Source organism: Paenibacillus sp. 7541 (genome assembly GCF_002276395.1).
In the GTDB taxonomy this organism is placed as follows: Bacteria; Bacillota; Bacilli; order Paenibacillales; family Paenibacillaceae; genus Paenibacillus_AQ; species Paenibacillus_AQ campinasensis.
This window is the reverse complement of sequence record NZ_NQLZ01000034.1, coordinates 57,672-98,661: the sequence shown is the minus strand read 5'-3', so window position 1 is coordinate 98,661 and position 40,990 is coordinate 57,672. Positions and strand designations below refer to the sequence as shown.

The window sequence follows — 40,990 nt, the reverse complement described above, 5'->3', positions numbered from 1 at the left end:
CCCCTTTTCTGCTTGCAGCACTCCTTGAGGAGCGATATGTTCTTACTTTTTGATCCAGTGCATCATTTCACGCAGCTGAGCGCCGACAACCTCGATTTGATGCTCGGACTCGTTGCGGCGTGTAGCTGTCAGGAACGCGTTGCCCGACTGGTTCTCCAGGATGAAGTCGCGGGCAAATTTGCCCTGCTGGATATCGGAGAGCACCTCTTTCATCGCTTTCTTCGTTTCGTCGGTCACGATGCGCGGGCCTGTTACATAATCGCCATACTCCGCCGTGTTCGAGATGGAATCGCGCATGCTTGCCAATCCGCCTTCATACATCATGTCAACGATCAGCTTCAGCTCATGCAAGCACTCGAAGTATGCCATTTCCGGAGCATAGCCAGCTTCGGTCAATGTTTCGAAGCCTGCCTTCACAAGAGCGGATACGCCGCCGCACAGTACAGCCTGCTCACCGAACAGATCTGTTTCTGTCTCTTCACGGAACGAAGTTTCGATCACGCCCGCACGGGTACAGCCGATGCCTTTGGCATAAGCAAGACCGATGGCTTTAGCTTGTCCAGTCGCGTCTTTCTCGATCGCGATCAGTCCTGGAACACCGAAGCCTTCCACATACGTGCGGCGAACCATGTGACCCGGGGATTTAGGAGCTACCAGCAGCACGTCATTCTCCTTCGGAGCTACGATCTGTCCGAAATGAACGTTGAAGCCGTGGGAGAACATCAGCGCTGCGCCTTTTTTCAGGTTTGGTTCAATATCGTTCTTGTAGACGGAGGCTTGAGTTTCGTCAGGCATCAAAATTTGCACCACATCAGCACGGCTTACTGCGTCAGCAACGGACAGAACTTCGAAGCCGTCATTTTTTGCTTTCTCGAAGGATTTGCCTTCACGAAGACCGATAACCACTTGAAGACCGCTGTCACGCAGGTTTTGTGCCTGGGCATGCCCTTGGCTGCCGTATCCGATCACCGCAATTGTTTTTCCTTGCAGTACGCTGAGATCTGCATCTTGTTCATAATAAGTCGTAATTGCCATTTGTATAAGTCCTCCTTTGTTTTTAAAGACCCTCCATGATGAGCGGGTATTTCAAGAGACCGACTTCGTGCATCCGATCTGCTGAAACACCCGCTCATCTGCGGCAGGTGTCTAGCTATTGAAATTGAATGTACAACGGTTTCCTATACTTGAAAAGAATGATTACGCATTACCGCGAACCATCGCGGTAACCCCTGTCCGGGAGAGCTCCTGAATGCCGTAAGGCTTCAGCAGCTCGATCATCGCATCGATTTTTACCGTATCGCCAACCACCTGCACCATCATGCTGGAGGCTCCGATATCGACGACCGATGCGCGGAATGTCTCGACAACGCCCATAATTTCCGGACGCTCGGAAGGCTCGGCCTTCACCTTGATCAGGGCAAGCTCGCGGGCAACCATCGGCTTGGAGCTGAGATTAATGACCTTGATCACGTCAATCAGCTTGTATAGCTGCTTCTCGATCTGCTCCAGCATGTTGTCTCCGCCGGTCGTTACGATGACCATCCGGGATAACCCGGCCTCTTCGGATTGACCGACCGTGATGCTTTCAATGTTGAAACCTCTTCGTCCGAACAATCCGGACACCCGCTGCAGCACGCCCGGCTGGTCGTTCACTAGTACGGCTATGGTATGTTTCATGCTCATGTTACGCATCCCCCATTAGCATTTGATCGATGGTCGACCCCTGCGGCACCATTGGATATACGTTCTCGCCTTTTTCAACCACAAACTCTACGAGAACCGGCCCTGGTGTTTCCATCGCTTCGGCCCAGGCTTGGCGCGCTTCTTCTTTGTTCGTCGCGCGGAGTCCCTTCACGCCGTAGGCTTCAGCCAGCTTGACGAAATCAGGGCTGCCTGCCAGGTCAATATGGCTGTAGCGGTTGTCATAAATGAGCTCCTGCCATTGACGAACCATCCCCAGCACCTGGTTGTTGATAACAACGATCTTCACCGGGATATTGTTGATCGCGCAGATCGCCAGCTCCTGGGAGCACATCTGCATGCCGCCGTCGCCATTGATGGAGATGACCAGCCGGTCCGGATTAGCCATCTGGGCACCGATGGCGGACGGGAAGCCGAAGCCCATCGTTCCCAGTCCGCCCGACGTGATCCACGAGCGCGGCCGGTTGAATTTATAATACTGGGCTGCCCACATCTGATGCTGTCCAACGTCTGTCGTTACGATGGCCTCGCCCTTCGTTGTATCGTTCAGCATTTCGATAACCCATTGCGGCTTCAGCACCGTGTCAGAATCGACGTAGCGATACGGATACTCCGCCTTCCATTTGCTGATCTGATCTCTCCATGCATCCGCCTTGGACGCGTAAGATACGAGCGGATTCAGCATTTCCAGAACCGTTTTGACATCGCCGACGATAGGAATATCCGTAGGCACATTCTTTCCGATTTCCGCCGGGTCAATATCGATATGCGCAATCTTCGCATTCGGAGCAAAGCCCGCCAGCTTCCCTGTTACGCGGTCATCGAAGCGTGCCCCGATGCTAATCAACAGGTCCGACTGCTGAATGCCCTGGTTCGAGGTGTACGTCCCGTGCATGCCTGGCATTCCTGTCCAGAGCTCATGTCCGCTTGGGAAACCGCCCAGTCCGAGCAATGTTGTCGTAATCGGAATTCCTGTCTTGTTGACGAATTCATGCAGCGCTTCATGTGCACCGGAGTAAATAACCCCGCCTCCGGCAAGAATCATCGGCCGCTCCGCCTGCTCAATCGCCCGGGCCAGCTTATCCAGCTGGAGCTTGTTAGGCACCGTGCGCGGATTGTAGCCTCTTAGGTTGATTTTATCCTCAGGCTGGAACAAAGTGGTGGCCGCCGACACATCCTTAGGGATATCGATCAGCACCGGTCCCTGGCGACCCGTTGAAGCGATATGGAACGCTTCGTGAATGATGCGCGGCAGATCGTTAACATCTCTCACCAGATAACTGTGTTTGGTGATTGGCATCGTAATCCCCGTAATATCCGCCTCCTGGAAAGCATCGGTTCCGATCAGGCTCGTAGCCACGTTGCCGGTAATCACGACGAGAGGGACGGAATCCATGTAGGCTGTTGCGATACCTGTGACGAGGTTGGTCGCCCCCGGTCCCGATGTTGCTATACATACACCGACTTTTCCACTCGCCCGCGCATAGCCGTCAGCTGCATGAATCGCACCTTGTTCATGACGGGTCAGCACATGCTTGAAGTCCTCAAAACCATACATTGCATCGTAGATGTACAGGACGGCCCCTCCGGGATACCCGAAGACACATTCGACTCCTTCAAGCAAAAGGCTTCGAAGCAGGATTTCCGAACCGGTAATCACTTCAGGCTTCATCCATTTCTCACGTAATTGTTCTGTAGACCGCACTTCTGGAGTTTGCGCGCTCATCAGTCATCCTCCTCTCAAAATTTCGCTGAATCATTTGCCTATCGCCTTCTCAAGCAATAAAAAAACCTCTCGCCCGCCACACCGGAAATAACTCCGTGTGAGGGACGAAAGGTTCAGCTTCCGTGGTACCACCCATATTTGCTCTACACTTCACAGTATAAAGCCTCAGCAGGTATGAAGGCTTCGGAATAATCCGGGCTTCAATATCTGCGATCCGTAACGCGGACCAGACGATTCCCCCTACTAAATGCTGTTACGACTTAATGCGGTAAAGTCTTAGAATGCACAGCCTTTTCAGGGAAACAGCTCCGAGGTGAGCTCGTATAAAAGGGGTTTTGGTGGTGGTTTCAGCAAATCCATCCACTCTCTGAGCAAAAGAGCCCTTTAAACTTCGTCCTCTTCATTGCCGATGTCATATGTTCGTTAAATGTTTAGAAACATTATAAGATTCATCCATTCCAGAAGTCAACACATTTATTTTACTTCAAATGAAAGGTTTTGATGCAGACAAGCTCCCATTTTGTTTCCAGACTTGGCCAAACACCCTCTCCAGCCGCATATCATAGGATAGATCAATGACTGCTGCATAGCGGAAAAGAGGTGGAATCTTTGCGATGATTCGATACCGTCAACCGGGTGTAGACGATCCCGCTATTTTCCAGCTGATCCAGTCCCAGCTTGTCCCGTTGTCCCATCTGAAAGATCAGGACCTGGACGCGGTTCTTAAAGACGTGCCCGCCAGACTCCGGCGCGGCGTGACGCTGGTCGCTTCGCCTTTTCCCGATGAGCGGGTAATCGCCTTCGTTCATTTCATGATGCACGGCGAGCTGCTGTACATCGACATGCTGGCCGTCGCACCAGCCGCACAGCGAAAACGATGGGGAGTCCGTCTGATGGCGCATGCCGAACGTTTCGCTGTATCGCGCGGGTGCAAGCGGGCCAAAGTCATGGTCGACATCGGAAATCGGACCGGACTATCTTTTTACAAAAAACTGGGATATTCGGTCACTCGAACGATTCGTGCCAGCCAGTGCTATGAAATGGAGAAGAAGCTGTCCTAGCAGCCGGCCGAATCAGGCGCGGCCAGGTTTACCAGAAGAACCCTCCTGCTCCATACGGGAATCCGACGCCAGGCCCGTAGCCGAAGCCTCCAGGGTATCCTCCGAAAGCACCCGGATATCCGTACCCATAAGCGTATGGAGCGGTTCCGATCGCCAGCAGGTCAAACAGCACCAGCGGTGCCAACGCCTTCGTTTTCACTTTTTTGCCTGAACGGGTTTGCACATACAGACGGTTGCCGGCTATGCGAACCAGCTTGCCTGTGACCACACTCCCGTCTTTCTTATATGCCACAATTGTTTTGCCCACATATTGCTGCGCCTGGGCCTTGCTGACAGGCTTATGCATAAGATCCCTCCTCAGATGGTGATACATTTCAGCGTATGCCGCTTTGGAGGGACGTGCTTGTTTCATCGCCCTGTACACGAAAAAAAACCGCCGAATGAAATCAGCGGTTCTCTCCTAAATCTATATGCAGCGTATGAATGGATTAAGCGTTCACTTTCTCTTTAGCTACAGTAGCCAAAGAGTTGAATGCGTTCAGATCGTTAACAGCCAGATCAGCCAGCATCTTGCGGTTGATGTCAACGCCAGCCAGCTTCAGACCATGCATCAGCTTGCTGTAGGACAGGCCGTTTTGACGTGCAGCCGCGTTAATACGAACGATCCATAGTTTGCGGAAGTTACGTTTGGTTTGACGACGATCCCGGTAAGCATAAACCAGGGATTTCATAACCTGCTCGTTAGCCGTTTTAAAAATACGGTGTTTAGAACCGAAGTAACCCTTCGCAAGTTTCAATACTTTTTTATGTCTACGACGAACAACAAATCCGCCTTTAACTCTAGCCATATCAAAAAACCTCCCAATAAATGTTGTTTACTATTTCAGGTTAGCCAAGCCTTGCTTCAAACGTCTTACGTCTCCAGGAGCCATTACCGGGCTGCCGGACAATACGCGCTTCGCACGCTTGGATTTGTGGGACAGCAGGTGGTTTTTGTAAGCTTTGTAGCGTTTTACTTTACCCGTACCGGTAATTTTAAAGCGGCCTTTCAGGCTGCTGTGTGTTTTCATTTTAGGCATTGTACTACTTCCTCCTCTAATGTCTCTTAGGCTTTAGGAGCCAAAATCATAATCATGCTGCGGCCTTCCAGCTTCGGCTGACGCTCAACGACGCAGAGGTCCGCAACCTCAGTTTTCACGCGCTCCAAAATCTTCTGGCCAATGTTGGCATGTGTGATTTCACGACCGCGGAAACGAACCGAGCATTTTACTTTATCGCCGTCCTTCAAGAACTTCACGACATTGCGAAGCTTGGTTTGGAAATCATGTTCCTCAATGTTGGCTCGGAACCACACTTCCTTAATGTCAACGATTTTCTGGTTTTTGCGGGCTTCCTTCTCTTTCTTCTGCTGCTCATAGCGGAATTTTCCGTAATCCATGATACGGCATACCGGCGGTTTCGCCTGAGGTGCCACGTTTACCAGGTCCAGATTCAGGTCAATTGCCATTTGCAGCGCTTCACGAAACGGCTTGATGCCGATCTGTTCGCCCTCAGGGCCAACCAAGCGTACTTCCCTTGCCCGAATCTCCTCATTGATCATATGTTCCTTACTGATAGTCCTCCACCTCCATAAATTTTGATTCCTGCTTGCAAAGAATAAAAGGGATGACGGCTCACTGCCGACATCCCTCAATTGATAACTCATCTCAAAAATGAACGTTTCATTCACTCGTTGATTTCGTGATCAAACCAGCCAACTCAAGTCGGTCAGGTGAGAAGCGGCGCTTCTGCTTGCAATCAGATATTCTGTTTAACAGACTTTAATAGTATAACAACTGACTTTATTCGTGTCAACTTCTAATTCATATCGACGACGGGTTTAACCCTGCTTGCTCTGAACTTCCTCCAGGCGTACGACACGCGTATGCTCCGTATGGCTCCACTGCTTGTTGTTCTGGGTAAAGAACGCGTACACCGTAATCGGGTACCAAGACAGCAAGTACACAGGGAACAGCACCAGGTACATATACACCTTTTTGAACTTCACCTTCTCCAGAATCATCGCAATCATGAAGGTAAACACGTTGGCAGCAATGGCGGTAAAGCTGAGCCACAGCGGCAAGTGTCCGTACAGATTCGCAATGTTCGGGCCATTAAAGAAGGAATTATCCACCCAAATGACCGCGGTAAGCAAGAAGGTCAGCAGCACGATGTACACGTTGACTCCATATAGCGCAAGGTCCAGCTTGACGATGCTCCGCTCTTTGATCGCCCGCCAGATGAGCGGGAAGAAATAGCGGCGCGCGACCGTGAAGTGCCCCTGCATCCAGCGCAGGCGCTGTCTTGCTGAAGCCTTGAACGTCAGTGGCTTCTCGTCAAATACTTTGGCCTCATAGTTGAATTTCGGATACACGCCGCGCATGACGCTGCGCATCGTAAACTCCAGGTCCTCTACGAGACTTGTTGCGCCCCAGCCGATCTCTTTCAGGAGATTGGTCTCGAAGCACATGCCGGTGCCGCCAAGGAAGTTGGCCATGTTCAGATTGTGGCGGGACAGCTGCCACAGGCGGTTAATATACCAGTAGGATACGCCGTATGCAGCCGTAATCCAGGAATCCTCCGGGTTCTTCGTATCGATATAACCCTGAATCACCTTCGCACCGGAGCACAGATCGTTGTTCATATGCGTCAGGAAGTCCGATGCCACCAGGTTGTCGGCATCAAACATGACTACAGCATCGTATTGACGCGGCATCGCCCACAGCTCTTTCAGCATCCATTCAATCGCGTACCCTTTACCGCGAAGATTCTGGTTCGTGCGCACACAAGCGTTCATGCCGTGCTCTCGAACGATTTCAGCTGTACGGTCCGTACAGTTGTCGCAAATCACAAATACGTCATACAGTTCTTTCGGATAGTCGAGCTGCTTCAGGTTCTCCATCAGCGCTCCGACAACCTGTTCTTCATTGTGGGCAGCGACAAGCACTGCAAATGATTTTTTCGGTTCGAAGTTCTTTTTCTTTTTTCTTTTGATCAAACCGAATAGAGAGAATGTAAACTGGTACACACCTACGGCTGCCAAAAATAGTTGGAGCGCGATAAAGATGGCGTCTGTCATGATTCTCCGTTACCCCCTTTTTATACCCCGAGAATGTTTTTGTTTGTCTCTCGTGTAATGTTTGCTTGATTGACCCTTGTAACGTTGTTTTCTCTTTCTGTAGCCTCGGTGCCGCGGGGCAGTTTTGCACGTCATACCCGATTTTCCACACTTTTGGATGCTTTGTCAAAAAGCTTGAAAGCTCTAATTTACGGAAAAAGATCGCAAATGAGCGCAAATTAGCACCGGGGTATGCCAGCAAGCTTCGTTTCCAGCAGCTTTAGTTGTTATTTTCATCTGTTTGCTTACTTTTTATTTCTTTAGTGTGCCCAATTTTTGCAATACCAACTTGTCCGCCACAATATTTAAGACGCAACGAACTCCAAAAAAGTTTAACCCCGTTATCTTTCTTTCTCTCTAATAAACTTCCAGGCGTCCGTTTGAATCATTGTAGCGATAACAAATTGCCAAGTCAAAAGTCCAAGGACCCTTCTTTTCTACAAAATGCGCGTGCCCCAGCAAGCAGCAGCCGCCCCTTGCCAGAGCTGGCTTCCCGAATGCTGCCAAAAAAGCCTCAGGGACGAAAGTCCCTGGACATTCGCCGGGTCATAGTTGCAATCTCGCCTTAAAGTCGATATGTTAAGGTTAATAATAACGCTGCAGAACGGGTGAACGAAGTCGTGGCTAAAAAAAGAGTCTTGCTGCTATCCGAGGGGTTCGGTGCTGGCCACACGCAGGCCGCCCACGCACTCTCCAGCAGCATTAGGCAATTATCACCAGATGTCCAGACACGGGTGCTTGAGCTTGGTAGCTTCCTGAATCCCAAGATCGCTCCGCTTATTATATCGGCCTATCGTAAGACCATTACGTCCACGCCGAAACTGGTCGGATACATGTATCGGCACCAAAAATCATTCAACCGGTTTACGACATTGGCGCTGCACCGCATCTTCTATACGAGCACGCAGGATGTCGTCCGGCAGCTGAGGCCAGACATTATTGTGTGTACCCATTTCATTCCGAGTGCGGTCATCTCCCGATTGAAACGGCTGGGCACGAACATCCCCCTCTGTACGGTGATCACGGACTACGATGCGCATGATACGTGGATCAGCCCCGAGGTTGACCGATATTTCGTGTCCACGGCCGAGGTCAAGCGCAAGCTGCTCAACCGCGGCGTGTCCCATGCCAAAATCCAGGTGACTGGCATCCCGATTCACCCGGATTTCTGGACGCATCCGAGCAAGGAGGAAATCCGCGAGAAGTTCGGCTTGGCCGACATGCCGACCGTGCTTGTTATGGGCGGTGGCTGGGGCATCATGAACGATGAAGTTGTGCATGAATTCCTGACCAGGTGGCGCCAGGATGTCCAGCTCATCTTCTGCCTGGGCAATAACGACAAAGCCCGGGAAGAGATGGAAAGCAACCCGAGGTTCCAGCATCCCAACATCAAGATTCTCGGCTTCACCCGGGAAATCGACAAGCTGATGGAAGTCTCAGACCTGCTGGTGACAAAACCCGGGGGGATGACCTGCACCGAAGGTCTCGCCAAGGGCATTCCGATGCTGTTTCACCAGCCGCTTCCTGGCCAGGAGGAGGAAAATTGCCAATATTTCACCGCTCAAGGCTTGGGCGAGCCGATTGATTCTCTGGAAGTGATCGGCAAATGGATGAACATACTGCTGCATCAATATGACCAAATGGTGGAGCGCAGAGAACAGAACCTGCGCAATATCGAGCGCTTCTATCCGATGCAATGTGCGCGCAGCATTATTGAGATGCTGGAAAACGAAAAGGTGCCCTTCTCTTCACCATAAGAAGCGCACCGTTCAGCTGTCGAGGCTTGGCCTCGGCAGCTTTTTTCATATGAGGTTCAAGGCTATCCAGACTCAGCTGTATTTTTTGAGACGTTCCTGCTTGTACTTCGCCAGCGCCTCTTCCCCGACGATAACCTCGCAGCGATGAATGTTCATGCCTTGACCAACAAATTTGGTCTCATACTCCGTCATGACGAACTGTTCATTCAATCCATCGCGATGAAGATCAAGCGAGATGTTGGTCATCTGCAGCCCAAAATCCGCAAATGCATTCAGCGAGAACTCAAACAGGCTGACAGAGTCCGTCTTGAAATGGATCTCTCCCCGCGCATTCAAAATGCGGCTATACTTCTCCAGAAACCGCGGATGTGTCAGGCGGCGGCGGGCATGCCTTGCCTTCGGCCAGGGATCGCTGAAATTCAGATAGATTCGCTCCAGTTCCCCCGGCTCGAACACTTCCTCCACCTGCTCCAGGTTAAACAGCGCCAGCTTTAAGTTCGGCGGGGTCTCCACACCCTCCTCGGCCCAGACGTCTCTTCCCTTCTCGCTGGCCCGGCGGATAAGCTCATCATACATATCCACGCCGATAAAATTGACATCCTGGTGCTTGTAACTCATCTGACTGATAAACTGGCCTTTACCCATGCCAAATTCCACATGAATCGGACGATCATTGCCAAAGAGCGACGCCCATTTTCCTTTATATTGTGCAGGATTCAGAACGACGAGATCCTGCTGTGCCTCCAAACTTTCCCGAATTCCTTTTCTTCCGCGTAAACGCATCCTATACCTCCGAAACTGTCTATATAATCATGATTATGAATGTTCGATACTGCATTATTGTGCCGAAGTTCGTCCCAAAAGTAAAGAGGGCATAGAAAAAGGAACCTATGACGATGCCCGTAAGCATCATACAGGTTCCCTTTTCTTATATTTGGAATTGGGGTTCCGCGGTTATTAACCTGTGAAGAAGCTACCTGTTCTCTGCCTGAAACTCAAACGTTCGTTCGAAGGCATCCCGAATCTTGCGCTGCGCCGAAGCCTTGATATGCTGATTGTCGTTGAATTCGACACCTGTCAGAGCCAATGCTTCATTCGGGGTTAACTCCACAGCGATTTTGCCTTTGTCGTCTGTCTTGATTGCCGATGAATTCATTCGTAATCACCTCACGGTATAATTGTATCCATGACGTCTCACAAATATGAATCCTATCCGGTAATTACCCAAGCGAAATCCGCTTGAATCATTCTCTTTCTATACATTAAATATACCAAGATTATCGTTCTCACACAAGTGAATCCACATGAATTGGGCATGAAGACCTGTATATGATGCCGCGCCCTTTTTTGTTACAATACATATGTCTGCCCTAAAGGCGAGAAACGATCTATACTCGCTGTATTCTCGTTGCCCTTGAATCAAGGCCGAAAGACGGGGAACAAACAGCACAGAAGGAGACTTATGAATACGCCAATGTTAACTGCCCCGCAGCTGTGGGGCGACAAGCGATTCCATACATGGAACTATGAGATGCGCAGCCAGTTTCAAGACAAGGTGTTCAAAGTCATGCTCGACGCCGGATTTACGTGCCCGAACCGTGACGGAACGATTGCCAAGGGCGGCTGTACGTTCTGCAGCGCCCGCGGATCGGGCGATTTTGCCGGAAGCCGGCGCGACGATCTGGTTACCCAGTTCAATACGATCCGCGACAGGCAGCATCTGAAATGGCCGAGCGCCAAATATATCGGATACTTCCAGGCGTACACCAACACCTATGCTCCGGTCGAAGAGCTTCGCGAATATTACGAGGTCATTCTGGAGCAGCCCGGCGTTGTCGGCTTGTCGATCGCGACCCGCCCCGATTGTCTTCCGGACGATGTGGTTGAATATTTGGCCGAGCTGAACGAGAGAACATACCTGTGGGTGGAGATGGGGCTTCAGACGATCCATGAATCCACCTCGCAGCTCATCAATCGCGCCCATGATACGGAGTGCTATCTGGAAGCGGTAGAGAAGCTGCGGAAGCATAACATCCGGGTATGCACCCACATCATCTATGGATTGCCGCAGGAGGACCGCGAGATGATGCTCGCAACCGGCAGAGCCGTGGCCAACATGGACGTACAGGGCATTAAAATCCACCTGCTCCACCTGATGCGCAAAACGCCGATGGTGAAGCAGTATGAAGCCGGATTGCTCCGTTTTCTCGACAAGGACGAATATGTGAAGCTGGTTGTGGATACGCTGGAATTTCTGCCGCCGGAGATGATTGTGCATCGTCTGACCGGCGATGCTCCGCGCGATCTGCTGATCGGCCCGCTCTGGAGCCAGCGCAAATGGGATGTGCTCAACTCGATCGATGCCGAGCTTAGACACCGCGACACCTGGCAGGGCAAGCTGTGGAGGGGGCGCTGATGGGATTTCTATCTGTTCTTAGCTTTGCTCACAAGCTGGTATCCGAACGGCTGCTGCCGGGGGACATTGCCGTCGATGCCACCGCCGGGACCGGAGCGGACACCCTCTTTCTCGCCCGTTGTATCGGTCCGAAGGGAAGCGTGTTTGCCTTTGATATCCAGGAGGAGGCCCTTCAGCTGACAAGACAGCGCCTTAACAAGGAGGCATCCTCCGAAGTGGCCAGCGTCTCCCTGCATCTGCAAAGCCATGAGGATATGCGCAGCAGCGTTCCCGCACCCTATGTCGGCAAGGTAGGTGCGATCATGTTCAATCTCGGCTACCTCCCCGCCGACGAAGCGGACAAGACCATTATCACCCAGCCGGAGACAACGATCGCGGCGCTCAACGGCTCGCTGGAGCTGCTCCGCCCCGGCGGCATCGTGACGATCGTGCTGTATCCGGGACATCCTGGAGGGGAGACCGAAGCCCGGACGGTGGAGCAGTGGGCAGCCGCCATCCCGCAGCATACGGCGCAGTCCATTCTGTACCGCAACCTGCAGCGGCCTGCTGCGCCCTATCTCATCGCACTGGAGCGAAGAAAACCGATATAATGGAATTAAAGTGCATACCCGCATCAACAGACACGATATAAATTGAACAAAAAATGCGTCAAGCAGCAAGCTTTTTGTTCATCTTATATATAACACGCTAACATGACGAAAGGTGATGATCACGATGACACAGCCGTATCCGCTGCTGTTTCAACCTGAGTTCAAAGAAAGAGTATGGGGAGGCCGGGCGCTGGAGCAATTCGGCCTGCAGCTTCCGGAAGGACATATCGGTGAAGGCTGGATGATTGCCGACCATCCGAACGGTACGACAAACGTGATGAATGGCGAACTTGCCGGCAAGGGACTGGACGAGATTCGCGAGCAATTCGGCCGCGAGTGGTTCGGTGCCAAAGGATTTTCTGAAGTAAACGGCCGCTTTCCGCTGCTGATCAAGCTGCTGGACTGCAACGATAATCTGTCGGTACAGGTTCACCCGACCGATGATTACGAGGGGCTTCCGGAAGGCGAGCTTGGAAAAACGGAAATGTGGTACGTGCTGGACGCAAAGCCGGATGCCAAAATCATCTACGGTCTGAAAGACGGCGTTACCCGGGCCGATCTCCGGCAGGCGCTCGAGAACGATTCGGTTATGGAGCTTCTGCGCGAGGTGCCGGTCAAGGCCGGTGATACGTTCTACATACCTGCCGGCACCGTACATGCCCTGTGCGCTGGTGTTGTTGTTGCAGAAATTCAGCAAAACTCGGACACTACGTACCGGATTTATGATTACAATCGTCCGGGACTGGATGGTAAACCGCGTGAGCTCCATATCGAGGACTCCTTGAATGTGACGGCCTATGAAGGCTCTGGCGCTACGACCATGAGCACAGAGGGGGCTGTTCCGGGCGAGTGGCTCGAGCTGGCAAGATCGCCTTATTTTATAGTAGAAAAAGGAATTGTGTCTGGCCCATGGGAGCTTTCGACTTCCACAGACAGCTTCACCATCCTCGTGGTGTGTGACGGCGAGGGCGTGATCAGCTGGGACGGCGGATCTCAGCCATTCGCTTCCGGTCAATGCTTCCTGCTCCCTGCCAATCTTGGAAGCTACAAGCTCGAAGGCAGCTCTACTGTGCTTCGCTCTTATCTTCCATAACACAGCTTGAGATTTCCGCACAACTTAGCTTGACTTTGCATTTCATGCCGGGCAGGTGCCCGGCAGTTGCTTTACTTGCTCCGGGACAGCCGGTTCCTTGCTGAACAACATGCAGATCGGCTTGGATACCCTGAACGTCCCGGCCAGCAACGGAATGGAAACTCACGGTATGGCGGAGGTGCAACGCAACATGCAAGCTGAAACGTTTACGATGCTGAATACGCAGGCCATGGATGTGTTTGTGCGTGCTTGGCTTCCCGCGTCTGGCACAGACGTTCGGGCAGTGCTGCAAATCGCCCATGGCATGTGCGAGACAGGCGCGCGGTACGCGGAGCTGGCTGAAGTGCTGACAGCCCGCGGTTATGCGGTATATGTCAACGACCATCGCGGACATGGCGTTACCGCCGGAGAGCTTAGCCGCCTCGGTGATCCCGGAGACAATGGCATCGAGGGCATGATTGAGGATATGCTCCTGCTCGCTGCCGAGCTGCGCAAGCGTCATCCCGGGATACCGCATATTTTGATGGGACATAGTATGGGCTCCTTTTTAACCCAAAAAGTGATGTGCACGCACGGCGACCGCTTCGATGGCTATATTCTGTCAGGATCGAACGGCCCGCGCAGAATGCTCGGGCTCGCCGAGAAGCTGGCTGCGGCTCAGTCTCGGCTTCAAGGAGATGAGCATCGCAGCCTGCTGCTGAATGCGCTCGTGTTCGGGCCATACAACCGGGGTTTTGGGCCCATCCGCACCCCGTTCGATTGGCTTTCCCGCGATGAAGCCGAAGTGGACCTGTACATCCAGGACCCTTATTGCGGCCAGGTATGCAGCGCCCGCTTCTTCCGCGAGTTCTTTCGCCTGCTGCGCCAAATTCACAGGCCCAAGCTGCTGCAGGGGCTGCCGAAGGAGAAGCCGGTATACATCTTCTCCGGCGAAGAAGATCCTGTCGGTCTACGCGGCAAGGGCGTCCGCAGCTTGATCGAGCTGTACCAACTGCACGGCATCACCGATCTGGAGTTCCGGCTGTACCCTGGCGGCCGGCATGAAATGCTGCATGAGATCAACAAACAGGAAGTCGCTGCCGATGTGCTTGATTGGCTGGAGAGGCATACAACTGACGAAAGAGACAGACACGCGTCTTCTTCCTCGCCGGCCGACGAGTGACGTTGAGGAGCGGAACCGAACGCATCCGAAGCTAACAGGCTCAGCGAGCCTGAAGACGGCCGTTATTCCGGTCCGACAACAAAAAAAGCGATCTGTCCCCTCGCGGAGACAGATCGCTTTTTCAATCACCAGTATGAGCCTCCACGCAGCAGGCAGTTTCAATTCCCGGCTAATAGCCAGCTTCCCTTCATTCTTCATCATTAGGAGTGCGGTCGATGGCAAGCTGGGTAACCTCCGTGTAATCCCCCTGCCGGACCTCTTCATCCGTCGCCTCTTCGCGCAGGGCATCATTCGTTTCCATCCCTGGTGCAACGCTCGGCTCCTCATGCTGCCGATGCTCCTTGCTCATGCTTGAAACCTCCCTTATTAGGTGAATAAGGTTAGCTTCCCGAGATCAGCGAGATTTATGCTCCAAGCCGCAGCTCCCGCTATTCGAGAACATCAGACCGATGTCCGAAGTTCATTAAACCGGCATGGTATAGTAATGCGGGCGCCCGCTATCATCCTGCTGATAGAGCACAATCAGCATCGTTTGCCGATTCGCATCACCGCTGAGGCCGCTGCCGCCCTGGATCGCATCATTCAAATCAAACGGCATCATTTCAATCATCGCATGCTTGTGAAGCTCCCGCTCCGTCAGGCCAAGCTTCGCAAACTCTTCCGACACGGCAGACGGCATTTCGACAATTCGCTTCATATGGGCTGACCAATCGCTTTTATCCAGCGAGAAATCCCACCAGATTTTCCGAGGTTTATATTTATGTCCCAGGAAATAATCGAACTTCATTAAGCCCATAACGATGTCCATACGCGGTGTCTGTCGATGCTCCAGGAATGCTGTCAGGCGCGTGAACAGATCCTCGAGCTGATGCCCGATCTTTTGCCAGCCCTGGCTCTCCCAATAATCTCCGAACGCTTGGAAAAAGTCGAACGGCGACGGGAACTCATGCTTCATCAAATAGTTGAGCGTATGGTCCATTCGGTGGGCATTCCAGTATTTCTCAAGCACGTCCTCCAGCCGCTTCAGCCTGACGATATCCGAGAAAGGAAGCACATCGCTGCCCAAAATTTCATAAGGGGCATGGTCCATATACGTGTAGTTATACTTGGCCGCATCATGCCGGAGCCCTGTTCCGCGTAGCATCTTCAAGAAGCCCAGCTGCAGCTCCTCCGGTCCGAGTGCGAATACGTCGTTAAACGTTTTCCGGAACGTATCGTAATCCTCCAGCGGCAGGCCCGCAATCAGATCCAGATGCTGATCGATCTTGCCGCTTTCCTTGATCATGGTCACTGTTCTGGACAGCTTGGTGAAATTTTGCCGCCGCTTTACCAGCTCATTCGTCGGATCGTTGGTAGACTGAACGCCGATCTCGAACCGGAATATGCCCGGGGGCGCATTCTTCGCCAAATAATCCAGCACCTCCGGCCGCATAATATCCGCCGTAATTTCGAACTGGAACACGCAGCCGCCATGATTCTCGATCAGAAACTGGAACATTTCCAGCGCATAATCCCGCTTGATATTAAAGGTGCGGTCCACAAATTTGATCAGCTTGGCCCCTTGATCAATGAGGTACAGCAGATCGGACTTCGTGCGTTCAATATCGAAGTACCGGACGCCAACCTCGATGCTGGACAAGCAAAACTGGCAGCTGAAGGGACAGCCCCGGCTCGTCTCGAAATAGACCACCCGTTTGCCCAGATGCGGAATATCCTCCGGGAATCTGTGCGGGGAGGGCAGCTCGTTCAGGATCGCCTTCGGTCGCGGCGGATTGAGGATAATCTCATCGCCCTTGCGATACGCGACGCCGTACACAAAGTGAAACTTGCGCGTGCTCGAAAGCTCCTGCAGTAAGTGATGGAAGGTTTCCTCGCCTTCCCCCATCACAATAAAATCGACATTGGCCAGCCGCTCCATCCAATATTGGGTATCATAGGACACTTCCGGTCCGCCCAAAATGATCTTGACCTCTGGCATAATTTTCTTCACAATGTCGATCACTTTAATCGTTTCTTCAATATTCCATATATAGCAAGAGAATCCAATCACATCCGGCTTGCGCTGGAAGATGTCGGACACGATATTCATCGGCGGGTCCTTGATTGTATACTCCGCCAATTCGATATCAAATTCCTTCTCGCTGTATGCCTTCAGGCAGCGAATCGCAAGCGAGGTATGAATGTATTTCGCATTTAAAGCGGACAGTAAAACCTTCATGATTCACGTTCCTTCATATGTGAAAGTGTAGTGCGTACTTCGGTACAGCTGGGTGGGCTCAGTGCTCCCTTATCTCAAAACTCATAAACAGGCTCATCTCCGCCACTGCCTGGCTGATTCTGGAAAAAGTCGAGGAACGGCTGGCCGTATTTGCGAAACTTCATCTCCCCAACCCCTTTAATCCCCAGCATCTCCTGTTCCGTTTGCGGGCAAACGACACTCATCTCCCGCAGCGTTGCATCGTTGAAAATGATGTAAGACGGCACATGCTCTTTGCTTGCAAGCTCGCGGCGGATCAGGCGCAGCTGCTCAAATATCGTTTCATTGACCGCAGACGGCGAGTAATCACGCCGCCCTGCGCTCCGCTGCCCGGCTTTCGTGCGGGAAGGCTTCGGCACACGCTGCATGACTTCCTTCTGCCCCCGCAGCACCTCGGCCGCGGCGCTCTGAAGCTTCACTACAGGGTACTGCCCTTCCGTTAATGTCAGGTATCCTTCGGATACGAGCACATTGATGGTTTCGGCAATTTCCTTTTCCGTGCGGCCCGACATCACTCCATAGGTAGGCAACCGGTCAAACCCGTATTCCAGCACCTTCTTCGCTCTGGAGCCTTTCAGCACCGCAGCGACGGTCGACACGCCAAACCGTTCGCGCATGCGGTGAATGCAGGAGAAAATCTTCTGTGCATCGACCGTGATATCGATCAGCTCACGATCGTCCGTGCAGGAGCTGCATGTGCCGCATGGCTTGTCGTCATGGGCTTCCCCGAAGTAATCCAGCATCGCGCTGCGAAGGCAGCGGGTGGTGTAGCAGTAATCGATCATCTGCTGCAGCTTCCGGTATTCGTTATGCTTGCGCTCTGAATCCTGGGGATTTTGCTCGATCAGAAATTTCTGGGTGATGATGTCCTGCGGACTGAACAGCAGGATGCACTGGCTCGGTTCACCGTCCCGGCCCGCGCGGCCTGCCTCCTGAACGTAGGACTCCATATTTTTCGGCATATTGTAGTGGATGACGTAACGAACATTGGACTTGTCTATCCCCATACCGAATGCATTCGTCGCTACAATGACGCGAATATCATCATACAGGAACGCCTCCTGGCTCTCCGCCCGCTCCGCATCGCTCATGCCTGCATGATACCGCCCGGCGGCGATGCCCTGCGCCTGCAGTCGCTGGCATAAATCGTCCACATCCTTGCGGGTTGCAGCATAGATAATGCCTGACTGATGGGCATGGGAAGCGGCGTAATCCATAATGAATTCGCGCTTGTTCTCCCCCCGCAGCACCGACATCTCCAGATTGTCCCGGCCAAGACCTGTAACGAACACCTGCGGCTGATCAAGCTGAAGGAGACGCTGCATATCCTCCATAACCTCTGGCGTTGCCGTCGCCGTAAAGGCGGCCACAATCGGGCGCTGCGGCAAAGCGTCGACAAACGGTGCTACCGCCAGGTAGCTTGTACGGAAATCATGTCCCCACTGGGATACGCAGTGGGCCTCATCCACAGCGACGATCGAGATGTCAAGGCCGGCCATCTCCTCCCGGAACCAGTCGAGCTCCAGCCGCTCCGGCGCGACATACAGCAGCTTCAAGTCCCCTCGCTTCGCAGCCCGAATCCGTTCATTCACTTCCTTGCCGCTGAGCGTGCTGTTAATATAAGCCGCAGAAATACCCGCGGTCGTCAGCGCATCCACCTGGTCCTTCATCAGTGAGATCAGCGGCGATATAACAAGCGTCAGGCCAGGATGCATCAGTGCCGGAATCTGATAACAGATCGACTTGCCTCCGCCTGTCGGCATAATTCCAAGTGTATCCCGTCCACGGAGCAGGCTGTCCACAATCTTCTTCTGCCCCTCCCGAAAGTCCGGGTACCCGTAATACCGCTGCAAAATTTCCTTCGCGGTGTCCATATTCATCAATTCATTGCTCCTGGCTTCCACATTCATGGATAAAAACTCCTTATCAAAAACCGGTCATCCTTTAAGTTTAATGGTGTTTCATCGAATGAGCAACCGAGTCGGGCAGGAAAAACAATAAAACGATCCGCCCATCGGCGTCACTCTGCCGCTGCTGCTGATTGAGAAGAACGCTGCAACTTCCGCAAAGTAGAAGAATTCTTGGGGGCACGGAACCGTTATAATGAAATGCAGGCAAAGAACATTACGATTCACCCCAAGCTATTGTTATGAATGGAGGAATTACGAATGGTTATCACACAGGAAACACATATCCAGGCAGATATATCCCTCGTATGGCGCGCATGGACAGAAGCCGATCGCATAAAGGAATGGTTTGCGCCTGCCGCCGTTATCGAGCCCTGGCAAGGAGGGAGATTCGAACTATATTTCAACCCTGCGAATCCAAGCAGCATGAGCACCTCCGGCTGCACCATCCTGAAGGCAGAGGAACCGCATTTGCTGATCTTTGAGTGGAAGGGACCCGATCCGTTCGCGGAAACGATGAACCACAGCGGGCAGCTCACCTCGGTTGAAGTTGGGTTGGAGCCCCAGCAGGATGGGACACGGGTAACGCTTCGCCATGACGGATGGAAGGATTCCGCCGACTGGCTTGCAGCCAGAAAGTGGCATGTTGAGGCTTGGAAAGATATGCTCACAAGTTTGAAGTCCCGGATGGAATCAGGGGAAGGCATTCTCTGCTGCCAATAATCGAATAAAGGAATCGAGACAGATGCCCAACATTTGTGTTCTACCGTTAACGTAATCGGTATGGTGGCCGCACGGCGGTTTTACGGTGACATCCTTGTGGCTATTGTCATCGCGCTGATGGAATTTATGGCTTCATAAACAGAGGGGTCAGCTTTTTCCAAATACGCTGTTCTGTTACTCCCTCCTCGATTTCGGTTATAAACTTATGTATGCCTAAGAGGGTCCCATCCCTGGACTAAGAATGCCTGTTTTCGGAAACAATAGGTACTCGAAATGGCATATTAACCATTAACCGCAAGGGGGATTTCATATGGACTATTCACCTGAACAGCGGATTACGCTGCATGGATTCAACAACCTGACGAAATCACTCAGCTTCAATATGTATGATGTCTGTTATACAAAAACGAAGGCAGAGCGTGAAGCTTATATCGAATATATCGACGAGCAGTACAATGCCGACAGGCTTACCAGCATTCTGACCCACGTCTCTGAAATTATCGGCGCCCATGTGCTGAACGTGGCCAAGCAGGACTACGTGCCTCAAGGCGCAAGCGTAACTGTGCTTGTATCCGAGGGGCCTGTCGTCGAGGTGCCGGAAGAGTCCTATGAGGAATCGCCGGGGCCTCTGCCAGACAATATTGTGCTGCAGCTGGACAAAAGCCATATTACGGTCCATACGTATCCGGAGTATCACCCGAATGAAGGCATCAGCACCTTCCGGGCCGATATTGACGTATCTACCTGCGGGGAAATTTCCCCGCTTAAGGCGCTCAACTACCTGATCCACTCCTTTGATACCGACATTATGACAATCGACTACCGAATCCGCGGCTTCACCCGGGACATTAACGGCGATAAGCTGTTTATCGATCATGAGATCAGCTCCATCCAGAACTATATTCCCGATGAAGTGAAGGACCAGTACGATATGATCGATGTTAACGTGTATCAGGAGAAGCTGTTCCATACCAAATGCAAGCTCAAGCAGTTTGATCTGGACAACTATCTGTTCGGTTATACGAAGGACAAGCTGTCCCCGCAGGAGCAGCAGGAAATTACCGACCGCCTCAAGCTGGAGATGGATGAGATTTATTACGGCAGAACGATGGACTAAGGTGCCTTCCTCAGCGCCGGACGTTGCATCATGCCAGTGCCAGCCCCATACAATTCAAGCCGCTGACGGTTCAAGACAACTTGAATGATCAGCGGCTTGTTTCTTGAGCAAGCGGAGGATATCAGAATTGCACAGAGAATCCGTCGAACCGATGAATGCCGGTACCGAAACGGACAAGATCCTGGGCCCGCAGCTGCTGAGCCGCTTCCTTCACCACTTGCAGCAGGGATGGCGGAAGGCCGATCCGGTTATGGGCGCCGAATATGCGGGTAATGCCCTGCAGTTCTGATATCCTCTCAAGCGAGCGAACGAGATCCTCCGGGCTTGTTGTCGGGAAGAATGCATAGACAGGCGTCTCGTCATAGAGCAAATCTCCGGTGAACAGGTATCCCCGGCTCGTATCCAGGACGGTGATATGGCCCGGCGAATGACCCGGCGTATGGTACACCGTCAGCCGTCTGCCCCCCAGGTCGATCACATCCCCCTCACGCAGCAGGCCAGCAGGCTTGCCTTGATATGGCGTATACAACTCCGGCTGGAAGGAATCCGGCACCGGTCTGGTAATATCCCTGGATACATCCTTGCGGATTTGCTCAATAGACAGGCCCTGAATGCCATGGAGAAGCCATTCTTCCTCGGCTTCATGCACATAGATTTCCGCATATTGCCCGTGGCTGCCGATATGATCCCAATGCACATGCGTGGTCAGCACAACAATCGGCAGATCTGTCAGCTGATCGGTGATGCGCTTGATGTTGTCTATGCCCAGTCCGGTATCCACGAGCGCTGCCCGCTCGCTGCCAAGGAGCAGATAGGAGTGCACCTTCTCCCAGTGGCCGTATTCGCTAATGGCATATGTCGTCTCATCCAGCCTGGTTACCGTGAACCAGGGATCATCCATGACGATGTCGTAAGCCGTGGTGTTCATTGTATCGTCCCCCTCGTTTTTTTTGCTTCAGTTCATCCTTACAACGCATAGCTGTCTTAGGTTTACCAACACCTTCAGGAACGGTCGCTCCCATGCTCATCCTGAAAGGCAATCAAGCTCAAATAGTATGGCTTCTGGGTCTCTTCGGATCGCTCCTGATCCATGGGATGATCCTTGGCAGCTGTCGTAAAGTGCTTGTCCAGCAGCTGCTTGAACTCCTCCACGAATGCATGAAAGCTCTCCTGTGTTGTATGAAGCTGATAGGTTGCGGCAATGTTTTTGCGACAATGCTCATTCGAGCTGTCAAGCGCAAATGCGGCCGGGTCTGCCAGCTCAATTCGCGAGCGGGTTCCCTCGACCGTCTCCAGGAATACCTGGCGCGACGTCTCGACAAGGTCCATGCTGGGCAGCAAATGATCCTCCGGAATAAAGCGGCTCGCCGCAGCCCGGTAGTATTTTTGCACGATGCCGTTCTTCTCTTCCTTGTGCACGATCTGAATGATGTCATGCTTCTCCAGCTCTTTGAGATGGAAGTAAATATTATGGCGTGCGATGCCAAGCATCTCCGCCAGCTGCTGCCCGGTGTAAGCATCCTTCACCAGCTTCATGAGAATTTGGGTTCGGAGCGGGTCAGCGATGGCCTTCAGCTGCTCATGCGTTTTAATGATATACACACCTGACCTTGTCACACGATCACCTCTTTTTTTCGCTTCAGTAAAATTTATTTTACCGTTTGAGTATACTCTACTGTTCGTTCCAGATCAACCTCACTTTGGTTTGGAGGGGCGATGGCCCCCTTCGACATCGCTGTCGTAGAAGAGTTAGCATCTGGATCAGCATGGGGTTATTTTCCGGCACAATCAGATATGATATAGTATCGACGATACCGTATCGACAGCCCCTTCTGCTGGATTATAAGCGACAAGGATGTGTCCGGATGTTTGACCCGACTGTATTTGAGAATTTAAAAGTAGGCATAGAGAATATCGTTTACGATCTGGATAATCTCGACAAAAAAGTGCTTGTCACGGGCCGCTCTGATCTACTGAACATGGCCGTCATGTCCAGATGCTTCGTGCTGCAATTCGAGTTGACCGGTCAACACGAGACCTATGCCGAGATTGTCCTGGAAGCGGGGGTGCAGGATTTAGCCGCTGAAATTTTGGAAATCCCTGATGAGACACCGGGATGTGCGCTGAAGCTTCGCTTCACCCAAACGATCGAAGATGTTGAGGCCGGCTGTCCGGTGATGGCCGAGATTGTCCAGCGTATATGGGAGCCGGAGGTTCAGCCGATCCAGACCGTCGGCTTTATGTATGGGGAGAAGCCTGTGCGCTATCTCAGCACCATTGAAATCGGGTTTTCACGGAAAATTCACGAGGAACAGATGGGGGATCTTCCGAAGCTGGTCGATTACATGCTGCAAACATTAGCGGCATTAAACGAGGCTGCTGCAAGGAAATCCTAAAACCAAGCTGCATGACAGCGGTCGATCGGCCGGTCCGCCGCATACAATCCAAAAGGGCTCCGAGTCATTCCACCTCGGAGCCCTTTTGTCCGTTCGCATCAAGCGGTCATAAACCGAATCCAAATATCCGAAGGGTCCAGCACGTACCAAGCATCGTCACGCTGCTCGGCTTCATGACCCGAGTCCCGAAGACGACTGATGACCGTCTCGATCTCTTCACTGCTCGGCAGCTGGATCGTATAATGCTCGATTCCCGCCTGGTTTGGCGCCGTATTCGGGATTCCTCTTCCGGCCCAGGTGTTCAGTCCAACATGATGGTGATAGCCTCCGGCAGCGACGAACAAGGCTGCGCCTCCATAGGCGGCTGTAACCTCAAACCCAAGAATATCGCAATAAAACCGTCTCGCTTCAGCCAGATCCGATACATGGAAATGCACATGCCCCATAACCGTTCCTTCCGGCAGCCCCGTCCATTCCAGGCCATCCGTCAAAGCAAGGAGCCCTTCGACGTCGACGGGATCTGTGGCCATAACATATTCCCCGTTCGCATCGCGCTTCCAGGTGTCCCGAGGGCGATCCGCATAGATTTCGATCCCGTTGCCGTCCGGATCGTTAATATAGAGCGCCTCGCTAACCAGATGATCCCCTTGGCCAACGGAAATGTTATGCGCGATCAGATTTCTCAGCGCCAGGCCAAGGCTCTCCCGATCCGGGAGCAAGATGGCGTAATGGTACAGTCCGGCAGCTCTGCCCTTGGGCCGAAGCGCTTCAACCTCATGAAGCTGAACGAGCGTATGCCGGCCGTCTGCTGTCAGCTCCACGGTCCTCCCCTGCTGGCGAAGGATTCTCAAACCGACAATCTCTGTATAAAAACGAATTGATCTTGCAAGATCGCTAATGCGAAGTGATACCGGGCCAAGCCCGAGCGACGGATGCAATACAGATGACATAATGTTCACTCCTTCAAGAAAATGTATATATGACGATCTCATCTTTGAATAAACTAACAAAAAATAAGTAACTAACTTGTAGTTGTAATTATAGTTCGGATATCAACGATTTGTCAAACGAAAATCAAAAGCCTGGCAAGGTGCGTCCCTGCCAGGCTTGTATTGAGGTAAAGAATGTTACAGAATGCCAATCAGCACGGGCAGCATGATAAACGAGGCCAGTGTTGTCCACAGAATACATCTGGACACCAGCTTCGGTGCGGCATCATACTCCTCGGCTAAAATAACGGCGTTGACGGCTGCCGGCATGGAGGAGAGCACAAGTATCACGGCAAACAAATCGCCGTCTACACCAAGGAGGATCAGCAGTCCCCACGCAGCAAGCGGACCGGCCAGCATTCTCATCGTCATGCCCGCCCAGAAGCCCCGTCGGCTGACAGATAATGCACCCGCATCTTCTCGTACGCCCACCATCTGCGCCCCCAAAATAACCAGCGCCAGCGGCGCGTAAGCGGCCGAAAGCATCGACACCCCGGTCTCCAAACCATCCGGCAGCTGATAACCGGTCACGCGAAACACAACCGCCAGCAAGGCTGCGTACACTGCCGGAAGTTTAAATACGGACAGAACCGCCTTTTTCGCTGAAAAGTGCGATCTTGCCGCCAGATACACGCCCAGCGTATGCATAATGATAATCTGTATCACGACATACACGGATGCCTTGTCCAGCCCTGCCTGACCAAACGCCAGCAGAACGAGCGGTAAACCGTAGTTAACACTGTTCGTAAAAATGGCGGTCAGAGCCAGGCCTGAGCTTTCCGTCTGCGGCAGACGGAGCCATTTTCCAGTCAGCGTACTTAGCAATGACAGCACCACCACATTCAGCAGACAGAAGATGACCGTCGTCATGATATCGCCGGAGGTGATGGAAGCATTCTTAAGCGTTTCGAAGAGAAGTGCCGGACTTAGCACGTACAGAGACAGGCTGGATAACGCCTTCGTATCCAGTCCTCGGAGCCCCTTCAGCAGCGCGCCGCCGATCACCGGCAGGGATATAGGAAGGAAGACACTGTATAGGATAGATAAAAATTCGGAGATCAATGAGGTTCACCCTTTGACGGAAAATTTTCGACAACTCTCTTCATCCTACCTCATAATCCCGGCTTACGTCCAAAACTTATTAGCGGGAGAAGGCATGGAATAATCGCAGTTGGAGCTGCATTTTCCGTCAATGGAGCCGATTTAAACCACCTTAGTATGGGTCGGGGGATGTGTCATTAGAGTGGCAAACAGTTCACGGGCTTTGACATTCTTCACGGTATAGAACGAATAAAAACGCTTCATCGCTGCCGCTTCACACAGCCAGGAATAAAAGTCGACCGACGACTCGCTCGCCTGCTTCCCACCACCTTGGATCCAGCTGCGCAAATAGTTGACGTGAAACTCCACCTGCCCCTCCCACATAAAAGTAAAGTTGTTCGAGTCGCCACTGCTTTTCAGCACAAACCGAAACCCCTTCTCTTTCAGCAAGTACACCTTGCCATTACTGAAAAAAGCCGGGCCCTCATCGGTCGCTACGATGCCGATCATCACATTGTTATGCAGCATATAAAAACCGCGGCAGTACTCCACATCCTCTTCTTGATCCAGCTGTTTCTCCTGAAATGTATCCAGATCGAGACCGACAGGTCTTTCCCAGGCAAATTCCTTGAATTTTCGAATCACCTTCATCAAATATGTACCTCCTATTAGAGCTTCATTCCCAAAGTATAGGAAAATCGACTCTACAATTTCTCAACAAAAAGTGAGAAACGCCCGGTATTGGCTCTACTAGGAAGCTACCCAGCATAACTGCTAGTCTATATAAGGAAATTCAGTTCACAAAAAAATCACCGGATTTCCCGGTGACTTCATCCATCTCATATGGTTAGCGGGCCAGCTCGATGCCGCCCCCTCCCTGTTTCCATTGCTCGTACCATTCCGTAATGTAAGGACTCGGCTCCACATTCATTTCCTCTCGCAAAATTTGGCTCATCTGGCTGTATTGCATATGGACTTGAGCGCCATTGTTCAGCGAGGCGTAAATTTGCATCAAGGAATAGTAGGCTCTCTCCTCAAGCGGATGCTGCTTCGTAATCGAAGAGTAACTGAATATCGCTTCTTCCATCCGGTTATGATCGAAATACCACTCTGCCAGGGAATAGGATAGGCCGAGCCACATCCGCTTGTATCTCTGCCGCTCGCTTTCTGCCCACCAGTAGTCATATTCCTGCAAGTAATCCCCCGTGTACAGATTCAAAATCTCGATATGCTTGTCGATCGACTGATGAGATATCGCCGGACTCGCGGCCAGCCACTCCTCCCAAATCTCGACATCAAGCTGAATATCCTCCATGTTCAGTACATAACCTTCCGTCGTGTTGGATATTTGCAGACGCCCGTTAAACGAATCCAGTGATTTACGAATATGATAAATGGCCGTGTAAAGTTGGGGATACGCTTTATCCATATCAAATTCAGGCCATAACAGATCAATGAGGACTGACTTCCGCACCAGCTGTCCTCTGTGCTGCAGAAGATAAATAAACAGCTCCTGTGCCTTCGTTGTACGCCATTGCAGCAGCGTATACTGTCCCTCGTGCTCCGGATGCTCGATCATGACCTGACGGAACATGGTCATCTTCAGCGGCCGCTTCTGAACAGGCTGCTGCTCGCCGCGCATGGCGATACGCTCCTGAAGGCGCTTCATCGTTTTGGCCAGCCTGTCCATCTGCAGCGGCTTCACAATATAATCAACCGCATTCAGCTCGAAGGCGTGCACGGCGTACTCATGATAACCTGTCACAAACACGATGCACAAATAAGGCTTCCGCTCAAGAAGCTGCTCGGCAAGTTCAATTCCGCTCAACTCCGGCAAACTGATGTCCAGAAACACAATATCCACTTCCCGGGACAGAATTTCTTGCCGTCCTTCAGACGCATCCGAATATTTGCCCACCACTTCAATTGGAAGGTGATCAAGCTTCGACAGTTGCCGTTCCAGGTATTGCAATGCAAGCGGTTCATCATCTACGAGAATAACCTTCATGTCATGTGCTCCTTGGAAAATACCATTATGCCTTAACTATATATAATTCCTGCCCGTTGATGCAACAATCGTAACCCGTTTGGACCAATTAGAGTCTAAATACCTACTACTTAAGATGCGCTCGCACCAGACCCTAATCATGGCGTTACCCGTGCATCTGCTTTTCCCTGAACTCATGCTCAAGCACACTCATCAGAATGGCGTTATGATAGCGGTGATTGTAATAGAGCACATCCCGCTGAACGCCTTCCCGCACGAATCCAACCTTCTCATATGCCTTGATCGCCCGTTCATTAAAATCGAATACCTGCAGCTCCACCCGGTGCAGATTGAGCTGGCCGAAGCCATATTCTAGCAGCAGCTTCATCGCTTCGGGCCCGTAACCTTTCCCCAGATGCTGTTCCGAATCGATGGCAATCCGCATGCCTGCATTGCGATTGACAGAATCAATGTCCTGCAAGGCGATGTCGCCAATGACCTGATCCGTATCCTGCAGCGCTATAAGAAGCAGCACGGACGACGAATCGGTTGATCTGTCTTCGATATAACGGCGAATCCCCTCGATTGTGAAGATCTGCCGTGTTCCGGTCAAACGACGCATTTCCTTGTTGAACAGCATGTGATAATAACCGTCCACGTCCTCCTGGCTAATGGGACGAAGATACAGGCGTTCCCCTTCCAAAAAGCGTACCGGTCGTGGATTCCATAACGATGTGCTCATATGCGATCCGCTTCCCCCTTAATTCTGATTTCTTCGTTCAGCTCGATTAGATTTATGAGAAAAGGTCCTTCAGGAAGCCTCCACCTTGCGGCCGACAATGACGAGATCACGCTTGATCCCATCCAGTTCGGCCACGCCGGGAAGAAATCCCCACTGCTCAAACCCGAACTTTGTCAGAAGCCCCAGGCTTGGCTTGTTATGTCCGAACACCAGCCCGACCAGATTGCTGATACCAAGACGCGGGCATTCCTCGATTGCCTTCGCAACCAGAATGCTCCCGGCTCCGGTCCCCCGGAAACGCTCGTCCACATAGATGCTAATTTCAGCGGTTGCATCATACGCGGCGCGCTCGTGAAAACGCTGAAAACTCATCCAGCCTACGATGTGCTCCTCAGACCGCATTACCCACAGCGGGTGACGATCCGGTGTATGCTCCTCAAACCACTGCATCCGGCTCTCTACCGTGATCGGCTCCAGATCTGCGGTGACGGTCCGACCCGAAATAGTTGAATTGTAAATGTCCACAATAGCTGGCAAATCTTCTTTGACAGCATAATCGATGCGATAAGAATGCAGTGCCATGATTCCCCTCCGAGTGCAATAAAATATCAGTTTATCTGTGATCTAATTAGATTCTATTGTACAAGAACCGGCGAAAAAACGCTTCTGTTTTCTGAGCCACTTTACTTCAATGCGCGAACCCGTTACCCTTAGGCTAAGTGCTCCAAATGCGCTCCCCAGTTGTGGATAGAAAGGATGAATCAATATGAAGCAACGTCTGGACAAACTCCAACATACGATAAATACCCAGGGCTGGGATCATGTGCTGATCACAGATCCCAAGCATGTCTATTACTTAACCGGCTTTGCCAGCAATCCGCATGAACGGTTCCTTGGGCTACTGCTCTCCGCTGCGGAGGAGCCCGTGCTGGTTGTGCCCGCGCTGGATGCCGAGGCCGCTCATGCGTCCTCGATCGTGAACCACATCGTTACCCATCAGGACACGGACAACCCTTACGAGCTGCTGAAAGGCATCATTACGGGTTCCACGGGCGTATTGGCCGTTGAGAAGGAGCAGCTGACCGTCTCCCGTTATGAACAGCTGCAGCATCACTTGTCCGTCTCCCGCTATGAGGACGCAGGCCCGGTACTGCGCGAGATGCGGGTCCGGAAGTCGCCCGAGGAAGTTCAGGTGATCAGACATGCCGTGCAGCTCGTGGAAGAGGTCCTTCAACGCGGCCTAGCGCAGACGAAGGCCGGCGTTAGCGAAATCGAGCTTGTCGCGGAGCTGGAATATACGATGAAGAAGCTGGGAGCCGAAGGCCCTTCCTTCTCCACCATGGTGCTGTCCGGCCCCAATACCGCGCTGCCGCACGGTGTTCCGGGATCGCGGAAGATCGAGCCTGGCGAACTGGTGATGTTCGACCTGGGCGTGTACGCCAGCGGTTATGCCTCCGATATTACCCGGACCGTGGCTGTGGGCCAGCCTTCCTCTGAGGCGGTCCGCATCTATGAAACGGTTCTTGCTGCGAATACAGCGGGCATTCAGGCAGTCAAGCCGGGCGCTTCCTACGCTTCTATTGATCAGGCTGCCAGAGATGTCATCGCGAACGCGGGATACGGCCCTGCCTTCGTCCATCGGCTCGGGCATGGCCTAGGCATGGATGTGCACGAGTATCCTTCGGTGCACGGGCAGAACAACGATACCGCGCAGACGGGCGCTGTGTTTACCATTGAGCCGGGCATTTATGTACCCGGTGTAGGAGGCGTCCGCATCGAGGACGATGTGCTCGTGACCGGGACAGGGGTTGAGGTGCTGACCACGTTCCCCAAGGAGCTTACCATCATCGGTTAATATGAATATCCCATTATAATGAGAAAAAGCCCGTGAGGCCTTGCGCACAAGCAAGGCCTCACGGGCGTTCTTCTTCCTGATTCAATGCTTATGCTTGAATCATATCCAGCTCGATGTTCTTGTCGTTGAACACATCTTTATCCACTTCATTCATCACCTTGCCGGTGATGGCACCTGCCGTCATCGAGTCATTGACATTGAGGGCAGTGCGGCCCATGTCGATCAGCGGCTCAACCGAGATCAGAAGGCCCGCCAGCGCCACCGGCAGATTCATGGTGGACAGAACGATCAGCGATGCAAACGTCGCGCCGCCGCCAACGCCCGCTACACCGAACGAGCTGATCATGACGACCACAATCAGGGTAAGGATAAACGACCACGAAGTCGGATCGATACCTGCTGTCGGTGCAATCATAACCGCCAGCATGGCCGGATAAATACCGGCGCAGCCGTTCTGGCCGATCGTTGCCCCGAAGGAAGCGGACAGATTGGCAATTCCTTCAGACACTCCTAGCTTCTTGCTCTGTGTCTGAACATTCAGCGGAATCGTTGCTGCGCTCGAGCGTGAAGTAAAGGCAAACGTCAGGGTAGGGAATACCTTCTTCACATACGTTACCGGATTATATCCGAACAGCGCCAGCAGAATGAGATGAATGATAAACATCGCAATGAGCGCAACGTAAGAAGCGAGTACAAAGTCAATCAGATTCATAATCACCGCGAGATCTGTCGTGGCGATCGTCTTCGCCATCAGCGCCAAAATCCCGTAAGGTGTCAGTCTAAGTACCAGTGTCACGATGCGCATAACGACACCGTACACCGCGTTGATCATACCGCGGAAGGTCTCCGCCTGCTCCTTGTTCTTCCGGTCAAGCCCAAGCACGGCTATCCCGATGAACGCCGAGAATATCACGACCGCAATCGTTGATGTTCTTCTGGCTCCCGTCATGTCCGCGAACGGATTGCTCGGAATGAAGTCCAGAATTTGTTGCGGGAGTGTTCTTCCTTCCACATCCCCCAGCCGCTCTTCAAGAATAGCGCCTTGCCGCTGTTCTACCTCTCCGCCTTGAATATTCACAGCCGACAAGTCGAAGGCCAGCGCAGTCGTAATCCCGACAGCAGCTGCCACGGCCGTTGTTGCCAGCAGCACCGTGATGATCAGACCGCTCATTTTGCCAAGGTTACGTCCGCCTTTCAGCTTCATAATCGCCGAGATGATGGACACCATAATCAATGGAATGACCATCATCTGAAGCAGCCTTACATAACCATACCCCACCAGATTGAACCAGTCCGCCGACTTAATAACGACATCCGACGTAGAGGTGTAGATCCATTGAAGCGCCACCCCGAACAGGACGCCGAGACCCAGCCCTGCAAACACCCGTTTTGTAAACGAGTAATGCTTCTTCTGCATCCAGAACAAAATGCCGATCAACAGGATCAAAACTAGCACGTTGATGATAACCCACAATGTTTCCATACCTTGTTGTAGCTCCTCCCTCAACAACTGTTCAGCTGTTGTTAATGTTGTGCAATAAGTGCGTTATATATGAATTATTCCCCGAGGTAAGCCCGCTTCATAACATCACCCAATTTGCAACATACATTATCTGCATTTTTACGCCCAATGTCAACTATTTTTATCGGGATTATACTTCTTATGTTGGAAAGCTTTATTTTGGAAATATTTAAGTCAAGCTTAGCATAAATACCATCCATAACAGCAGCAGCGTCTCTACCAGCTCATTCAGAGCACCGTATGTATCCCCTGTTAATCCCCCAAGCCGCCTGTTGATTCGCGATCCAACCATAACTCCGGCGATATAGGCGGCCAGCGGCAGCAACAGTACCCCCAGGCCGATTGTGAAGCGGACAGCGTTTTCTTCAACAGAAGCCAGCACGAACACCGCTCCCGCACATGTCAGCACAAAAGCCAGCACAAACGATTGGAACACTCTTCGGCCCGAAAGCCCCCGGAACAGGGAGGCAAGTCCCTCGCTGCCGCGGGCCGTTTCCCAGCGAAACATCGCATATACCATGACCCACCGGCTCCAGATCGGCGCGAGCACGAGCATGAGGGTCCACGCTTTCCACGCTCCCTCCGCAACCTCGTATAAGGAAGCGATCAGCGCTGCCTTCAACATCAGCACCAAGACGCAGGCGATGACTCCCATTGCGCCGACGCGGCTGTCCTTCATGATTTCCAGCATCCGGTCACGGGAACGGTGACTCAGCAGCGCATCGGCGCTGTCCATCAAGCCGTCCAGATGCAGTCCTCCGGTCAAAGCAGTCCAGACGATCAGCAGCAGCACCGCCAGAGGCAGCGAAGGGAGCACGTATCCAAGCGCCCAGCCCACCGCGCATACCACCGCCCCGATGGCTGCGCCAACCAGCGGATAATAGACTACGCTCCGCTGCTGCACTTCGGGGGTGAACGGAATTTCATACCGCACCGGAAACCGGGATAAAAATTGAAAAGCGGCCGCAGCCGCTTCCAAACTTTTGTTCATATCAAAAACTCCCTGCTTTTGATTTCCAACGGAATGCCAGCGGTGACAAGAAACACCTCATCACACTGCCTGGCAAGCCGCTGATTCATCAGCCCGGCCCAGTCCCGGAATATCCGCCCCAGCGGGTATTCCGGCACGATGCCGGAGCCGACCTCGTTCGTCACCAGAATGACATGACCCGGGTAATGCTCGACCGCTGCAACAAAGCTGTTGATCCGAAGCGACAGCCGCTCCTCTTCGAAATCATGCCCTTCCCGCTCAATCTCCAGCAGCACATTGGTCAGCCACAGTGTCAGGCAATCTACCAGCACGGCTGGCGCGCCGTCTGTCCGGTGGCTTAAACTGCCGAGCAGCTCGGGCAGCAGCAGCGGCTCCTCCACCGTTTCCCAAGGATAGAGCGCACCTTGGCGACGTTCCCGGTGATGCCTTATCCGGTCCCGCATCTCCTCATCGTAGGCCTGCGCTGTAGCGATATAGACGCTGGCGGGCGCTCTATGCATCGACAGCCTTTCGGCAAAGGAGCTTTTCCCGCTTCGCGCCCCCCCGGTTACCAGCACCTTAGCATTCTTCATGTGGCCCCTCCGCTGACGCCTGCGCTCTCAAACGTCGCCATCTCCTGCATGATCCGGCAAGCCGCATCCACCAGATGCAGGCTCAGTACCCCGCCGGTGCCCTCCCCGAGGCGCATGTCCATCTCCAGCATCGGGCTGAGCCCAAGCTCCTGCAGCAGCAGCCGATGCCCGCTCTCCTGGGATACATGGGAAGCGATGAGGTATGGCAAGACGGCCGGGTTGACCGCTGTGGCAATGAAGGCAGCCGCACTGGAAATAAATCCGTCAATGACGACCGGACGGCCCTGAGCGGCCGCTCCCAGAATCAGACCAGCCAGCCCCCCGATCTCCAGTCCGCCCACCTTGGCCAGCACATCGATCGGATCGTCGGCACGAGGACGGTTAATCTGAATCGCCTGCTCCAGAACCTGAATTTTGTGCAGCAGCTTCTCATCCGTGATGCCTGTCCCCCGGCCTGCTGTTTCAGCCGGAGGCCTGCCGGACAGCACCGATAATATCGCTGCGCTCGGCGTTGTGTTGCCGATTCCCATCTCCCCGGTGACGAACAGCTGTGTCCCTTGCCGGACCAGCTCTGCTGCGATCTCGGCGCCTGTCAGGACAGACCGGACCGCCTCTTCCCTGGACATGGCCGGTCCCTTGGCCATATTCGCCGTCCCCCGGCGGATGTTCCGCGCCAGCAGCCGCTCATGCGTCAACTCCACCGCAACGCCGATATCAACGCACTGCACGTCCGCTCCCGCCTGCCGGGCCAGAACATTGACCGCTGCCCCGCCGTTCAGGAAATTCAGCACCATCTGGGGCGTGACCTCCGATGGAAACGCACTTACGCCTTCCTCGCACACACCGTGATCCCCAGCCATAACAACAACGCTTTTCTTCGTGAGTACAGGCTTCATCTCACCGGTAATGCCAGCCAGCTGAATCGCCAGCGCCTCCAGCTTCCCGAGACTGCCTGGAGGCTTGGTCAGCCTATCCAGATACGCCGCTGCCGCCTGAGCCGCTGCGGTATCCAGCGGCCGGATCGTCCCGATATGCTCTCTCACTTGCTCAAGGCTCCAATCGCCCATTAGGGTTCCCCTCCTCCGCCGAGATATCGTTATCACTACTGTATATTGTAACTGATTGCTGAACGGATGTGTGGTTACCCGTTCGGTAGCCGCTCGGTGTTGCTGACTTGCTGATCCTGCCCGGCTGCGGCTCGGCTTCTCCTATTGCCTTGTCTAGTCCTCCTTCAGACTCCCCCTGGCATCACCTGCGGTGATCAGCACCTGGGGCGCGCCGTTCACAGGATGTCTCACAATGGCCGGATCGATCTGAAAAATATGGCGGATATTGTCCTCGGTCAAAACCTCTTCCGGCAGGCCGCGTCCGGCAGCCGTTCCGTTATGAAGTATAAGCAGCCGGTCGCAATACTGGGCTGCCAGATTGAGGTCGTGCAGCACGCTGATGACCGTGATGCCCGATTCCTTTCTCCAGCCGGCCACCAGATCCATGAACCGCTGTTGGTAGCGAATATCGAGATACGTTGTCGGTTCATCAAGCAGCAGCAGCGTCGGCTCCTGAGCCATCACTTTTCCAAGCGCAGCCCGCTGCCGCTGTCCCCCGCTCAATTCATCGATCCGCTTGTCGGCCAGCAGGGTCAGATCAAGCCGGTTCAGGATGGCTTCAATCCGTTCGGATGGATCTTCGTGCTCTCTGCCAAGCCAGTTCTGGAACGGGTACCTGCCCATCTCCAGCACCTCGCGAACTGTGAATCCGCTCGGAGCCAGCCCCTCCTGCTGCAGCACGGCCATCATCCGGGCGATCTCCTTACGGCTGTAGCTGCCGACCTCTCGCCCCAGCAGGCGAACGCTCCCCGCCGTAGGCTTCTCAATACCGGACAGCAGATGCAGCAGCGTCGATTTGCCGCTGCCGTTCGGGCCGATGATGCCCCACCACTCGCCCTCAGCTGCGCTGAAATCAACATCGCTAAGGACCGTCGTTTCTCCGAAGCTTTTGCCAAGCCCGTGCGCTGTAATCATCTATGCACCCTCCCTCCGCCGTTTTTTGTTCCGGTAGAGCAAGTAGGCGAAGAACGGCGCACCGATAAACGCGGTGACAACCCCAAGCGGAATTTCCGTCGGAGCCAGCACCGACCGCGCCGCCGTATCGCACCAGACCATGAAGATGGCGCCGCCAAGCGCTGACAGCGGAACGATAATGCGATAATCGGGTCCGGTGATGAGCCGGATCATATGCGGCACGACCAGCCCGACGAATCCGATCACACCGGATACAGAGACCGCCGCTGCCGCAAGCAGCGTAGCCACCACGAGCACGCTGATCTTGAGGCGATCCACATTCAGCCCCATATGCGCTGCCTGGCGCTCTCCGAGCGACAGCAGATTCAGCGCCCGCGAGCGGCTCCACAGATAGATAAACCCTGCCGCGAAATACGGGAAAAGGATGGCCGTATACGACCATCCGCGCAAACTGAGACTTCCCATCGTCCAATATAGTATCTGGTTGACCGTCTCCTTGGACATGATCGTCAAGAATGACACAATCGCCCCCAAAAACGACTGCATAACCACGCCGGATAAAATGAGCCCGTGTATCGGCAGCTTCCCCTGGTCCCGCGCCAGCGTGAGCACGATCCACAGCGTGCCGGCCCCGGTCAGAAAAGCCACCATCGGCAGCGTGTAACCGCCAAAAACCGAGTATTCCATACCAAAAAAGATCAAGGAAGCGGCGCCCAGCGCCGCTCCTGAGGATACACCCAGCGTGAAGGGATCGGCCAGCGGGTTGCGAAGCACACCCTGAAACGCTGCACCCGCCACGGCCAGGGAAGCTCCGACCAGCATGCCCAGCAAAATGCGAGGCAGCCGAACCTTCATTAGAATCTGCTCCGAGGAGGTCTCCCAGGTCGGAGCAATCCAATCGCCGATCCAGGGAATCCGATGCAGCAGCATCGCCCCGATCTCCCTTGCAGGCAGGTGGACGGAGCCGATGCCGAGGCTGACAATGAGCGTCAGCAGAAGCAAGGCGACGCCGGCCGCACCGTAACCCGCAAGCTTGCTTCTCATGGATTCATCAGTTCCGGATAGATCGCCTTGGCCACTTCAATAAGCCCCTGCGTCACCCGCGGGCCCGGACGGCTCAGCAGATTATCATCCAGTCCCACGATCCGGTCATTCTTGATCGCTTCAATCTGATCCCAGCCGCTGCGTTCTTTAATCATGACATCCAGCGTTTTCTGGCTGGACTCGTCCACAACGTTGGCCGAATACAGGATCACGTCCGGATTAGCAGCGATAATGTTCTCTTCACTGATTTCAAACCAGCCTTCCTGATCCCCGGCCACATTGATGCCGCCAGCCAGCGTAATCATCTCGTCCATGAACTCGCCCTTGCCAACCGTCCAGCCTGGGGAGAACTCCACGTATACCTTCTTCTTCTCTTCCTCGGAAAGCGATTGTACCGCTTCTGTTACCGAGGCCAGCTCCTGCTTCATCTGTTCTACGACCTGTCCGGCTTCGGCCTGACGGTCCGTGATTTGTCCAAGCAGCAATATGCTCTCCATGACGTCTTCAATCGTCTTCGGATTGTTGACATATACGGTGATGCCAAGGCCCCGCAGCTGCTCGGCCGTCTCCGCGTTCATCGTTGCCGAGAAAACAACATCCGGCCCGGCGGCGATCAGCGCCTCCTCGTTCACCTGAAATCCGCCCATCCTAGGCTTGGTGGTTGCCGCTTCAGGATAATCATCATAATCCGTTACGCCGACGATCTCCTCATCCAGCCCGAGTGCGAACAGCTTCTCAGTCTCGGAAGGAGACAAGGATACAATCTTCGCCGGCGCCTGCTCGAATGTGATCTCGGTTCCGGTTGCGTCGGTTACGGTCAGCGGATATTCGGTCTTGAGTTCCCCGTCATCGCTCGCCGGCGTTTGGCCCGTTGACTCCTCCTGTCCGTCCGTCTCGGCCGGCTGCTCCTGTGCCGTCCCGTTCGTCTCACCTTGCTGCTCCTTGCCCGCGCCGCAGCCGACAAGCGACAGCGCCAGCAGCAGCGCTGCCAGCACAGATAACCACGGTTTCATCATTGCTTTCATATTCCTCATGTCCCCCTAATGACTAAATATTGAGAATGGGCTTGCATCATGACTGATCTCCCGATCCTTGCGAGTCTATTGCATGATAGAAGGAAGAGGACAGAATAATGCACCTAAACCACTGCTCTGTCTCCATACCAAAAAAGTCCCGGATTCCGCCATCGGAACCAGGGACTACGTTCGTGTCATCGGACTGCCTGAATCTGCCTGCACAGGGCTTGCCTGATGGCCACCTACACCCATGTATCAGCTCGGCTGCAAAGCCCTGCTTCCCCCGTTCCCGTCCTCAATCCGGGGCACCAGGCAAGCCATCTCACAGCCTTAGACGCAAAAGTCCTGCAAACGCAATCCTTTCCTCGAAGGACCGTTTCTCATTCGCCATGGCAGGTCTCCTGACTTACAGGCCTTCACGACCTCTCCGCCTTCCCGGGCTGACAACCGTCTGCTCAGTGGCATCTGGAGAGATCTCCTGTTTCACAGTGGCGGGACCGTGCCGGATTCACACCGGCTTCCCTATTAACCAGACAGAAGCATCCTGCTGCGCCTCCTGCCCGGACCATGGCAAAATGTATTGAATTCGTATGTGTCAAGCTTCTCATCTCTGCACAAGATTATAGGCGATAACGCCTTGTCTTACAACCGAAAATTTCTTGGCGGCCAAGTGGTCAGAGCATGCGTCCTCCCTGCCCTGACTGCATCCAGACGCTCACCGCCAGCAGATGCAGCCGGGTGTCAAGGCAGACGCTCGCCGCGCCAGCCTGCGCTGCTTCTGGTGAGACGCACCCGAAGCGCTTCACCGGGCTCAAGCGGCAGCGCCCAGAACTTCACACCGTCCACCAGCTGTGTCATCATCTGCCGGATGACGCCCCCATGGGTCACGATCAGCACATCGGATGGTCCGCATGCCGCTTCAGGCCGCTTCCCGTGCCCGCCTTCGAGAGCTTCGGATTCCGCGGCTCCAGCCATCTCGTCGAGCTCCAGGTACAGGTTGTTCAGAAACTGACCGATCCGCTGCTGGAACGCCTCCCAGCTCTCACCGCCCGGCGGCGTGACAGAGGACGGATCATCGATCCAGCTGCGGTACGCCGGATTCTCCTTCAGATCATCATAGGTTTTGCCTTCCCATTGTCCGAAGTCCAGCTCGCGCAGCCGGACATCATAACAGACCCCCGGCACCGTTTCTCCCAGCTTGGCCGGAATCAGAGCAGGATCCTGATCCGCTCCCGTCGCTGACAGCACGTAACCTAGCGTCTGTCTGCATCGGCTGAGGTCGCTGCAGTAGATCTTGCCAAAGTCATGTCTATGATAGCGTCTCCTCAGCGGCTCAAGTTCGGTTAGAGCCCCTGGCGCAAGAAGCTGATCGGTATGCCCCATATATCGGCGCTGCTCATTCCAGCGCGTCCGGCCATGCCGGAGCAGATGGACAACGACACTTACAGCCATAACCGCCCTCCCATTTCCTGAACCAGGATCAGAATCGCGGTGCCCAGGATGGCGAACATCAGCGAGACAGCCAGCAGGAGCCGGGCGGTGGTCCGAATATCTTCCGCCCGCAGCGGGCGATCGGGATCGCCCATAAAGGCGCGGAAAGAGACCACCCCTTGATAGCGGTTCTCACCGCCAAGCCGGATGCCCAGCGCCCCGGCAACCGCCGATTCTGGAAATCCGCTGTTCGGACTCGGATGCTTCCTAGCGTCGCGGCGAACGATATGGAGCGCCCGCCTCCACTTGAGTGACAGGAGCGCCGAAGCCGCCACAAGCAATCCGGCCGTCAGCCTGGCCGGTATCCAATTCGCAGCATCGTCGAGCCTGGCGGAGGCCCAGCCCAGCTGCGCGTACTGTTCATTCTTATAGCCGACCATGGAATCGAGCGTATTGACCGCCCGGTAAGCCATGGCCAGCGGCGCCCCGCCGATCAAGGCATAGAAGAGCGGCGACACGACCGCATCCACAATGTTCTCCGCCACGGTCTCAACCGTCCCGCGAACGACCTCCGGCTCATCCAGATGGTCCGTGTCCCTGCCGACAATCATCCCGAGCGAACGGCGCGCCTGCGTCATATTTCCGGACCGGAGATCGCGATACACCTCCATACCGGCATCCCGGAGCCCCTTGATCGCAATCGTGGTGGCGATCAGCACCGCTTCCGCCCCGATGCCGAGCCAGGGGTGAACGCGCGTTAGGGCCGCAATCAGCAGCCAGGTGAGCGCGAAGGAGCTGCCGACCACGATCAGCGGCAGCAGCACACCGGCCCGCTTCAGCCCCAGCGACGAGGTGACACGCCGCCGGATGCGCTGCTCCACGGCGCGGATGAGCTTGCCCATCCCGATGACCGGATGCGGCAGCCAGCGCGGATCCCCGATCAGCAGATCCAGCGCCACCGCCGCCCATATAACCCAGCCTGCATTCATGGCAGCGCCTTCCGGTAAGCGGCCAGACTCTCGGCAACGCTCTCGTATACGAGTCGCCCGATCATCCCGCCCAGATCGGTCGCGGTTCCGGCATACCGATGCTCGGTGCCATAGGCCTCACTCTGGCTGGCACAGACCACAATGGCATCGGTTGTCGTGCCGGTCGCCAGCGCATCGGTCTCTGCGTCACGCACGCCGAGATCACCGAGCGCCGCCGCCTTCGCCTCCGCTGCTGTAAGGACCGCATTCACAAGGCAGGCGTGCGTCAGCTTCCCGTCGATCAGCAGCACCGTGTTGATCGTGCCCGGCTTGTACGCCGCCGCATACGTCGTTCTGGCCGCCCCCGCCCGGGCAGCATTGCCCGTGCCGGCGGTCGTGCAGCATAGAACCGATGCCTCGCTGCCTCGCTCTTCCCACAGCGAAACCTGCTGCAGCTTCACGGCGGTTAACAGCCCCGCCGTCGAAGCGGACGGATAGCCGCAGGCAGCCGCGAACGCCTGCATATCCGACACCGGATCGCTGCAATCATAGCTGTGATCGACATACCGGTTCACGATGTGATCCAGTTGAAGAAACCCGCCGCCGAATACCGCGCTGCTGACTGCATCGCTCGCCCGGGGCAAGGACAGCAGCAGATGAGGATGCCCTCCCGCCACGAGCGACAGCCGGACTCCTTCCCATATGGATGATGTCACATGACCGGTCATTCCGTTTATAAATGGCAACGCCATGTTGCTCTCCCCCTTATTCCACCTGCATTGTTTCAGAACAGACGCCACACCGGCGCTTCATGTCCACGTCCCGGGCTGTTTCGCCAGCACCTCCGCTATCCCATGCAGCAGTCGCTGATTGGCGGCAGCATCCTTCACCGCCAGCCGGATATGTCCTGCTCTAAGCCCCGGATACATGGCGCAGCTTCGCACCAGGATGCCGCACCGTCCCATCTCGCGCTGGAACCGCTCGGCGTTCCACGGCTCGGGCAGCTCTGCGAGCACATAGTTCGCCTCTCCCGGCGAGACCCGGAAGCGCAGCGCCCGCAAGCCGTCCGTCAGCCGCGAGCGCTCGGTATCGATCAGCGCCAGCGTCTGCTGTTCAAAATCCCGGCCGCTCGCCAGGCAGGCCTCCCCGGCCAGCAGTGCCAGCCCGTTCACGCTCCAGGTCACCTGCTTGCCCGCCATCGCCCGGATCACCTCGGGATGCGCGCATGCATAGCCGAGCCGAAGCCCCGGGATGGCATAAAACTTCGTCATCGACCTGATAATGACCGTTCTCGGATAATTGGCGAGCTCGGGCAGCAGCGTCTGACGCTGCCGTGCCGGAATAAAATCGATAAACGCCTCATCCAGCACCAGCCAGGCGCCGCACCGCTCCGCGGCGCCGGCCAGCTCGCGAATGTCGGCGAGCTCGTACTGAACGCCGTTCGGATTGTTCGGCTGTCCGAGGAATACGAGATCCGTCGCGGACAGGAGTTCCGCAATCTGCGCCTTATCCGCCCTCCAGTCCCTGTCCTCCCGGCCGTAGACGGTACGCACCTTGCAGCCGAACTGCTCGGCCAACTGGCGGTACTCCGAGAAGCAGGGCTCCACCACGCCGACCGTTTGCGGCTTTAGTCCAAGCAGCAGCAGCGCCATGCACTCGGCAGCCCCGTTGCCGGCCAGCAGCTGCTCCTCCCCGATCCCGAGCTTGTCGGACAGCCGTCGCTTGAACCCGCGATGACCGGGGTCCGG

Annotated in this window: 42 protein-coding genes and 1 riboswitch (1 of these 43 running past the window's edge); of the genes, 10 read left to right on the top strand and 32 right to left on the bottom strand. The window is 54.2% G+C overall.

Annotation, left to right across the window (positions count from 1 at the left end; genetic code table 11):
• Window positions 1-42: 42 nt before the first annotated feature.
• From ilvC to ilvB, 3 genes are all read right to left on the bottom strand, one after another.
• Window positions 43-1,035: a ketol-acid reductoisomerase gene (gene ilvC / locus CHH75_RS19775; protein ID WP_095268140.1), complete on the bottom strand. Its 993-nt coding sequence runs from the start codon at window positions 1,033-1,035 to the stop codon at window positions 43-45.
• Window positions 1,036-1,197: 162 nt separating this feature from the next.
• Window positions 1,198-1,683 (bottom strand): acetolactate synthase small subunit, encoded by a 486-nt coding sequence (ilvN, locus tag CHH75_RS19770; RefSeq protein WP_095268139.1) that lies wholly within the window; start codon window positions 1,681-1,683, stop codon window positions 1,198-1,200.
• A 1-nt stretch (window position 1,684) separates the two neighbouring features.
• Window positions 1,685-3,427, bottom strand: coding sequence for a biosynthetic-type acetolactate synthase large subunit (gene ilvB / locus CHH75_RS19765; RefSeq protein ID WP_095268138.1), 1,743 nt, complete (start codon window positions 3,425-3,427; stop codon window positions 1,685-1,687).
• 614 nt (window positions 3,428-4,041) lie between these two features.
• On the opposite strand from ilvB, the gene CHH75_RS19760 reads away from it, so the two are divergent.
• Window positions 4,042-4,488, top strand: coding sequence for a GNAT family N-acetyltransferase (locus CHH75_RS19760; RefSeq protein ID WP_095398998.1), 447 nt, complete (start codon window positions 4,042-4,044; stop codon window positions 4,486-4,488).
• A gap of 28 nt (window positions 4,489-4,516) precedes the next feature.
• Here the strand turns inward: CHH75_RS19760 and CHH75_RS19755 are convergent, their stop codons facing one another.
• The 5 genes from CHH75_RS19755 to CHH75_RS19735 all read right to left on the bottom strand — a co-directional run bounded on the left by CHH75_RS19755 (window position 4,517) and on the right by CHH75_RS19735 (window position 7,606).
• The gene (locus CHH75_RS19755) at window positions 4,517-4,834 is read right to left on the bottom strand and encodes a hypothetical protein (RefSeq protein ID WP_095268136.1); all 318 of its coding nucleotides are present in this window, start codon (window positions 4,832-4,834) and stop codon (window positions 4,517-4,519) included.
• Between the two features lie 142 nt (window positions 4,835-4,976).
• Window positions 4,977-5,336: a 50S ribosomal protein L20 gene (gene rplT / locus CHH75_RS19750; protein WP_095268135.1), complete on the bottom strand. Its 360-nt coding sequence runs from the start codon at window positions 5,334-5,336 to the stop codon at window positions 4,977-4,979.
• A gap of 30 nt (window positions 5,337-5,366) precedes the next feature.
• On the bottom strand, window positions 5,367-5,567 hold the full coding sequence (rpmI, locus tag CHH75_RS19745) for a 50S ribosomal protein L35 (RefSeq protein ID WP_095268134.1): 201 nt from the start codon (window positions 5,565-5,567) through the stop codon (window positions 5,367-5,369).
• A gap of 26 nt (window positions 5,568-5,593) precedes the next feature.
• Window positions 5,594-6,088, bottom strand: a complete 495-nt coding sequence (infC, locus tag CHH75_RS19740) for a translation initiation factor IF-3 (protein ID WP_141235868.1) — start codon at window positions 6,086-6,088, stop codon at window positions 5,594-5,596.
• Window positions 6,089-6,367: 279 nt separating this feature from the next.
• Window positions 6,368-7,606 (bottom strand): glycosyltransferase family 2 protein, encoded by a 1,239-nt coding sequence (locus tag CHH75_RS19735; RefSeq protein WP_095268133.1) that lies wholly within the window; start codon window positions 7,604-7,606, stop codon window positions 6,368-6,370.
• A gap of 659 nt (window positions 7,607-8,265) precedes the next feature.
• Here CHH75_RS19735 and CHH75_RS19730 point away from each other — a divergent pair.
• Entirely contained in the window at window positions 8,266-9,402 is a 1,137-nt protein-coding gene (locus CHH75_RS19730; protein WP_095398997.1) for an MGDG synthase family glycosyltransferase, read from the top strand.
• 72 nt (window positions 9,403-9,474) lie between these two features.
• Here CHH75_RS19730 and trmB read toward each other — a convergent pair whose 3' ends face one another.
• Together trmB and CHH75_RS19720 are read right to left on the bottom strand one after the other, a co-directional pair.
• The gene (gene trmB / locus CHH75_RS19725) at window positions 9,475-10,185 is read right to left on the bottom strand and encodes a tRNA (guanosine(46)-N7)-methyltransferase TrmB (protein WP_095398996.1); all 711 of its coding nucleotides are present in this window, start codon (window positions 10,183-10,185) and stop codon (window positions 9,475-9,477) included.
• Window positions 10,186-10,375: 190 nt separating this feature from the next.
• A complete protein-coding gene (locus CHH75_RS19720) occupies window positions 10,376-10,558 on the bottom strand; it encodes a hypothetical protein (RefSeq protein WP_095268130.1) in 183 nt (60 codons plus the stop codon).
• Window positions 10,559-10,864: 306 nt separating this feature from the next.
• Between CHH75_RS19720 and mnmL the strand changes: the two genes are divergently transcribed.
• The 4 genes from mnmL to CHH75_RS19700 all read left to right on the top strand — a co-directional run bounded on the left by mnmL (window position 10,865) and on the right by CHH75_RS19700 (window position 14,663).
• The gene (gene mnmL, locus CHH75_RS19715) at window positions 10,865-11,818 is read left to right on the top strand and encodes a tRNA modification radical SAM protein MnmL/YtqA (RefSeq protein ID WP_095268129.1); all 954 of its coding nucleotides are present in this window, start codon (window positions 10,865-10,867) and stop codon (window positions 11,816-11,818) included.
• On the top strand, window positions 11,818-12,408 hold the full coding sequence (gene mnmM / locus CHH75_RS19710) for a tRNA 5-(aminomethyl)-2-thiouridylate-methyltransferase MnmM (RefSeq protein WP_095398995.1): 591 nt from the start codon (window positions 11,818-11,820) through the stop codon (window positions 12,406-12,408). Before mnmL ends, mnmM begins: the two co-directional genes overlap by 1 nt.
• Window positions 12,409-12,532: 124 nt before the next feature.
• A complete protein-coding gene (locus CHH75_RS19705) occupies window positions 12,533-13,501 on the top strand; it encodes a type I phosphomannose isomerase catalytic subunit (protein ID WP_095398994.1) in 969 nt (322 codons plus the stop codon).
• Between the two features lie 190 nt (window positions 13,502-13,691).
• Entirely contained in the window at window positions 13,692-14,663 is a 972-nt protein-coding gene (locus tag CHH75_RS19700) for an alpha/beta fold hydrolase (RefSeq protein WP_095399002.1), read from the top strand.
• Window positions 14,664-14,850: 187 nt separating this feature from the next.
• Here the strand turns inward: CHH75_RS19700 and CHH75_RS24945 are convergent, their stop codons facing one another.
• The 3 genes from CHH75_RS24945 to recQ all read right to left on the bottom strand — a co-directional run bounded on the left by CHH75_RS24945 (window position 14,851) and on the right by recQ (window position 18,830).
• The gene (locus CHH75_RS24945; protein WP_176475621.1) at window positions 14,851-15,012 is read right to left on the bottom strand and encodes a hypothetical protein; all 162 of its coding nucleotides are present in this window, start codon (window positions 15,010-15,012) and stop codon (window positions 14,851-14,853) included.
• Window positions 15,013-15,126: 114 nt separating this feature from the next.
• The gene (locus tag CHH75_RS19695) at window positions 15,127-16,881 is read right to left on the bottom strand and encodes a B12-binding domain-containing radical SAM protein (RefSeq protein ID WP_095398993.1); all 1,755 of its coding nucleotides are present in this window, start codon (window positions 16,879-16,881) and stop codon (window positions 15,127-15,129) included.
• A gap of 74 nt (window positions 16,882-16,955) precedes the next feature.
• On the bottom strand, window positions 16,956-18,830 hold the full coding sequence (gene recQ, locus CHH75_RS19690) for a DNA helicase RecQ (protein WP_095398992.1): 1,875 nt from the start codon (window positions 18,828-18,830) through the stop codon (window positions 16,956-16,958).
• Window positions 18,831-19,088: 258 nt separating this feature from the next.
• Between recQ and CHH75_RS19685 the strand changes: the two genes are divergently transcribed.
• Window positions 19,089-19,550 (top strand): SRPBCC family protein, encoded by a 462-nt coding sequence (locus CHH75_RS19685; protein ID WP_095264900.1) that lies wholly within the window; start codon window positions 19,089-19,091, stop codon window positions 19,548-19,550.
• Between the two features lie 310 nt (window positions 19,551-19,860).
• Window positions 19,861-20,667 (top strand): adenosylmethionine decarboxylase, encoded by an 807-nt coding sequence (speD, locus tag CHH75_RS19680; protein ID WP_095264899.1) that lies wholly within the window; start codon window positions 19,861-19,863, stop codon window positions 20,665-20,667.
• Between the two features lie 121 nt (window positions 20,668-20,788).
• On the opposite strand, the gene CHH75_RS19675 is transcribed toward speD, so the two are convergent.
• Both CHH75_RS19675 and CHH75_RS19670 read right to left on the bottom strand, forming a co-directional pair.
• A complete protein-coding gene (locus CHH75_RS19675) occupies window positions 20,789-21,595 on the bottom strand; it encodes an MBL fold metallo-hydrolase (protein WP_095264898.1) in 807 nt (268 codons plus the stop codon).
• 74 nt (window positions 21,596-21,669) lie between these two features.
• Complete coding sequence (locus CHH75_RS19670; RefSeq protein WP_095398991.1) at window positions 21,670-22,284, bottom strand: ArsR/SmtB family transcription factor; 615 nt, start codon at window positions 22,282-22,284, stop codon at window positions 21,670-21,672.
• Between the two features lie 248 nt (window positions 22,285-22,532).
• Between CHH75_RS19670 and CHH75_RS19665 the strand changes: the two genes are divergently transcribed.
• The gene (locus tag CHH75_RS19665) at window positions 22,533-23,063 is read left to right on the top strand and encodes a hypothetical protein (protein WP_095398990.1); all 531 of its coding nucleotides are present in this window, start codon (window positions 22,533-22,535) and stop codon (window positions 23,061-23,063) included.
• A gap of 98 nt (window positions 23,064-23,161) precedes the next feature.
• Here CHH75_RS19665 and CHH75_RS19660 read toward each other — a convergent pair whose 3' ends face one another.
• The 6 genes from CHH75_RS19660 to CHH75_RS19635 all read right to left on the bottom strand — a co-directional run bounded on the left by CHH75_RS19660 (window position 23,162) and on the right by CHH75_RS19635 (window position 28,404).
• Window positions 23,162-24,013 (bottom strand): VOC family protein, encoded by an 852-nt coding sequence (locus tag CHH75_RS19660; protein ID WP_095398989.1) that lies wholly within the window; start codon window positions 24,011-24,013, stop codon window positions 23,162-23,164.
• 177 nt (window positions 24,014-24,190) lie between these two features.
• A complete protein-coding gene (locus CHH75_RS19655) occupies window positions 24,191-25,114 on the bottom strand; it encodes an AEC family transporter (RefSeq protein WP_095264895.1) in 924 nt (307 codons plus the stop codon).
• Window positions 25,115-25,255: 141 nt separating this feature from the next.
• Complete coding sequence (locus CHH75_RS19650) at window positions 25,256-25,744, bottom strand: hypothetical protein (protein WP_095264894.1); 489 nt, start codon at window positions 25,742-25,744, stop codon at window positions 25,256-25,258.
• 196 nt (window positions 25,745-25,940) lie between these two features.
• Window positions 25,941-27,101: a response regulator gene (locus CHH75_RS19645; protein ID WP_095398988.1), complete on the bottom strand. Its 1,161-nt coding sequence runs from the start codon at window positions 27,099-27,101 to the stop codon at window positions 25,941-25,943.
• A 145-nt stretch (window positions 27,102-27,246) separates the two neighbouring features.
• Entirely contained in the window at window positions 27,247-27,822 is a 576-nt protein-coding gene (locus tag CHH75_RS19640; protein WP_095398987.1) for a GNAT family N-acetyltransferase, read from the bottom strand.
• A 69-nt stretch (window positions 27,823-27,891) separates the two neighbouring features.
• Window positions 27,892-28,404 carry a GNAT family N-acetyltransferase gene (locus tag CHH75_RS19635; protein ID WP_095398986.1) on the bottom strand — a complete coding sequence of 171 codons (513 nt, stop codon included), beginning with the start codon at window positions 28,402-28,404 and terminating at the stop codon, window positions 27,892-27,894.
• Between the two features lie 184 nt (window positions 28,405-28,588).
• Here CHH75_RS19635 and CHH75_RS19630 point away from each other — a divergent pair, with 184 nt between their 5' ends.
• Complete coding sequence (locus CHH75_RS19630; RefSeq protein WP_095398985.1) at window positions 28,589-29,677, top strand: M24 family metallopeptidase; 1,089 nt, start codon at window positions 28,589-28,591, stop codon at window positions 29,675-29,677.
• A gap of 88 nt (window positions 29,678-29,765) precedes the next feature.
• Here the strand turns inward: CHH75_RS19630 and CHH75_RS19625 are convergent, their stop codons facing one another.
• From CHH75_RS19625 to cobD, 11 genes are all read right to left on the bottom strand, one after another.
• Window positions 29,766-31,160 (bottom strand): L-cystine transporter, encoded by a 1,395-nt coding sequence (locus CHH75_RS19625; RefSeq protein ID WP_095264889.1) that lies wholly within the window; start codon window positions 31,158-31,160, stop codon window positions 29,766-29,768.
• A gap of 208 nt (window positions 31,161-31,368) precedes the next feature.
• Window positions 31,369-32,190 carry an adenosylcobinamide-GDP ribazoletransferase gene (gene cobS, locus CHH75_RS19620; protein WP_095398984.1) on the bottom strand — a complete coding sequence of 274 codons (822 nt, stop codon included), beginning with the start codon at window positions 32,188-32,190 and terminating at the stop codon, window positions 31,369-31,371.
• The gene (cobU, locus tag CHH75_RS19615; protein WP_095398983.1) at window positions 32,187-32,762 is read right to left on the bottom strand and encodes a bifunctional adenosylcobinamide kinase/adenosylcobinamide-phosphate guanylyltransferase; all 576 of its coding nucleotides are present in this window, start codon (window positions 32,760-32,762) and stop codon (window positions 32,187-32,189) included. The genes cobS and cobU overlap by 4 nt, the downstream gene beginning before the upstream one ends.
• Window positions 32,759-33,829 carry a nicotinate-nucleotide--dimethylbenzimidazole phosphoribosyltransferase gene (cobT, locus tag CHH75_RS19610; RefSeq protein ID WP_095398982.1) on the bottom strand — a complete coding sequence of 357 codons (1,071 nt, stop codon included), beginning with the start codon at window positions 33,827-33,829 and terminating at the stop codon, window positions 32,759-32,761. Before cobT ends, cobU begins: the two co-directional genes overlap by 4 nt.
• 153 nt (window positions 33,830-33,982) lie before the next feature.
• A complete protein-coding gene (locus tag CHH75_RS19605) occupies window positions 33,983-34,783 on the bottom strand; it encodes an ABC transporter ATP-binding protein (protein ID WP_095398981.1) in 801 nt (266 codons plus the stop codon).
• Entirely contained in the window at window positions 34,784-35,827 is a 1,044-nt protein-coding gene (locus CHH75_RS19600) for a FecCD family ABC transporter permease (protein ID WP_095264884.1), read from the bottom strand.
• Complete coding sequence (locus CHH75_RS19595) at window positions 35,824-36,852, bottom strand: ABC transporter substrate-binding protein (RefSeq protein ID WP_095398980.1); 1,029 nt, start codon at window positions 36,850-36,852, stop codon at window positions 35,824-35,826. The genes CHH75_RS19600 and CHH75_RS19595 overlap by 4 nt, the downstream gene beginning before the upstream one ends.
• 365 nt (window positions 36,853-37,217) lie before the next feature.
• Window positions 37,218-37,428: riboswitch (cobalamin riboswitch) on the bottom strand.
• Window positions 37,429-37,584: 156 nt separating this feature from the next.
• Window positions 37,585-38,295 (bottom strand): histidine phosphatase family protein, encoded by a 711-nt coding sequence (locus tag CHH75_RS19590; protein WP_095398979.1) that lies wholly within the window; start codon window positions 38,293-38,295, stop codon window positions 37,585-37,587.
• The gene (gene cbiB, locus CHH75_RS19585; protein WP_095398978.1) at window positions 38,286-39,263 is read right to left on the bottom strand and encodes an adenosylcobinamide-phosphate synthase CbiB; all 978 of its coding nucleotides are present in this window, start codon (window positions 39,261-39,263) and stop codon (window positions 38,286-38,288) included. The genes CHH75_RS19590 and cbiB overlap by 10 nt, the downstream gene beginning before the upstream one ends.
• Window positions 39,260-39,994 carry an adenosylcobinamide amidohydrolase gene (locus CHH75_RS19580; RefSeq protein ID WP_095398977.1) on the bottom strand — a complete coding sequence of 245 codons (735 nt, stop codon included), beginning with the start codon at window positions 39,992-39,994 and terminating at the stop codon, window positions 39,260-39,262. The genes cbiB and CHH75_RS19580 overlap by 4 nt, the downstream gene beginning before the upstream one ends.
• Before the next feature lie 57 nt (window positions 39,995-40,051).
• On the bottom strand, window positions 40,052-40,990 hold the 3' portion of the coding sequence (cobD, locus tag CHH75_RS19575) for a threonine-phosphate decarboxylase CobD (RefSeq protein WP_095398976.1). 186 nt of this gene lie beyond the right edge of the window; the window shows 939 of its 1,125 coding nt (coding positions 187-1,125); its start codon lies off the right edge, out of view; it ends in the stop codon at window positions 40,052-40,054.

Excerpts from the sequence above, each read along its gene's own strand:
- ilvC (WP_095268140.1), bottom strand. The coding sequence starts at position 1,035 with ATGGCAATTACGACTTATTATGAACAAGATGCAGATCTCAGCGTACTG.
- ilvN (WP_095268139.1), bottom strand. The coding sequence starts at position 1,683 with ATGAGCATGAAACATACCATAGCCGTACTAGTGAACGACCAGCCGGGC.
- ilvB (WP_095268138.1), bottom strand. The coding sequence starts at position 3,427 with ATGAGCGCGCAAACTCCAGAAGTGCGGTCTACAGAACAATTACGTGAG.
- CHH75_RS19760 (WP_095398998.1), top strand. The coding sequence starts at position 4,042 with ATGATTCGATACCGTCAACCGGGTGTAGACGATCCCGCTATTTTCCAG.
- CHH75_RS19755 (WP_095268136.1), bottom strand. The coding sequence starts at position 4,834 with ATGCATAAGCCTGTCAGCAAGGCCCAGGCGCAGCAATATGTGGGCAAA.
- rplT (WP_095268135.1), bottom strand. The coding sequence starts at position 5,336 with ATGGCTAGAGTTAAAGGCGGATTTGTTGTTCGTCGTAGACATAAAAAA.
- rpmI (WP_095268134.1), bottom strand. The coding sequence starts at position 5,567 with ATGCCTAAAATGAAAACACACAGCAGCCTGAAAGGCCGCTTTAAAATT.
- infC (WP_141235868.1), bottom strand. The coding sequence starts at position 6,088 with ATGATCAATGAGGAGATTCGGGCAAGGGAAGTACGCTTGGTTGGCCCT.
- CHH75_RS19735 (WP_095268133.1), bottom strand. The coding sequence starts at position 7,606 with ATGACAGACGCCATCTTTATCGCGCTCCAACTATTTTTGGCAGCCGTA.
- trmB (WP_095398996.1), bottom strand. The coding sequence starts at position 10,185 with ATGCGTTTACGCGGAAGAAAAGGAATTCGGGAAAGTTTGGAGGCACAG.
- CHH75_RS19720 (WP_095268130.1), bottom strand. The coding sequence starts at position 10,558 with ATGAATTCATCGGCAATCAAGACAGACGACAAAGGCAAAATCGCTGTG.
- mnmL (WP_095268129.1), top strand. The coding sequence starts at position 10,865 with ATGAATACGCCAATGTTAACTGCCCCGCAGCTGTGGGGCGACAAGCGA.
- mnmM (WP_095398995.1), top strand. The coding sequence starts at position 11,818 with ATGGGATTTCTATCTGTTCTTAGCTTTGCTCACAAGCTGGTATCCGAA.
- CHH75_RS19705 (WP_095398994.1), top strand. The coding sequence starts at position 12,533 with ATGACACAGCCGTATCCGCTGCTGTTTCAACCTGAGTTCAAAGAAAGA.
- CHH75_RS19700 (WP_095399002.1), top strand. The coding sequence starts at position 13,692 with ATGCAAGCTGAAACGTTTACGATGCTGAATACGCAGGCCATGGATGTG.
- CHH75_RS24945 (WP_176475621.1), bottom strand. The coding sequence starts at position 15,012 with ATGAGCAAGGAGCATCGGCAGCATGAGGAGCCGAGCGTTGCACCAGGG.
- CHH75_RS19695 (WP_095398993.1), bottom strand. The coding sequence starts at position 16,881 with ATGAAGGTTTTACTGTCCGCTTTAAATGCGAAATACATTCATACCTCG.
- recQ (WP_095398992.1), bottom strand. The coding sequence starts at position 18,830 with ATGAATGTGGAAGCCAGGAGCAATGAATTGATGAATATGGACACCGCG.
- CHH75_RS19685 (WP_095264900.1), top strand. The coding sequence starts at position 19,089 with ATGGTTATCACACAGGAAACACATATCCAGGCAGATATATCCCTCGTA.
- speD (WP_095264899.1), top strand. The coding sequence starts at position 19,861 with ATGGACTATTCACCTGAACAGCGGATTACGCTGCATGGATTCAACAAC.
- CHH75_RS19675 (WP_095264898.1), bottom strand. The coding sequence starts at position 21,595 with ATGAACACCACGGCTTACGACATCGTCATGGATGATCCCTGGTTCACG.
- CHH75_RS19665 (WP_095398990.1), top strand. The coding sequence starts at position 22,533 with ATGTTTGACCCGACTGTATTTGAGAATTTAAAAGTAGGCATAGAGAAT.
- CHH75_RS19660 (WP_095398989.1), bottom strand. The coding sequence starts at position 24,013 with ATGTCATCTGTATTGCATCCGTCGCTCGGGCTTGGCCCGGTATCACTT.
- CHH75_RS19650 (WP_095264894.1), bottom strand. The coding sequence starts at position 25,744 with ATGAAGGTGATTCGAAAATTCAAGGAATTTGCCTGGGAAAGACCTGTC.
- CHH75_RS19645 (WP_095398988.1), bottom strand. The coding sequence starts at position 27,101 with ATGAAGGTTATTCTCGTAGATGATGAACCGCTTGCATTGCAATACCTG.
- CHH75_RS19640 (WP_095398987.1), bottom strand. The coding sequence starts at position 27,822 with ATGAGCACATCGTTATGGAATCCACGACCGGTACGCTTTTTGGAAGGG.
- CHH75_RS19635 (WP_095398986.1), bottom strand. The coding sequence starts at position 28,404 with ATGGCACTGCATTCTTATCGCATCGATTATGCTGTCAAAGAAGATTTG.
- CHH75_RS19630 (WP_095398985.1), top strand. The coding sequence starts at position 28,589 with ATGAAGCAACGTCTGGACAAACTCCAACATACGATAAATACCCAGGGC.
- CHH75_RS19625 (WP_095264889.1), bottom strand. The coding sequence starts at position 31,160 with ATGGAAACATTGTGGGTTATCATCAACGTGCTAGTTTTGATCCTGTTG.
- cobS (WP_095398984.1), bottom strand. The coding sequence starts at position 32,190 with ATGAACAAAAGTTTGGAAGCGGCTGCGGCCGCTTTTCAATTTTTATCC.
- cobU (WP_095398983.1), bottom strand. The coding sequence starts at position 32,762 with ATGAAGAATGCTAAGGTGCTGGTAACCGGGGGGGCGCGAAGCGGGAAA.
- cobT (WP_095398982.1), bottom strand. The coding sequence starts at position 33,829 with ATGGGCGATTGGAGCCTTGAGCAAGTGAGAGAGCATATCGGGACGATC.
- CHH75_RS19605 (WP_095398981.1), bottom strand. The coding sequence starts at position 34,783 with ATGATTACAGCGCACGGGCTTGGCAAAAGCTTCGGAGAAACGACGGTC.
- CHH75_RS19600 (WP_095264884.1), bottom strand. The coding sequence starts at position 35,827 with ATGAGAAGCAAGCTTGCGGGTTACGGTGCGGCCGGCGTCGCCTTGCTT.
- CHH75_RS19595 (WP_095398980.1), bottom strand. The coding sequence starts at position 36,852 with ATGAAAGCAATGATGAAACCGTGGTTATCTGTGCTGGCAGCGCTGCTG.
- CHH75_RS19590 (WP_095398979.1), bottom strand. The coding sequence starts at position 38,295 with ATGGCTGTAAGTGTCGTTGTCCATCTGCTCCGGCATGGCCGGACGCGC.
- cbiB (WP_095398978.1), bottom strand. The coding sequence starts at position 39,263 with ATGAATGCAGGCTGGGTTATATGGGCGGCGGTGGCGCTGGATCTGCTG.
- CHH75_RS19580 (WP_095398977.1), bottom strand. The coding sequence starts at position 39,994 with ATGGCGTTGCCATTTATAAACGGAATGACCGGTCATGTGACATCATCC.